Source organism: Brachybacterium sp. AOP43-C2-M15 (assembly GCF_052446295.1).
Lineage (GTDB): Bacteria > Actinomycetota > Actinomycetes > Actinomycetales > Dermabacteraceae > Brachybacterium.
The window spans coordinates 56,651-112,884 of sequence record NZ_JBQSWB010000012.1 but is presented as its reverse complement, the minus strand read 5'-3'; the positions used below and the strand labels follow the sequence as shown (position 1 = coordinate 112,884).

At 70.0% G+C, this 56,234-nt stretch carries 53 protein-coding genes (2 of these 53 running past the window's edge); 18 read left to right on the top strand and 35 right to left on the bottom strand.

Translation table 11 applies throughout. From position 1 onward, the window contains the following. Both ACT3SP_RS14205 and ACT3SP_RS14200 read left to right on the top strand, forming a co-directional pair. On the top strand, positions 1 to 249 hold the 3' end of the coding sequence (locus ACT3SP_RS14205; protein WP_444587957.1) for an MFS transporter. Its footprint begins 996 nt before the window's first position; 249 of the gene's 1,245 nt are visible here — the last part of the coding sequence; the start codon falls outside the window, past its left edge; the stop codon is at positions 247 to 249. Positions 250 to 312: 63 nt separating this feature from the next. Further along, on the top strand, positions 313 to 1,065 hold the full coding sequence (locus tag ACT3SP_RS14200) for a class I SAM-dependent methyltransferase (RefSeq protein ID WP_444587956.1): 753 nt from the start codon (positions 313 to 315) through the stop codon (positions 1,063 to 1,065). Between the two features lie 312 nt (positions 1,066 to 1,377). On the opposite strand, the gene ACT3SP_RS14195 is transcribed toward ACT3SP_RS14200, so the two are convergent. From ACT3SP_RS14195 to ACT3SP_RS14135, 13 genes are all read right to left on the bottom strand, one after another. Further along, a complete protein-coding gene (locus ACT3SP_RS14195) occupies positions 1,378 to 1,560 on the bottom strand; it encodes a hypothetical protein (protein WP_444587955.1) in 183 nt (60 codons plus the stop codon). Between the two features lie 311 nt (positions 1,561 to 1,871). Next, the gene (locus tag ACT3SP_RS14190) at positions 1,872 to 3,299 is read right to left on the bottom strand and encodes a sulfatase-like hydrolase/transferase (RefSeq protein WP_444587954.1); all 1,428 of its coding nucleotides are present in this window, start codon (positions 3,297 to 3,299) and stop codon (positions 1,872 to 1,874) included. Between the two features lie 68 nt (positions 3,300 to 3,367). After that, positions 3,368 to 4,162, bottom strand: coding sequence for a carbohydrate ABC transporter permease (locus tag ACT3SP_RS14185; RefSeq protein WP_444587953.1), 795 nt, complete (start codon positions 4,160 to 4,162; stop codon positions 3,368 to 3,370). A gap of 140 nt (positions 4,163 to 4,302) precedes the next feature. Continuing rightward, complete coding sequence (locus ACT3SP_RS14180; protein WP_444587952.1) at positions 4,303 to 5,274, bottom strand: carbohydrate ABC transporter permease; 972 nt, start codon at positions 5,272 to 5,274, stop codon at positions 4,303 to 4,305. A 3-nt stretch (positions 5,275 to 5,277) separates the two neighbouring features. Beyond that, on the bottom strand, positions 5,278 to 6,780 hold the full coding sequence (locus tag ACT3SP_RS14175; RefSeq protein WP_444587951.1) for an ABC transporter substrate-binding protein: 1,503 nt from the start codon (positions 6,778 to 6,780) through the stop codon (positions 5,278 to 5,280). Between the two features lie 86 nt (positions 6,781 to 6,866). Next, the gene (locus ACT3SP_RS14170; protein WP_444587950.1) at positions 6,867 to 9,215 is read right to left on the bottom strand and encodes a family 43 glycosylhydrolase; all 2,349 of its coding nucleotides are present in this window, start codon (positions 9,213 to 9,215) and stop codon (positions 6,867 to 6,869) included. A gap of 38 nt (positions 9,216 to 9,253) precedes the next feature. Then, a complete protein-coding gene (locus ACT3SP_RS14165; protein ID WP_444587949.1) occupies positions 9,254 to 10,882 on the bottom strand; it encodes an alpha-L-arabinofuranosidase C-terminal domain-containing protein in 1,629 nt (542 codons plus the stop codon). Between the two features lie 133 nt (positions 10,883 to 11,015). Beyond that, a complete protein-coding gene (locus tag ACT3SP_RS14160; protein ID WP_444587948.1) occupies positions 11,016 to 12,518 on the bottom strand; it encodes a sulfatase-like hydrolase/transferase in 1,503 nt (500 codons plus the stop codon). Then, positions 12,515 to 13,636, bottom strand: coding sequence for an ROK family protein (locus ACT3SP_RS14155; protein WP_444587947.1), 1,122 nt, complete (start codon positions 13,634 to 13,636; stop codon positions 12,515 to 12,517). The genes ACT3SP_RS14160 and ACT3SP_RS14155 overlap by 4 nt, the downstream gene beginning before the upstream one ends. A 279-nt stretch (positions 13,637 to 13,915) precedes the next feature. Then, a complete protein-coding gene (locus ACT3SP_RS14150) occupies positions 13,916 to 15,151 on the bottom strand; it encodes a glutaminase (protein ID WP_444587946.1) in 1,236 nt (411 codons plus the stop codon). Then, a complete protein-coding gene (locus tag ACT3SP_RS14145; protein WP_444587945.1) occupies positions 15,148 to 15,543 on the bottom strand; it encodes a GNAT family N-acetyltransferase in 396 nt (131 codons plus the stop codon). The genes ACT3SP_RS14150 and ACT3SP_RS14145 overlap by 4 nt, the downstream gene beginning before the upstream one ends. A gap of 49 nt (positions 15,544 to 15,592) precedes the next feature. Next, positions 15,593 to 16,054, bottom strand: coding sequence for a carboxymuconolactone decarboxylase family protein (locus ACT3SP_RS14140; protein ID WP_444587944.1), 462 nt, complete (start codon positions 16,052 to 16,054; stop codon positions 15,593 to 15,595). A 123-nt stretch (positions 16,055 to 16,177) separates the two neighbouring features. Next, a complete protein-coding gene (locus tag ACT3SP_RS14135) occupies positions 16,178 to 16,798 on the bottom strand; it encodes a hypothetical protein (protein ID WP_444587943.1) in 621 nt (206 codons plus the stop codon). 41 nt (positions 16,799 to 16,839) lie between these two features. Between ACT3SP_RS14135 and ACT3SP_RS14130 the strand changes: the two genes are divergently transcribed. Then, positions 16,840 to 17,022 (top strand): hypothetical protein, encoded by a 183-nt coding sequence (locus ACT3SP_RS14130; protein ID WP_444587942.1) that lies wholly within the window; start codon positions 16,840 to 16,842, stop codon positions 17,020 to 17,022. A 191-nt stretch (positions 17,023 to 17,213) separates the two neighbouring features. Further along, positions 17,214 to 17,969 carry a hypothetical protein gene (locus ACT3SP_RS14125; protein WP_444587941.1) on the top strand — a complete coding sequence of 252 codons (756 nt, stop codon included), beginning with the start codon at positions 17,214 to 17,216 and terminating at the stop codon, positions 17,967 to 17,969. A gap of 90 nt (positions 17,970 to 18,059) precedes the next feature. On the opposite strand, the gene ACT3SP_RS14120 is transcribed toward ACT3SP_RS14125, so the two are convergent. Beyond that, entirely contained in the window at positions 18,060 to 19,439 is a 1,380-nt protein-coding gene (locus ACT3SP_RS14120) for an alpha-glucosidase/alpha-galactosidase (RefSeq protein WP_444587940.1), read from the bottom strand. Between the two features lie 105 nt (positions 19,440 to 19,544). Here ACT3SP_RS14120 and ACT3SP_RS14115 point away from each other — a divergent pair, with 105 nt between their 5' ends. From ACT3SP_RS14115 to ACT3SP_RS14100, 4 genes are all read left to right on the top strand, one after another. Further along, the gene (locus ACT3SP_RS14115) at positions 19,545 to 20,495 is read left to right on the top strand and encodes a helix-turn-helix domain-containing protein (RefSeq protein ID WP_444587939.1); all 951 of its coding nucleotides are present in this window, start codon (positions 19,545 to 19,547) and stop codon (positions 20,493 to 20,495) included. Between the two features lie 57 nt (positions 20,496 to 20,552). After that, the gene (locus tag ACT3SP_RS14110; protein WP_444587938.1) at positions 20,553 to 22,280 is read left to right on the top strand and encodes a helicase; all 1,728 of its coding nucleotides are present in this window, start codon (positions 20,553 to 20,555) and stop codon (positions 22,278 to 22,280) included. Positions 22,281 to 22,425: 145 nt separating this feature from the next. Further along, positions 22,426 to 22,605 carry an alpha/beta hydrolase fold domain-containing protein gene (locus ACT3SP_RS14105; RefSeq protein ID WP_444587937.1) on the top strand — a complete coding sequence of 60 codons (180 nt, stop codon included), beginning with the start codon at positions 22,426 to 22,428 and terminating at the stop codon, positions 22,603 to 22,605. 14 nt (positions 22,606 to 22,619) lie between these two features. Next, entirely contained in the window at positions 22,620 to 22,751 is a 132-nt protein-coding gene (locus ACT3SP_RS14100; protein ID WP_444587936.1) for a hypothetical protein, read from the top strand. On the opposite strand, the gene ACT3SP_RS14095 is transcribed toward ACT3SP_RS14100, so the two are convergent. Together ACT3SP_RS14095 and ACT3SP_RS14090 are read right to left on the bottom strand one after the other, a co-directional pair. Beyond that, on the bottom strand, positions 22,745 to 23,341 hold the full coding sequence (locus ACT3SP_RS14095) for a hypothetical protein (RefSeq protein ID WP_444587935.1): 597 nt from the start codon (positions 23,339 to 23,341) through the stop codon (positions 22,745 to 22,747). The genes ACT3SP_RS14100 and ACT3SP_RS14095 overlap by 7 nt on opposite strands. Positions 23,342 to 23,729: 388 nt before the next feature. Further along, positions 23,730 to 24,719: a sugar-binding domain-containing protein gene (locus tag ACT3SP_RS14090; protein WP_444587934.1), complete on the bottom strand. Its 990-nt coding sequence runs from the start codon at positions 24,717 to 24,719 to the stop codon at positions 23,730 to 23,732. Positions 24,720 to 24,931: 212 nt separating this feature from the next. Here ACT3SP_RS14090 and ACT3SP_RS14085 point away from each other — a divergent pair, with 212 nt between their 5' ends. The 5 genes from ACT3SP_RS14085 (at position 24,932) to ACT3SP_RS14065 (ending at position 31,422) form a co-directional block, all read left to right on the top strand. Further along, positions 24,932 to 26,689, top strand: coding sequence for a dihydroxyacetone kinase family protein (locus tag ACT3SP_RS14085; protein ID WP_444587933.1), 1,758 nt, complete (start codon positions 24,932 to 24,934; stop codon positions 26,687 to 26,689). 75 nt (positions 26,690 to 26,764) lie between these two features. Then, positions 26,765 to 27,835 (top strand): autoinducer 2 ABC transporter substrate-binding protein, encoded by a 1,071-nt coding sequence (locus ACT3SP_RS14080; RefSeq protein ID WP_444587932.1) that lies wholly within the window; start codon positions 26,765 to 26,767, stop codon positions 27,833 to 27,835. Further along, positions 27,825 to 29,348, top strand: coding sequence for a sugar ABC transporter ATP-binding protein (locus tag ACT3SP_RS14075; protein ID WP_444587931.1), 1,524 nt, complete (start codon positions 27,825 to 27,827; stop codon positions 29,346 to 29,348). Before ACT3SP_RS14080 ends, ACT3SP_RS14075 begins: the two co-directional genes overlap by 11 nt. Continuing rightward, on the top strand, positions 29,345 to 30,385 hold the full coding sequence (locus ACT3SP_RS14070) for an ABC transporter permease (protein WP_444587930.1): 1,041 nt from the start codon (positions 29,345 to 29,347) through the stop codon (positions 30,383 to 30,385). Before ACT3SP_RS14075 ends, ACT3SP_RS14070 begins: the two co-directional genes overlap by 4 nt. Next, positions 30,382 to 31,422 (top strand): ABC transporter permease, encoded by a 1,041-nt coding sequence (locus ACT3SP_RS14065; RefSeq protein ID WP_444587929.1) that lies wholly within the window; start codon positions 30,382 to 30,384, stop codon positions 31,420 to 31,422. The genes ACT3SP_RS14070 and ACT3SP_RS14065 overlap by 4 nt, the downstream gene beginning before the upstream one ends. A gap of 77 nt (positions 31,423 to 31,499) precedes the next feature. Here the strand turns inward: ACT3SP_RS14065 and ACT3SP_RS14060 are convergent, their stop codons facing one another. The 4 genes from ACT3SP_RS14060 to ACT3SP_RS14045 are packed head-to-tail and all read right to left on the bottom strand — an operon-like array spanning position 31,500 to position 36,599. Further along, positions 31,500 to 32,348, bottom strand: a complete 849-nt coding sequence (locus ACT3SP_RS14060; protein WP_444587928.1) for a carbohydrate ABC transporter permease — start codon at positions 32,346 to 32,348, stop codon at positions 31,500 to 31,502. Next, positions 32,348 to 33,310, bottom strand: a complete 963-nt coding sequence (locus ACT3SP_RS14055) for a carbohydrate ABC transporter permease (RefSeq protein ID WP_444587927.1) — start codon at positions 33,308 to 33,310, stop codon at positions 32,348 to 32,350. The genes ACT3SP_RS14060 and ACT3SP_RS14055 overlap by 1 nt, the downstream gene beginning before the upstream one ends. A gap of 9 nt (positions 33,311 to 33,319) precedes the next feature. Beyond that, positions 33,320 to 34,639 carry an extracellular solute-binding protein gene (locus tag ACT3SP_RS14050; RefSeq protein WP_444587926.1) on the bottom strand — a complete coding sequence of 440 codons (1,320 nt, stop codon included), beginning with the start codon at positions 34,637 to 34,639 and terminating at the stop codon, positions 33,320 to 33,322. Between the two features lie 7 nt (positions 34,640 to 34,646). Continuing rightward, complete coding sequence (locus ACT3SP_RS14045) at positions 34,647 to 36,599, bottom strand: glycoside hydrolase family 127 protein (protein WP_444587925.1); 1,953 nt, start codon at positions 36,597 to 36,599, stop codon at positions 34,647 to 34,649. Between the two features lie 231 nt (positions 36,600 to 36,830). Between ACT3SP_RS14045 and ACT3SP_RS14040 the strand changes: the two genes are divergently transcribed. Next, positions 36,831 to 37,829 (top strand): LacI family DNA-binding transcriptional regulator, encoded by a 999-nt coding sequence (locus ACT3SP_RS14040; protein WP_444587924.1) that lies wholly within the window; start codon positions 36,831 to 36,833, stop codon positions 37,827 to 37,829. A gap of 85 nt (positions 37,830 to 37,914) precedes the next feature. Here ACT3SP_RS14040 and ACT3SP_RS14035 read toward each other — a convergent pair whose 3' ends face one another. The 6 genes from ACT3SP_RS14035 to ACT3SP_RS14010 all read right to left on the bottom strand — a co-directional run bounded on the left by ACT3SP_RS14035 (position 37,915) and on the right by ACT3SP_RS14010 (position 44,206). Further along, positions 37,915 to 38,883: an aldo/keto reductase gene (locus ACT3SP_RS14035; RefSeq protein ID WP_444587923.1), complete on the bottom strand. Its 969-nt coding sequence runs from the start codon at positions 38,881 to 38,883 to the stop codon at positions 37,915 to 37,917. Next, positions 38,880 to 39,641, bottom strand: coding sequence for a VOC family protein (locus tag ACT3SP_RS14030; RefSeq protein ID WP_444587922.1), 762 nt, complete (start codon positions 39,639 to 39,641; stop codon positions 38,880 to 38,882). The genes ACT3SP_RS14035 and ACT3SP_RS14030 overlap by 4 nt, the downstream gene beginning before the upstream one ends. Before the next feature lie 12 nt (positions 39,642 to 39,653). Continuing rightward, a complete protein-coding gene (locus tag ACT3SP_RS14025) occupies positions 39,654 to 40,502 on the bottom strand; it encodes a carbohydrate ABC transporter permease (RefSeq protein ID WP_444587921.1) in 849 nt (282 codons plus the stop codon). Continuing rightward, positions 40,499 to 41,464 (bottom strand): carbohydrate ABC transporter permease, encoded by a 966-nt coding sequence (locus ACT3SP_RS14020; protein ID WP_444587920.1) that lies wholly within the window; start codon positions 41,462 to 41,464, stop codon positions 40,499 to 40,501. Before ACT3SP_RS14020 ends, ACT3SP_RS14025 begins: the two co-directional genes overlap by 4 nt. Further along, complete coding sequence (locus ACT3SP_RS14015) at positions 41,461 to 42,765, bottom strand: ABC transporter substrate-binding protein (RefSeq protein WP_444587919.1); 1,305 nt, start codon at positions 42,763 to 42,765, stop codon at positions 41,461 to 41,463. Before ACT3SP_RS14015 ends, ACT3SP_RS14020 begins: the two co-directional genes overlap by 4 nt. Positions 42,766 to 43,009: 244 nt before the next feature. Next, complete coding sequence (locus tag ACT3SP_RS14010; RefSeq protein WP_444587918.1) at positions 43,010 to 44,206, bottom strand: ROK family transcriptional regulator; 1,197 nt, start codon at positions 44,204 to 44,206, stop codon at positions 43,010 to 43,012. Positions 44,207 to 44,324: 118 nt separating this feature from the next. Between ACT3SP_RS14010 and ACT3SP_RS14005 the strand changes: the two genes are divergently transcribed. Then, positions 44,325 to 45,122, top strand: a complete 798-nt coding sequence (locus tag ACT3SP_RS14005; RefSeq protein WP_444587917.1) for a sugar phosphate isomerase/epimerase family protein — start codon at positions 44,325 to 44,327, stop codon at positions 45,120 to 45,122. Positions 45,123 to 45,201: 79 nt separating this feature from the next. Here the strand turns inward: ACT3SP_RS14005 and ACT3SP_RS14000 are convergent, their stop codons facing one another. From ACT3SP_RS14000 to ACT3SP_RS13960, 9 genes are all read right to left on the bottom strand, one after another. Further along, positions 45,202 to 45,762: a phosphotransferase-like protein gene (locus ACT3SP_RS14000; protein WP_444587916.1), complete on the bottom strand. Its 561-nt coding sequence runs from the start codon at positions 45,760 to 45,762 to the stop codon at positions 45,202 to 45,204. 237 nt (positions 45,763 to 45,999) lie between these two features. Next, a complete protein-coding gene (locus ACT3SP_RS13995) occupies positions 46,000 to 46,881 on the bottom strand; it encodes an NAD(P)-dependent oxidoreductase (protein ID WP_444587915.1) in 882 nt (293 codons plus the stop codon). 119 nt (positions 46,882 to 47,000) lie between these two features. Further along, complete coding sequence (locus ACT3SP_RS13990) at positions 47,001 to 48,359, bottom strand: NAD(P)H-dependent oxidoreductase (RefSeq protein WP_444587914.1); 1,359 nt, start codon at positions 48,357 to 48,359, stop codon at positions 47,001 to 47,003. Between the two features lie 82 nt (positions 48,360 to 48,441). Further along, entirely contained in the window at positions 48,442 to 49,302 is an 861-nt protein-coding gene (locus ACT3SP_RS13985; protein WP_444587913.1) for an NAD(P)-dependent oxidoreductase, read from the bottom strand. Beyond that, positions 49,299 to 50,318: a TRAP transporter substrate-binding protein gene (locus ACT3SP_RS13980; protein WP_444587912.1), complete on the bottom strand. Its 1,020-nt coding sequence runs from the start codon at positions 50,316 to 50,318 to the stop codon at positions 49,299 to 49,301. Before ACT3SP_RS13980 ends, ACT3SP_RS13985 begins: the two co-directional genes overlap by 4 nt. Positions 50,319 to 50,379: 61 nt before the next feature. After that, positions 50,380 to 51,693 carry a TRAP transporter large permease gene (locus ACT3SP_RS13975; protein ID WP_444587911.1) on the bottom strand — a complete coding sequence of 438 codons (1,314 nt, stop codon included), beginning with the start codon at positions 51,691 to 51,693 and terminating at the stop codon, positions 50,380 to 50,382. 21 nt (positions 51,694 to 51,714) lie between these two features. Then, a complete protein-coding gene (locus ACT3SP_RS13970) occupies positions 51,715 to 52,233 on the bottom strand; it encodes a TRAP transporter small permease (protein ID WP_444587910.1) in 519 nt (172 codons plus the stop codon). Positions 52,234 to 52,258: 25 nt separating this feature from the next. After that, positions 52,259 to 53,032, bottom strand: a complete 774-nt coding sequence (locus tag ACT3SP_RS13965; protein WP_444587909.1) for an SDR family NAD(P)-dependent oxidoreductase — start codon at positions 53,030 to 53,032, stop codon at positions 52,259 to 52,261. 39 nt (positions 53,033 to 53,071) lie between these two features. Further along, a complete protein-coding gene (locus ACT3SP_RS13960; protein ID WP_444587908.1) occupies positions 53,072 to 53,899 on the bottom strand; it encodes a sugar phosphate isomerase/epimerase family protein in 828 nt (275 codons plus the stop codon). A gap of 120 nt (positions 53,900 to 54,019) precedes the next feature. Between ACT3SP_RS13960 and ACT3SP_RS13955 the strand changes: the two genes are divergently transcribed. From ACT3SP_RS13955 to ACT3SP_RS13945, 3 genes are all read left to right on the top strand, one after another. Continuing rightward, positions 54,020 to 54,691, top strand: a complete 672-nt coding sequence (locus ACT3SP_RS13955; RefSeq protein WP_444587907.1) for a GntR family transcriptional regulator — start codon at positions 54,020 to 54,022, stop codon at positions 54,689 to 54,691. 402 nt (positions 54,692 to 55,093) lie between these two features. Further along, complete coding sequence (locus ACT3SP_RS13950; protein WP_444587906.1) at positions 55,094 to 55,852, top strand: sugar isomerase domain-containing protein; 759 nt, start codon at positions 55,094 to 55,096, stop codon at positions 55,850 to 55,852. Positions 55,853 to 55,856: 4 nt separating this feature from the next. After that, positions 55,857 to 56,234: the beginning of a hypothetical protein gene (locus ACT3SP_RS13945; protein WP_444587905.1), read on the top strand. 924 nt of this gene lie beyond the right edge of the window; 378 of the gene's 1,302 nt are visible here — the first part of the coding sequence; the start codon lies at positions 55,857 to 55,859; the stop codon falls past the right edge of the window.

Below are 56,234 nucleotides of genomic sequence, written 5' to 3'. Positions count from 1 at the left end.
CAGATCACGACGCTGATCGCCCACCGCGCCGGGGACCAGGCGGGAACGGTCTTCAGCCTCAACGGCTCCGCGATGAGCCTCGGCGTGTTCGTCGGAGCAGCCCTGGGAGGTCTCGGACTGCAGCTCGCCGGGATGGCGGGCACGGGCCTCGCCCTCGCTCTCCCCATGGTCATCGCCCTCGTGCTGCTGCCGATCGCCGTGCCCCGCACGGACCGCAGGACCGCACCCCGGCAAGGGCACTCCACATGAGCCCCCGCCACGGACCACCCGGCGTACGCCCCGCGCACCACCCGCACGTCGAAGGAGCACCCCATGGATCCTGCTGAACTCTGGTCGACCGGCGACTACGCCGTGGTCGGAGACCTCTGGAGCGCACCCGGCCGGGACCTCGCCGCCTCGACCGGGGTGGCCGGCCTCGACGCCATCGACCTGGCCACCGGAACGGGCGTCACGGCGATCGCCCTCGCCCAGCACGGAGCGCGCTCCGTGACAGGCGTGGACATCACCTCGTCGCTGCTGGACGTCGCCCGGCGTCGCGCCGAGGAGGCCGGCGTACGACCGCGCTGGGTGCTCGGCGACATCGAGGCGGTGCCGCTGGAGTCGGGCTCGGCGGACCTCGTCACCTCGACCTTCGGTCTCGTCTTCGCCGCGAACCCCGGGGTCGCCATCGGCGAGGCCCGCCGCGTGACCCGGCCCGGAGGCCGGATCCTCGTCACCAGCTGGTCCGGCGAGGGCTTCTTCGGTGCGCTGCGCCGCACGCTCGCCCCCTACTTCCCCGAGACGCCCGCCCCCTGGCACGAGGACCCCGCCCGGATCCGTGAGATCACAGGGGCCGACGCCACGGTCGAGGAGAGGACATTCGATCTTCGGGTGCCGTCTCCGGAGGTGTTCATCGACCTGCTGCAGCGGCACAGCGCCCCGATCATCCTCGGCTCCCGCGCGATCGGGCAGCGCTGGCCGGAGGCCCGCGGCCGCCTGGTCGAGCTCGCGCGGTCGAGCGGAGCCGCGGACGGCGACTCCTTCCGCATCCCCGTCCAGTACCTGGTGACGACGATCCGCCGCTGAAGATCGAGGTCGCGATCTCCGCCGGCCCGACGCTACTGGCGCCCGGCGGGCGCGCCCTTCGACGACCGGAGCGGCCCGGCACCGAGCGCCAGGAGTGTCAGAACCATGAGGGAGAGCAGTCCTGCCTCGGTGCCGGTGCCTGCGAGAGCGCCGCCGCTCTCCGGCGTCGAGCCCCCTGCGTCGTTCCCCGGGGCTGCGTCGTCCCCGGCCCCGGTACCAGGATCGAAACCCTCCCCGGCGGGGTCAGCCTCGCCATGAAGGTGATCTCCCCAGGCTGCAGCCGGTCGAGGGCGAATGCTGGGCGCCGGACTCTCACGCGCGGGCGTCGGTGACCTCCTCGCAGTGCTCATCGAGGATCACTGCCTCGCCGACGGCGAGCCCGGAGACGTCGACCTCCGTGCCTTCCACGTCCTCGACGAGGGTCCCGTCGTCCGCGCCCGCGGCGCGGGTGGAGAAGGTGTCGCTCTCCGCCTCCGGCGCCGCGGTCCTCGTCACCGCTGCTGGACTGGGACCAGGCGCCCCCGGAGCCCTTGAGCTCGAGGCGCTGCGCGATCTCGCGGCCGTCCTCGGTGCTGCGGCCGCCAGAGCGGCGATCGTCAGGCGGAGTCGGGCGATGATGCGCGAGGGGTGCAACATAGATCTCCCCATCGAGATGCAGGCAGGACGCGGAGCAGGGTCCTCCTCGAACAGACAGCGGTCTCGCCATCGGGCCGCCTCGTCGGGCGAGCGATGTGGTGGGACTCCGCAGCGACGTGCGCTGTCGGACGGCCGACGTCGAGGGCGCAGACATGCATCGTCCCTGTCCCTCACCACGGTGCCAGCTGCACGCCCCTCCTGTCCTCCACCCCGGTCAGCACGTCCAGCAGCCGCTCGGCGAGCTCGAGCCGCACCCCGCGGTGCGCCTCGTCGTCCCACAGGTTCTCCAACTCCCCGGGATCGGTCTCGAGGTCGTACAGCTCCCCCGTCCGCTCTCGTGAGGTGCTCGGGGACCCGTGGTGGGCGATGAGCTTCCAGCGGTCGTGGCGCAGCATCGTCAGGTGGGCGGGCGCAGTGGCGGGGTCACCGCTGGAGCGGTACTGGCTGAGCGCCCAGTCCCGCCAGTCCGCGGCCTCGCCGCGCAGCAGCGGCAGCAGACTCCGCCCCTGGTAGGGGCGGGGGCGGTCCAGTCCCGCGGCCTCGAGGATGGTCGGGGCGAGATCCACCCACTGCACCAGCTCGTCGCGACGGGTACCGGCCTCGATCACGCCGGGCCAGCGGATGATCAGCGGCACCTTCACCGAGCAGTCGTAGAGGAACGGGCCCTTGCGCAGCAGCTGATGGTCGCCCAGCAGCTCGCCGTGGTCGCTCGTGAACACCACGATGGTGCTCTCGGCGAGGCCCTCCTCCTCGAGGACTGCGAGGATGCGGCCCACCTCGTCGTCCACCAGGCTCACCATCGCGTAGTAGGCGCGCCGCACCTCGTCGAGCTCCTGCTCGGTGAGGTCGGCGCAGCTGGGCATCCCGGCGCTGCTGTGCGCGGAGGTGTGCCGCTGGATCTCGGGCTTGTCCTCCAGCTCCCCGTCCCGGGTGTTCACGGGCGGGAGATCCACGTCGTCGTAGCGACGCAGGTACTCCTCGGGCGCCCCGAAGCCGTGGTGCGGGTCGAAGAAGTTCGCGACGACGAGGAACGGCTGCTCGGCGCGACGATCGGTGCGCAGGAAGGAGATCGTCTCCTCCGCGATCCAGCGGCTGTAGTGGAACTCGGTGGGCATCGTGTCGAACAGGCTCCGATCCTCCAGCGCCTTCTCGTACAGATCCGGCCTCGTGGCCCGCAGCCAGCGGTGATAGGCGTTCTCGCTGGAACCGGGATAGGGGTCGTGCGCCCAGCGGAACACGCGGAAGCCATCGTCCAGGCGCGGCTCGGTGCGGCCGTGGAAGCAGGAGTGGAGGTGGAACTTCCCCACCAGGCCGCAGTCGTACCCGCCGTCGGCGAGATCCTTCGAGAACACCCGCGTTCCCGGGGGGATGTCCACCCCGTTCTCGTACAGGCCGTGGGTGGAGACGTAGGTGCTCGTCATCAGGCTCGCCCGGGAGGGCGAGCACACGGGGTTCTGCACGTAGCAGTTCTCGAACAGCGCGCCCTGGGCGGCGAGGCGGTCCAGGTGCGGAGTGCTCACCGCCGGGTTCCCTGCGGCCGCGACCATGTCGTGGCGCTGCTGATCGGTGGAGATGAGCAGTATGTTCGGCCGAGTCATGGCCGTCCTTTCCGTGGAGGTCTCGTGCTTCGGGTCATCGCGTCGCGGGCTCTCCGCGTGTCATCACGTCACTGCTTCACCGCGCCCGCGATGGAGTCGACGAACTTCCGCTGCAGGATCACGAACACGATCACCACCGGGACCAGGGAGATCACGGCCCCGGCCGCCATGCCGGACCAGTCCTGTCCGTAGTCGCTGACGAAGGACGTCATCCCGACCGCGAGGGTCTGCAGCTCCGGGGAGCTGAGCGTGAACACCAGCGGAAGCAGGTACGCGTTCCAGGCGGCGAGGAAGGTCAGGATCGTGACCGTGGCGGTGATCGGCCACGACAGCGGCAGCATCACCTGGAAGAAGGTGCGGAACGCGCCGGCTCCGTCGAGCTTCGCGCTCTCCTCGAGCTCCTTGGGCAGGCCGCGGAAGAACCCGGCGTACAGCAGGGTGGCGGCGATGTGCCCGCCGGCGCCGAGCCCGAGGATCACGCCCGCATGCGTGTTCAGCAGACCCAGCTGGTCGGTCAGCTGCGTGACGGGGATGATCGTGTACCCCTCGGGGAGGAAGAAGGTCACCAGGAAGATGCCGATGAGGATCTTCTTGCCGGGGAACGCGTACCGACCCAGCACGTACCCGGCCAGCGCGCTGCGCACCACGACGATGACGATCGCGCCGACGGTGATGATCACGCTGTTGAGGAAGTACTGGGCGAAGCCCGCCTCGGTCCAGGCGCGGGCGTAGTTCTCCCAGCGGAACGTCTCGGGGATCAGGCTCAGACCGCTGGAGAAGATCTCCGAGGACTGCTTGAGCGAAGCGGAGACGAGCCAGATGAACGGGTAGACCCACACCAGCGTCATCAGCACCAGGAGCACGAACGTGAGGACGCGCCGCGCGCTCCACGGCCGACGCCTCCGCGATACGCGCGTCCTCGGGCCTCGCGTCCCGGATCGGGCGGTGTCGGTGAGCGCGGGGTCGGTGGACGCGGGGTCGGTGGACGCGGGGTCGGCGAGCGTCATGACTGTCCTCCCGGCATCATGCCGCGGGCCGCACGGATGCCCAGCGCCTGCACGACCGCCAGGACGACGGTGAGCAGTCCGAACAGGACCGCTGCGGCGGAGGCGTACCCGAGCTGCGGCGTGGTGGCGGCGAAGGCGGTGCGGTAGATGAAGATCTCGATGACCTCGGAGGAGAACGCGGGCCCGCCGCCGGTCATGGTCTGCATGAGGTCGAAGACGTTCAGCGCGCTCACGGTGTCGATGAGCGTGATGATGATGAGGAACGGGATCAGCAGCGGCAGGGTGACCCGCCAGAACTCCTGCCATCCGCTCGCGCCGTCGATCTGCGCGGCCTCGTGCACGTCGGCGGGGACGGTCTGCAGCGCAGCCAGCCAGTAGATCATCGTGATGCCCAGCCATTTCCACACCCACACCGCGACCCCCGCCCACAGCGAGGTGCCGGGATGGGCCACGAAGTTCGTGGGGCTCTCCGTGATGCCCGCCCACACCAGTGCGAGGCTGATGGGGCCCTGGGCGTCGAGCAGCAGGGTGAAGACGATGCCGATGATCGCGCCGGTGGTCACCACCGGGAGGAAGAACAGCGTGCGGAAGACCCCCTTGAAGGGCGTCGCCCGGCTGTTCAGCCAGAGGGCGAGCAGCAGTGCCAGCACCACCCGGGTCGGCATGGCGACGACGAGGAACAGCAGGGACTTCCCGAACGCGTTCCAGAACAGCGGGTCGTTCCAGAGCCGGACGAAGTTCTCCAACCCGTTGAACGTCCCGCCGACGGCGAATCCCGGCCAGTCCATGAACGCATAGACCCAGCTCGCGATGAGCGGATACACCGTGTAGAGGCCGTAGCCGACCAGGGTGGGCAGGAGGAACAGGTAGACCCACCACCGCTCACGGATCCGACGGAGCAGGGACTTCCTGCTCCGGGGCGCGTCGGTGCGGGCGCTCCGGGCGAGGTCGGCGGACACGAAGGTCATGGCTCACCTGCTCGCGTAGTCGTCGGCGGTGTAGTCGGCGCTCCGGTCCCAGTTGGAGAACACCCAGTCCTCGAGGCCGACGTCCTCGCCCTGCGCGGCGACGGACTCGACGGCCCGCTCCCGTTCAGCGTTCATCGCGTCGTAGTACGCGGTGAGCTCGCCCTGCAGGTCGTCGGTGGCCCCGGAGAGGTAGGACTGGGCGATCTCGCCGACGTTCGGGTGGATGTCGGTCATCTCGGCGACGACCCTCCACGTCGCGGGGTTCCCCGACTCCGGGACCGGCGCGATCCGGACGTCCTCGGTGAAGTGCTCCACCATCCGCGTGTACGCGGGGTGGACGTCCGCGCCCTCCACCGCCGACAGCAGCGCGGGCGGCTGGTCCATCGCCCCGGCGAGCGCCGCCTGGAACTCCTCACCGCACATGGCGGCGAGAAGCTCGGCGGCCTCCTGGGCGTAGGGAGAATCCGCAGCGACCCAGAACTGCCCCGCCCCGGGGCCGCGGGTGAGCATGTGACGGGTCGAGTCCTGGCGCGGGATGCTCCAGGCCTGGATCCCGCGCTCGATGGATTCGGGCTCGTCCACGCTCAGGCCGCCGATGATCCACGAGCCCCACATGTAGATCCCGATCTCGCCCGCGGCCCAGCGGGCCCTCGCGTCGCGAGGACCCATCGACGGCGAGGACGGATGCATGATGCCGTCGTCCTGGAAGGACTTCAGGAACTCGATCGCGTCGACGAACGGCCGAGTCGCGAACTGGTACTCCCCCGTGGTCCAGTCGATCCCTCCCGGGGCGCCGGCGGACTGCGCGATCCACGAGACGAACCCGTCGAGGAACTGCGTGTCCTTCTGGGGCAGCACGAAACCGCTGGCAACGGTCTCATCGGTGATCTGCTTCGCCGCAGCCCTGAACTCGTCCCAGGTCCCGGGAGAGGAGTCGGGGTCCACACCCGCCTGCTCGGCGAGCTCGGTGTTCACCCACGGCGTCGCGTCGTGGATCCGCCCGGAGAACATCGGGACGGAGTAGAGGTCGCCGCCGAAGCGGTGCACCCCGTCGTAGATCTCCTCCGCGACCGGCAGGGACTCGACGTCGATGTGGTCCCCGATCGGTTGGAACCAGTCCTGGCTGATGAGCGCCGCAGGGGTCGCGCCGAGCCCTGCGTTCGAGTGCACGTCGGGCATCTGCCCGCTGCGACGGGCGACCTGCAGCGCCTCCCCCAGGTCCGCGGCGTCCAGCTGCCGGCGCTCGATCGTGAGGTCGGAGCTCTCCTCCGTGTACGGCGCGAACAGCTCGTTCTCGAACGTCTCCGTGAGCGGGCGGAACTGGTCCCACCACCGCAGGATGCCGTCCTTGGCGCGGGGACTCTCCTCGGCGCTGCCGCCCCCGCCGGTGCAGGCGCCGAGGAGCGCGGCCATCGAGAGCGGGACCGAGGCCCCGAGAAGGGCGCGGCGGGAGGGACCGGAAGGGGTCCGTGAGAGTCGGGGCCGGGGTGTCCTGGTGGTGGTCATGGTTCCTGTCCTCGTCGTCGAGTGGAATGCGGCGGGTGCTGACGGGTGCTGCGGTGGAGAAGCTGCGCGGGAGACGCCACGGCGGTTCAGCGGTACACGCGGAAGCCGTCGAAGGCGGCGCTGAGCGGGTGGTCGTCGGACTCCGCGTGGTCCATGGCGAACAGCCCGACCCTGGGCTGCGGCCCGGCGGGGAGGGTGCGGGTGCCGTGCCACTGCCACACCTCGCCGTCGAGGCTGAGCGCCGCACGGTAGCGGTGCTCGCCGTTGCCCGCGACGGTGTGGTGCAGGCGGAGGTGCATGGTGTCGCGGCTCGGCCCGAGGGCGGCGTGCCCGTACACGGCCTCCCCTGCGTCCGGCGGCGGGACCTGGCGGGCGAAGGCCGTGAACCGACGGGACTCCCGAGTGGTGTAGGCCAGGGCGGCCCAGTCCTCGTCGGTGCCGTGCGCGATGAGCCCGGCCTGCGGCCAGCCGTACGGGATCGTGTCCCCGAAGGGGATCGTCACGGTGGTCTCGGCGGTCCATGCGCCCGCCGGCATGTCCCGCAGGAGCAGCGACGGGATGTCGCCGCCGTCGGGACGGCGCCGTTCGATGAGCGTCGCCGACGGGATGACGAACCTGAGTCCTCCCTCACCCGTGGTCGCCGCGGGATCGCCGGTCCAGCTCCATCCCGGCCCGATGCCGTCCGCGAAGTCCGTCGACAGGTCCGGGTCGAGGTCACCCACCTCGGGCAGCGGGACCGGCCGGGCGTCGAGGACGCGGTACGGGGCGGCGGTGACGTCGTCGAAGTCCGCGCCCGTCCCCTCCGCGCTCAGCGCGACGGGCCCGGCGGCGGCGCCCGGGGGAAGCGCGGTGTCGAGCTCGGCGACGGGATCGTACTGCCCGGACTCGCTCACCTCCGCATGGAACCTGCCGCCGTTCACCTCCACCTGGATCTCGTGCCAGGTGTCGTAGTCGAAGGAGTCCGGCAGCGGTGCTGATCCGTGCACCCGGTGACGGCCCATGTCGCTCTCGACGACGAGCTGTCCGCGGTTCCTGTCGATCCAGGTGCTGACGCCCTTGCGACCGGACGCTCCGACGACGATCCCGGCGCGACCGCCGTCCCCGGCCTCGAGACGGACCGCCCCGCGCACGCGGCTGTCCCGGGTGAGGACGGCGTGCGAGACGAGGCTCCCGTCCCCGGTGCTGTGGACGTATCCGCCCGCCGCCTCGGAGCGGATCCTCCATCCCTCCGGGACGTCCCAGGCGGCGAGGTCCCCTTCGAAGGCGTCGGCGAGGGCGGCGGCGGTGCGCGGTCCGGGTTCGGGACCGTCGGGGACCCCCGCCCCCGCGTTGCCGACCGGCCAGCCGTCGATCCAGTCCAGCCGGGTGAGCACCAGGTGGCGGGCGTTCTCCCGCCCCTCCACGTACGGTGCGGCACGGTCGATGGCGTGGCTGACGATCCAGTCCTGGCCCGACAGGTCGGTCGCGACGGCGTTGTGGCCCGTGCTCACCCACCTGTTGCCGTTCGGGGCGAGGACGGGGGTGCCGCCGCCGGTCGGCCCGGCGAGCGGAACACCGTCGCGGTCGACGAAGGGCCCCATCGGGTCCTCGGCGCGTCCCACCATGATGGGATAGGCGGAGGCGGCCCCGGCGCAGCAGCCGCCGATGACGGACAGCATGAGGTGGTAGCGGCCGTCGCGATGGAGCACGTAGGCCGCTTCATAGCGGTGCGCGTCGGTGAGCTGGACGGGATCGCCCTCTGCTCGCAGCCCGTCGTGGGAGAGGCGGACGACGCGCACCCCGCCCTGCACCGATCCGTAGTAGAGGTAGCGGGTGCCGTCGGGCGCGGTGAGGAGATCCGGGTCGATGTTGTTCCTGATCTCGGTGACGCCGGGCCGCACCTCCCAGGTCTCGTTGCCGACCACCACCTCGCCGGTGTCGGTCCACGGGCCCGCGGGGTGGTCGGCCGTCGCCGCCGCGACCACACGCCACGGCTCCCCCGGGCTCTCGACGACGTAGGAGTAGTACAGGACGTACCGACCGGCGACGTAGGCGATCTCCGGTGCCCAGAACTGCCGGTTCGCGTCGGCGGGCTTGCCGTCATAGGTGGGCATCGTCTCGGAGGTGAACACCGGTCCCACCCACTCCCAGTCGAGGAGGTCGCTCGAGCGGGTGATCATCATGAGCTGACGCTCGTCGCCGGGGAAGCGAGGGCCGTTGGTGGCGTAGGCGTACCAGCAGCCGTCGCGCCCGCGGATGATCGTGGGGTCGGCGAAGTTCTCGGTCACCCCGGCAAGGAGCGGGTTGGTGTACACGGGGACGTCGTCGGACACAGCGCGCTCCTCGTCGGCATGGGCGGAGTCCTCGCTCGCGGCGGCGGCCATCGCCGTCACCGCAGCGACCGAGAACAGCTGCCGCCTCGTGGTCGTGCTCCTGGGTCCCTGTTGCGCGGTCATGGGGCGACCTCCTCGTCGCGTGGGGTGTTCTCGCCCGGTCAGAGGGCGAACGTCAGCAGCGTGACGCTGTGGGCGGGGAAGCTGTACTCACCGCCGATGAGCGTGACCGTTCCGCGGTCGCGCAGAGCGCAGGCCCCGGGCTCGCTCAGCGTGTTCGCCTGGAACAGGTCGGTGACCTCGGTGCCGAGGTCGTGGCATGTCGCGACGTCGGGAAGCGTGCCCTCGGCGCGCGCCAGACGCGTGGTGACGGCATCGGTCGCGGAGCGGTTGATCGCCGCGACCGTGAGCGTGCGCCCGTCGTGGGACAGGGACGCGCTCACGTCGAGCAGGCTGACGGCGGCCGGGCGCGTGCGCCGTGGGTACCCGCGCGCGTCCTGGCGATCGGCGCCGAGGCGGAGCCGCCGCCAGCTCGCGGGGGCGGTGACCTCGGTGGGCACCGCGAGCGGCTGGAACAGGTTCTGGTAGAGATGCCAGATGTGGAACACGGGGGTGCGGATCACGCCCTCGGGACGCACCTGCAGGATGCCGTTGGCGTTGATCAGGTTGACCGCGTTGGCCATCGTCACCGGCACGTCGTGGCCGGCGGCGCGGTGGATCGCATGGAACACCCCCGCGTACATGAGCGCGTCGGCGAGGGTGCGCGGGCTGTGGCGGTTGACCCGCTTGCGGTCCTCGACGCCGCCCGTGCCGTGGGGCTCGAAGCCGCCGTCCCGGGCGGGGACCGGATCCTCGAGCTCGACCGACTCCATGTGCCGGTTGTTCCACTCGTCCATGGCGATCGACGGCACGGACTCCAGATGCGCTCGCTCCGCGGCGAACAGGATCTCGTCGGCGTACTCGGCGATCGTCTGCTCGAAGTGGACGGACTGCGCGACGACGTCGTCGAACTCCGTCTCGGAAGGATCGGTGAGGTGGTGGTCCAGGCCGTACAGGTGCAGGGACACGGCGTCGGCCTGGTCCCCGATCCCGGAGATCAGCTTCTCCGTGTACGCCTCGCGCTCCCAGCCGCAGGCGATGAACTTCAGCCTCCTGTCCACGAGGCGCATGAAGCGCATGTGCTCGCGCGCATCCTCCACATACCGTTCGACGCTGCGGTGCCCCATCTGCCAGGGCCCGTACACCTCGTTACCGATCCCCCACCACCGCACGTCGTACGGCTCCGGGTGGCCATCCGCCGCGCGCAGGCCGGTCATCTCGGTGGTGCCCGCGTAGTTGGTGTACTCGACCCAGCGCACCGCGTCCTCCACGCTGCGCGCGCTGTGGTGGAGATAGGCCGACGTGGGAGCGTGCTCGGTCCCCACCGCCTCGATCCAGGCGAGGAACTCCGGGCTGCCGAAGCGGTTGGACTCCTCGGACCCCCAGGCCAGCTCGAGCCGGCGCGGGCGATGGTCGCGGGGCCCGGTGCCGTCGCGCCACCAGTAGGCGGAGGTGAAGTTCCCGCCCGGCCAGCGCACCACGGGCAGGCCCAGCTCCCGGCACGCCTCGATGACGTCGGCGCGGCAGCCGTCCAGGGCGCCGTGCCCGGTGACCGCGAGCGGGGAGCCTTCGTCGAACACGCCGCCCTCGATGTTGCCGAAGAAGGCGGATTCGAGGAAGTGACCGTAGACGTCGCGGTCCACCTCCGCGCGCTCGTGGGTCGAGATGGTGATCGTCGCCTGCGTCGCCATGCGTGTCCTCCTCGGGGTGGGTCCTGCGGGGTGCCGGGCTGAGTGCGCGACGGAGCCGCGCGGGGTCGGTGCTGATGGGAGGTCGGTGCTGCTGGGAGATCCGTGCTGCTGGGAGATCGGTGCTGCTGCTCGGTCAGTACTGCTGATAAGTGATCTCGTCGAGACCGCTCATCATGGGGTCGTAGGAGACCTCGCCGATGTCGTACATCGAGGTCATCCAATGGAAGAAGTTGTCGCCGCGCTCGACCAGGAGCTCGTAGAGACGGCGGGACATCCGCCGACGCACCTCCGCCAGCTCCGGGTCCTCGAAGCGGTTGTGCATCTCGTCCGGATCGGCGTCGAGGTCGTACAGCTCGCCCACCGATTCCGGGTTCACGACCAGCTTGTATCGCTCGGTCCGGAGCATGCGCTGGGGGTAGGGGAAGTGGTGGCCGTGGTACTCGCACACGATGTCCTCCTGCCACGCCACCTCGTCGCGGGTGATCAGCGGCAGCAGACTGCGGGAGTCGACGGCGAGGGAGGGGTCCAGTCCCGCGAGATCCAGGATGGTGGCGGTGCAGTCCAGCAGGCTCACGAACTCGCTCCGCACGATGCCGGGCTCCTGCCCCGGCACCCGGAGGATCCCGGCCGTGCGGTAGATGTCCTCGTACATCGCCGGGCCCTTGTCGTGCAGCCGGTGCGCGCCGGTGAACTCACCGTGGTCCGAGGTGACGACCACGGCGGTGTCCTCGATAAGGCCCAGGCGCTCCATCGCGTCCATGACGCGTCCCATCTGCGCATCGATCATCGCGACGTAGCCGTAGTAGATCGCGATCAGCTTCCGCGAGGTCTCCCGCGGCATGGTGTCGAACGCCCAGTGCGCCGAGTAGTTGGCCTGCACCGGCGGCTTGCCCCGGAAGGTCTCCTCGACCGAACCGGGCAGCTCCACGTCCTCGACGTCCACCAGGTCGAAGTACTCGTCCGGGAGGATGTAGGGAAGATGCGGTCCGAAGAAGTTCAGCTGCAGGTAGAACGGTGCGCCCTCACGCTCGCGACCCTCGGCGTAGCGCTCCAGCAGCTCGATGGTGCGGGTGGCGAGGTAGTGCTCGAAGGTCGCCTCCACCGGCTGGTGCAGGCGGGCGGCGAGCAGATTGCCGGGGCCGCCGTTGGGGAGGGTGCCGCGGATCCGGTCGCTGATCTCGTAGGGCGGCAGATCGTGCTCGGCCAGATAGGCGAGGTAGTCGGGGGCGTCCACGGGGTTGTGCCAGGCGTCCCCGGGGAGGTCCGGGCCGTCGAAGCCGAAGCTGCGGGCGGTCCGCTCGTGGCCCGCGTGCCACTTGCCCACCAGCCCGGTCGCGTACCCGGCCTCCTGGAGCGCCGCAGAGAAGGTGAAGGCGTCCTCGGCGAGATCCTCGAGATAACCGACGTTGCGCTCGTGATTGGCGAGCACCCTGTGACGGAACGGCGCCATGCCCGTCAGGAGGCTCGCACGGGCCGGGGTGCAGATCGCGGTGGGCGTGTACCAGCGGTCGAAGCGCGTGCCGGTGCGGGCGATCTCGTCGGCCACCGGGGTCAGTCCGCAGCGGTTGCCGTAGGCGCCGAAGGTGTCGACCCGGTGCTGGTCGGTCATGAGCACGAGGATGTTGGGACGGGTCATCCGGTGGCCTTCCGTGAGGTCTCGCGCGGGGTGGTCGCGAAGACCGTGTCGTCGTATCCCGTCAGCAGCGGGCTCTCGTGGATCGCGGCGATGAGCGAGCCGCGGGCCCCGGCGAACGGCCCGCACACCGCGGCCCGGACCTCCGGCCGGGATCCGGCCGATCCTCCGGCACCCTCGTGGACGGCGTCCTCGATCCGGGCGAGAAGCGTGGGGTGCTCGGTGGGAACGCGCCCGCCGACCACGATCAGGTCAGGGTTCAGGATCATCGCCGCCGCCGCGAGCACCGTGCCCACCACGCGGGCGACCTCGTCCAGCTGAGCGGCATCGGCGCCCTCGAGCGCCCCGATGCTCGCGATCGTCTCGAGGCACCCGCGCTTCCCACAGCGGCAGGAGGCACCGCCCGGGTGCGCGACCACGTGCCCGAACTCCCCGGCGAAACGGTCGGCGCCCTGGTAGAGCCGTCCGTCGACCACGACCGCACCGCCCACGCCGTCGCTGAGATGCAGATAGATCGCATGGGTGAACCGACGCCCCCGCTGGCTGGCCTCGGCGAGCCCGGCGAAGCGGACGTTGTTGTCGACGACGACGTCGACGCCGAACTCCTCGGCGAGCACCTGGGCCACCACCGGCTCGGCGGCGGCGCGACTGCGCCCCGTGACCCCGGCGGCCACGCCCTGGATCGCTCCGAAGTGCAATCGGTGCTCCTTCGCGAGGGATCTCGCGAGGTCCACCGCACTCTCTGCGCGTTCGCTCCAGCTGCTGCGCTCGTCGTACTCGACCTCCCGCTGCGCGACCACGTCGTGGCTCGCACCGGCGATCGCGAGGGCGACGCGGCGGTGCCCGAAGTCCAGTCCGAGGAACTGCGCCGACCCGGGGTCGAGCGCGAGCAGCGCCGCGGGCCGTCCGCTCCCCTGGCGCTGTGCCGCGTCGGTGTCCGCGACGACCACTGCCCCGCGGGCGATGAGATCCGCCGCGATCTCGGACAGGGTGGTGCGGGAGAGCCGCGTGGTCTCCGCGAGCTGGGCGCGGCTGGAGGGCCCGCGGCTCCTGAGAGCGGCCAGGACCCGCATCTCGTGGGTTCGTCGCGTCAGTGCGAGAACGCCGATCTGATCGGTCATGCGGGCAACGCTAGGGCCGCAGGATTTTTCCGACAATCCTCCGGCAGAAAGATTCGGCGGTGCGTTCGGTGCGTCCAGCACCGTTGTGCGTCACTCGTCCTGGATTCCTGTGCACTGCCGAGACGGCGTCACCGAGCCCTGCGACCGGTCTCGCCCGAACGGCTCCGACGCTCGCGACGGGACGATCCGGGCCGACGCCCCCGGCCCCCTGCTCACGCCACGCGGCCGCGGCACCTTGCTGCGGCACTCGGCTGCGGCGTCACGGCGTGGACACCGCGCTCACTCCACGAGGTCCGGGAAGCTCCCGTCCCCGAGATCCGGCGCGGGCAGCACCCCACGCGGGTCGCGGAGCACCGCGCCGCGACCGTCGAGCCGGACCCTGCGCAGCCCTTCGAGCAGCATCCGTCGGCCGAGGTCGGTGACGGTGTGGACCTTCTCGAGGTCGAGCAGCACATCGGTCGTGGGGTCGGAGGTCTCGAGCAGGTCGAGCATCTCGGTCGCGGCGGTCAGCTGCACGACCCCCTCGAGGGTGACGGTGGTCGTCCCGTCGACCGTCGTCGCGCGGGCGGCGTCGAGGCGCGAGCCGTCCGCGGCGAAGAGGTGCATGCCCATGTCCTCGGAGAGCCGTTCGAACAGGCGCCCACCACGATGGCTGTTGCCCTGGGGGTCCAGGCGCGGGGAGAACGTGCCGATGCCCACCAGGTCGGGGAGCACGCCCACCATGCCGCCGGCCACGCCGCTCTTGGCCGGGATGCCCACCCGCACCAGCCAGTCCCCCGCCCCGTCGTACATCCCCGCCGCGGCCATCACGGCCATGACCCGCCGTGCGACCCCGGCATCCAGCACCCGCTCACCCGTCACCGGCTGGATCCCGCCGGTGGCGAGGGTCGCGGCCATCACGGACAGGTCGCGCACGGTCACCAGGATCGAGCACTGCCGGGTGTAGCCCTCCACCACGGCGGGCACGTCGCCGTCGAGGATCCCGTAGCTGTGCAGCATGTGGGCCAGGGCGAGATTGCGATGGGCGGCGCCGAGCTCGGAGGCGCACACCTCCTCGTCGATGCGCAGCTCGCGGCCCGCGAGGCGGGAGAAGAACGATCGCGACCGTTCCACCCGCTCCGCCGAGCTCGCGTCCTCACCCACCAGGAGCGCATGGACGGTGATCGCGCCGGCGTTGATCATCGGGTTCTTCGGCCGACGGGTGTCCTGCTCCAGGGACAGCTCGTTGAACGCCTCGCCGGAGGGCTCCACGCCGACGGCGTCGAGCACGGTCCGGGTGCCGCGATCCATGAGCGCGGCGGCGTAGGCGAAGGGTTTGGAGATGGACTGGATCGTGAACTCGACGTCGGCGTCCCCGGCGACGTAGGTGCGGCCCTGCGTGGTGGTGAGCGCGATGCCGAGACGTTCGGGATCGGCGGCGGCGAGCTCGGGGACGTAGTCGGCGACCTCGCCGCGGCGGTCCTCGCGCAGTGCATCGACCACCTCCTCGAGATAGTCCGGGACCGGGGACCTCACTGCGCCGAGCCGTCCGCCTCGGCGTTCGCGCGCCGCACCGCTTCGAGGTGCGTGGGCCGCACCCGGTCCACGGAGTCCGCGAAGTCGTCGTGGCCGCGCAGCCAGCGCGCGACGTACGCGCAGACGGGCACGATCCGGTGCCCCTGCTCAACGGAGACCGCGAGCGCCTCACGGGTGAGCACGCCCGCCAGGCCTCTCCCCTCGAAGGCGTCATCGATCACCGTGTGATGGAAGATCCGCTGGTCGTCAGGGCTCTCCTCCGCGGCGGTGTACAACGAGAAGCCTGCCTGTCGGCCGTCGACGAGAATGTCGAAGCGATGCCGCTCCGGGTTGTCGCGCACCTCCACGGCGTCCTCGGCGGCGGGCTCTGCGGGGGTGTGGTCCTCGGTCATGACGGGTCCTCTCGACGGGGTGGACGATGCCTGCTCAGCGGGCACTGAATCAGCGGGAACCGGGCACGGGATGATGGGAGAGCACGGAGAGCCGGTTGTAGGTGTTCATGAGCACGGCGGACCACTCCAGCGCCGCGAAGGCGTCCTCCCCGAGCACGTGGCGAACGGCCATCAGATCGCGGTCGCGGACCATGGGGTCCGGCAGGATCGTGATCGTCTCCCCCAGCAGCAGCGCGGCCCGCTCGGTCTCGTCGAACCAGGGCGAGTCCCTCCACACCGGCAGCTGGGCGACCTGCTCCTCGGGAGCTCCTTCGCGCACGGCCCGGCGATGATGGAGGTGCACGCAGAAGGCGCAGCCGTTCAGCTGGGAGATGCGCAGGTTCATCAGCTCGAGCGCCGCCTCGGCCACGCCGGCGGCCCGGGCGGCCTCCGCGATCGTGCGCTGGACCTCTCCGAGCATCGACCATGCCTCGGGCGAGGACCGGTCCAGGAACGGCAGCGGGTCTCTCATCGCGCACCTCCTCGCGCCTGTGCTCGCACCCTAGTTCACCGGGGACGCAACACGGGGCGGTTCAGGGGGCCATCGGGCGCGCGCCCGACTCTCGCGGAGGCGCTGAGTCCGAGCCCGGTGAACTTACGGCCCGGCAGGAGGCCACCCCTCGAATCGGCCCGTGCTCGCGATCTGCAGGCGCTGCTCTCTCGTCAGATGGCCGTTGAACCACGCGATGAACTTCGCGAGCGAGCGTTCGTCGTCGGTGCGGACGCCGAGGGAGGCGGCGTAGGCATGGATGTTCTCCGGCCCCGAAGGGCGCGACGGATCGTCGACAGCTTCGAGGACGGGGAGGACCAGCTCACCGAGCAGCGCCTGAGCTGCACCGAGCTCCATGTTCTCGCGGTGCCAGCGGCCGTGCGCGTCGAGGATGGTGAAGAACTCCCCGAGCGCCGGGATCTGCGCGAACAGCATCTCTCGGGGCTGCCACTGATGACGGGGCACGAGCTCGAGGAGCAAGTGGCGGAGCCGTTCTTCCGTCCATCTGATCTCTGTTGGATCTCCGTCGACACCGGTGGCCAGCACGAGCAGCGCCTTCACGTGATCGGCTTCAGCGGCCGCCTGCTCGAAGGTCACCGAGGAGCAGCGGCAGATCACGAACTCGTCCAACAGGGCGTCGATGGCCGAGCTGTCGTGCCGAACCAGGGCTCTCCGTCGCGCAGGCGTGGTGGCACTGGGACGACGACGTCGCTTCTTCTTCGGCATGCCGCCATCCTTGCCCTGGCAAAGGCGACGCGGGCGGAGCTGTGGACAACCCAACTCTGTGGAGGAATGGTCGGCGCGAGAGCGGCGACCTGGTGGCTCTCGGCGGCGACCCCCTCACCTCCGCATTGTTCTGGCGGCAGGTGGCGAAGACGCCGTTGGCGCTGCTCGAGAGCCTGATAGAGGTGGTGTTGGCGACGGCGCATAGGGAGCTCGCACAGGAGTGACTGCATACATTGCGCTCTGGCCTCGCCAAACACAACACTTTCGCTCGACCGCCGTCAGCCTGGCCGCGATGGCCGAGCTGACCACTTGCCGTGACCCGACCGAAACCAGCTGGATTGGCGATCAGCGACACGTTCCACCTTGAAAATCGAAAGCTCCGGACAAGCGCCCCTCAGCATGGTGCAATACAGACATGAGCCTCCCAATCGAGCCGAAAAAGCTATCCAAGAAACTATCCGATGGCCTCCACGGCAAGCTGGAGTTCGACTTTGCAAACGAGCGAGGACACTCGTTCGGAGAGCATTATATGCACGGAGCCCTGAATGAAATCTTAGCTTCAAATATAGATCATCACAAATGGGCACTCGAGCCCAACTATGCCGCACCGGAACTCCAAGGGGATGGCGCCAACGCTGGGCGGAAGCGCGAGCTCGACTTCGCCGTCACCACAAAGGTAGCGGGCGAACACAGATCCAGCATCAACTACACGGATCGCGAAATCGCGATTGCAATCGAGGCGAAATGGGCCGCGTCAACCCATTGCAATGACGAGAACATCCTGAGCGACCTATGCCGACTCAGCCTCATTGCCGCTGGCGAAAGACCTGTTGCTTGCCTCTTTGTCCTTGCCGGACCGAAAAGCTCGGTTAAAAACATCCTACGGCAAGGACTGCTCGGGCCTCGGGGGGCAAAAAACCAGAGACTACTCCATGCTCCGCCAAGAGATAGCGCTTCGCACTTCTCTCTAACTACCACGGGCGGACAGCATGGCCTCTTGAATGCAAAGCAAGTCGAACGACTCGCAAACAAACTGCCCAGCATGCCACCAAAGGTCTCCACTCGACCTTCAATGCCCGGCCAACTGGACACGCCAAACTGGTCAGTGTTCGCCTGGAACGTATTCGCACCGGGCAAGGATAGCCATTCCCGCGATATGGCCGCCAAATAATCCACAACCCCATCTCGAGATTACGGCATCAGAATTCTTCTGGAGTTGATGCCGAGACTGAGACTCGCCACTTAGGGCGACTCACCCCACCTACAACCGCTCCGGCAGCCGCTCCGCGTGCGCGGCGAGCAGCTCGTCGGTCATCGCCCGGGCGTCCTCGAGGGTGAGCAGCGCTGCGGTCAGCGGGTCCAGCGCCACGGCGTGGTGGACGTTCTCCACCTCGCCCTCGAGCGCGGCGCGCACCGCGAGGGTCTGCACGTTGACGTTGGTGCGGTTCAGCGCGGCGAGCTGCGGCGGGAGGTCGCCGATGGCGGTGGGCTGCACCCCGCGGGCGTCGACCAGGCAGGGCACCTCCACGCAGGCGTCGTCCGGCAGGTTCGTGATCAGAGCGCCGGCGTTGGGCACGTTGCCGTGGACCACGCTCGGGGTGCCGGAGACGATCGAGTTGGCGATCTGCGCGCCGTACTCGACGCTGGGGGCGAGCTCGGCCTTCAGCTTCGTCAGCTGGGCGTCGATGTCGCCCTGGTCGTCGTGGCCCACGCAGATCTCGTAGTAGTCCCAGCGCTCAGGGATGAACTCCCGGGCGAGCTCCGGGGTCTTGCGGAAGTAGGGCAGGTACTCCGAGGCGTGGTGGCTGGACTCGGTCTGGAAGTAGCCGAAGGCGTTCATGATCGAGGTGCGCACCTGCTCGTTGCCGCCCTCGTAGGTGCTCGCCCCGTCGGCCGCCTCCGAGTGGTCGCCGTCGTCCCCGGCGAGGTCCTCCGCCCCGCGACCACGCTGGTGCCGGGCCGCCATGACCTCGCGGACCTGCGGGTAGAGGTCCTCCTGGCCGCGCTGGAACTCGAGGATCCAGGCCTGGTGGTTGATGCCGGCGCAGCGGTAGGAGATCTCCTCGTAGGGCACGCCCAGGGTGCGGGCGAGCATCCGGGTGGTGCCCTGGACGCTGTGGCACAGCCCCACCGTGCGCAGGCCCTTGGCGTTGAGGTACGCGGTGGCCATCGCCATGGGGTTGGCGTAGTTGATGAAGGTGGCGTCCGGGCACACCTCGAGGGCGTCGGCCGCGATCTGGTCGTAGGCGGGCACGGAGCGCAGGAAGCGGAACACGCCGCCGGGGCCCACGGTGTCGCCGACGGTCTGGTCGATCCCGTACCTGCGCGGGATCTCGACGTCGTGCCGGTAGGACTCCACCCCGCCCACCTGGAAGGTGATGATCACGATGTCCGCGCCCTCGAGCGCCGCGCGACGGTCGGTGGTCTCCTCGACCGTGGTGGGGAAGCCGTGGTGGGCGACGAGCTCGCGGGTCGCGCTCGCGACCGGGCCGAGCTTGTCCGGGTCGATGTCCATCAGGGTGAGGGTCGACTCGCGCAGCGCGGGGAAGGAGAGGATGTCCCCGATGAGGCGGAAGGGGAACACGAATCCGCCGGCGCCGATGAGGGTGATCTTGGGGTTCTTCACGAACGTCGTTGTCATGCCCGCAACGCTAGGGGCGCAGATGGCCGGAGGTCTCCCGAGATCATTGGCGAAAGTTCCAGGATCCTACGACGCTCCTGGTCGCTGGTGGTCTACGGTGCAGGGATGACGCAGTGGCCGATCAGCGACGCGGTGGAGGACATGCCGCCGGGTCTGTGGATCCGCCGCGGGCCCCCTCCGCCGATGCTCTCGATGCACCGTCACGACGACGTCGAGATCAACGTGGTGCTCGACGGGCAGCTGCACTACCTCTTCGGCGGGCAGCCGCTGACGATCCGCGAGGGCGAGATCGCCGTGTTCTGGGCCGCCCAGCCCCACGGCCTGGTCGGCTCCCGCACCGGAGACATGTGCTGGGTGCACGTGCCCTTCAGCATGTTCCTGGCCTGGGGTCTGCCGGAGCCGCAGACCGCTCCCCTGCTCAGCGCCCAGCCGCTGATCACCCATGCCCCGGGCCTCGCCGCCCGCATCGCCCACATGGCCGAGCGCTGGGGCGAAGAGGTCGGCGAGGTCGAGCCCGGTGGCGCGACGAGCGGGGGCACGGCCGGGCCCGCGGGCGACGGGGCCGACAAGCCGGAGAGGGTCGACAGCGCCGACGGCGAAGACAGCAGGGCCGACGACGACAGCGCGGAGATCGCGCTGCTCGAGATCCAGGCGGCGGTGCGGAGGATCCTGCGGGCCTCGTCCCGCGCGCACCCGGAGGCGCCGGGCGACGGCGGCGGCTCCGTGCCCGCCGCGCGGCTGCGCCAGGTCAGCACCATGGCGCAGTACGTGCGGGACCATCACCGCTCCCCTCTCGCGGTCGCGGACATCGCCGCCTCCGTGCACCTCACGCCCTCGCACGCGATGACGGTGTTCCGCCGCACCGCCGGGGTCACCCTCGGCGAGTACGTGACGATGTGCCGGGTCGCCGAGGCGCAGCGACTGCTGCTGACCACCCCGCTGCGCATCACCGAGATCGCCGAGGCGGCGGGCTTTGGGTCGCTCTCGAGCTTCTACGAGCACGTGGGCGCGGCCTGTGGGATGACGCCGCGGGAGTACCGGCGGCAGGGGCGATGAGGCGGGTCGACGCCGATCGCTACGCGACAGGGCGCCACGTCCCGATACCCTCGCGGGGTGGCCAGCACTCGTCGTCCCAGCACCCGCAGACGCCGCCGGTCCCCCCGCCGGATGGGCGCCTCGCAGCGCCCGCTGCCCTTCGTCGGCCCGGGCGAGCGGACGTGGGTGCTGGACGTGCCCTACGGCACGCAGGTCGAGGGTGCCTCCTGGCACCCGGCGGTGACGATGCACCTGCACGTGGGCCGCACGCTGCCCGAGCATCTCGTCCCCTACGCACCGGGCCCGCACACCCTCGGCCGCTTCCTCGAGAACACCCTCAACCCCGGCGACCCCGCCCCGGTCCCCGAGCCGTCCGAGGAGCTCGAACCGCGCCAGAACCAGTACGAGGCGGCCGATGCGATCGCCGAGCACGCCGCCGCCGGCGGGCGCCAGTTCCTGCTGGCCGACGAACCGGGCGTCGGCAAGACGATCTCCGCCGTGCTCGGCGCGAGCGCCGTCGGCGACCTGCGCGGCGCGGAGCGGGTGCTGGTGGTCGCGGACCGTCCCGCCGCGATCACCATCGGGCACTGGTGCCGCACCATCACGGCCCTGGGCGATGCCGGCCTGGAGTGGGTGGTGATCACCTGGGACCGGCTCGAGAAGGTCGCCGGCCACGACTGGGACGTGATCATCGCCGACGAGGCCCACGCCCTGCGCCGCACCACCACGAAGCGGTGGAAGCTCTGGGCGCGCATCTCCGGTCACTCGCGGCCGCACGAGAAGGCACCGTTCGTCATCGCGACCACCGCGACGCCCGGGCACACCCCGCTCGAGCTGCCCTACCTCGCGCCCGCCTACGCGCAGGCGCACGGCGAGCCGATGGCGCAGTGGACCTCGGTCAAGCAGCCCGGCGCCGACTTCGCCGCCGCCCTCGAGCGCCATGGGATCGCCCTGGAGAAGGGACGCTACGGCGCGACCTGGACCTCCGACGCCACTCGTCGGGCGGAGGATCTCGCGCGGGTGCGCGGCTGGCTCGAGGACCAGCGGCCCACCGCCATGCTGCATCGCGCGGCACCGTGGGGACCGGTGCCGATCTCGGGGATGCCGGTGACGCTGACGCCGACCGAGCGCGCGGCCTACGAGGCGGAATGGGGAGAGTTCTGCCGCGAGATGGACATCGCCCGGCGCGGTCGCAACACCGCCAAGGGCCGGGCGGCGCTGCTGCGCTTCCGACAGAAGGCCGGGATGATCCGCGTCGACTCCACCGTCGCCTGGATCGCGCAGCAGGTCGAGGCCGAGCGCCAGGTGGCCTGCTCGGTCGAGTTCGTCGGCACCGCCGCCGACCCGATCGCCGAACGGCTGCGCGACGCCGGGCTCGAGGTCGCCACGATCTACGGCCAGGGCCGCTTCGACGTCGAGGCCGAGCGGCTGAAGTTCCAGACCGGGCAGGCGACGGTGTGCGTGTTCACCACGGTCGCCTCGATCAGCCTGCACGCCGGGGAGACCCTCGAGGGCGATCGCCGGGCGAGCACCGCGCCGCGTGTGGGCGTGTTCCACCAGGCCCGCTTCTCGGGCATCGCGGGCCGGCAGGTCACCGGCCGCACCCACCGCGACCACCAGGTCTCGCCCTGGCACATCGCCTACGCCCAGGGCACCGTCGAGGAGCAGGTCTCCAAGGTGATGGTGGAGCGGATCGCCGCCGCCTCCGACACCGTGGGCGGCGACACCGCCGGCCTCACCGACATCGCCCAGCTCCTCGGTGCCGACTGGCTGCCGCCCGCCTCGCTCACCGGGGCTGACGCATGAGGGCCGACGCTCGGCCCGTGCCTCGGCGCCGCCTCCGGCAGCTCACCGCCGCTGGGTCGCAGGGGCATCGCTGCTCGGCTGCGGCCGGGACGAGTCAGAAGCCGCGCTCGCGACGCCCGAGGACGTCCTCGGCGCGCACGAGGACGTGCATGCCGCGTGGCAGAGGATGCACGCCCACATCGCGGAGCTCCGCATCGCTGCGGGCTGGATCGCGATCGGCGGTGTGAGCGCCGGCGGAGGCCTCGCCGCGGGGTTGGCCCAGCGCCTGCACGATGAGGGCGGGGCGCATACCTGGTTGGCCGGGGCGCACACCTCCCCGGCCTGACAGGCACCGAGCAGGTGCCGGCCTGCGAGGCCCCGGCCCGGCGCACCGATCTCACCAGCCTGCCGCCCACCCTCCCCGCTGTCGGCGACATCGAGCTGCTCACGCAGGAGAACGGCCGGTACGCGCGGCGACTCGCGGCCTACTGACGCGCGGCCAGCAGCGCATCGATGGCGTCGAGCTCCCCTCGTTCGTGCCAGGCCAGACGCCGCAGCAGCTTGGTCGCGGTCCACACCTCGCCGCGCTCTCGATGCACCTGCGCGCGGGGCATCCGGTGGAGGACGGAGCGGACGTGACGCTGGGAGGCAGCGAGCTCCGTGCGCAGATCAGCGTCCCGCTCGCGGGCGGGCAGGCCGGTCATCGGCAGGTAGTAGCGCGACTCGGTGTCGCAGATGTGCCAGAGCATGTCCCTGATCGTGCGCCAGCGCGCCCACCCCGGCAGCACGCGGCCCGGGTCGTCGGCGTCGAGCGCCTCTGCGGACAGCTCGTCCACCAGCCTTGTCGCCCGGGGCCTCTGCTCCGCCAGGATCGCGAGTGTCCGCTCGACCTCCGCGTCCGTGGCGGGCAGGAAGTCGCGGCCGAAGGCCTGCTCATCACCCTGCAGAGCCTCGACGACCGTGCTCGGGCCGTGCATGGATCTCCACGACGCCGTCGCCCGCTCCACGGTCGGTGCCTGCACGCACACGCCCCAGAGGTCCGCGTCGAACGCCCACACCGCCGCCCCGCGGGTGTATGCCATCTGCACTGGGTGCTCGACGTAGATCGACCGCATACCCCCACGATGCCACCTGTGGAGGGATGTGGCGCACGTCGAGTCACGGATAGCGGTGCAGCACGGTGGCCCGTGATCGTCCCCGACGTGGGCGAGGTCGCGGTCCTGGAGCAGTTCACTGCCGAACGCGGACAGCGCAGACTGGCGACGGGTCATCGCGTTCCAGCAGCTCCAACGCCACCCCAGGATTGCCACCACGCTCACGGGCGCGCCCGTGGCAGCCCTGCGCGGTCGCGCACCGAGGTTCTCGCGATGTTCACATGCGAGGATCACCTCAGCGGATCGCGGCGGCGCATGAAGATCGCCCTCACCCAGCCTCGGCGGTGCCTTGAGCGCGCGCCGGTGACTGGCGGGCTCACACCGCGGCGCCGGCGATCTCGAGCATGCGCTCCGCCGCCTGCCGATCCGTGATCAGCCCCGTGATCAGTCCGGAGCGCGCGACACCCAGGATCGCCTTCGCCTTGTCCGCGCCCGCGGCGACAGCCACGACGTGCGGAGCTGCGCTGAGCTGGTGGATCTCGGTCGTGACGCTCATCCGGGTGACGTCCTGCGCGACGACGGCGCCGTCGGCCGTGAACCAGTGTCCGAGCATCTCGGCGACCGGCCCCTCGTCATCGATCCGGGTGCACACCGCCGGCGGGTAGGCAGTGCGCAGCACCGACCGCGCCGACCCCCAGGCTCCGATGCCGACCACGGCGAGGTCGAGTCCGTCGTACAGCTCCCGCACTGCGCTCATCTGCGAGGTCCAGCTGTCCCGGCGCTGGACGCTGCCGGCGAACAGCGGGGCGCCGAAGGTGTGGACGCTTCCTCCCGCGCCTTCCACTCGAGGGCGGAGCTCGTCCAACGGCGCCGTCGGCGAGGTGGAGGGCAGGGCGCCGACGAGCTGCACGAGGGTGACGGCCGGCGGCTCCTGGATCTGCGCGCCGAGGGCATGCATGGTCCTCCCGCCCCCCATGCCCACCACGTCCCCGCCCTCGAGCGACTCCCGCAGGAGCTGGGCGCCCATCAGACCGACGGCGTCGCGCACCTGCACCGGCGACCCCTTGGACTCGACCACCCTCACGAGCGGCAGGCCGAGGGTCGTCTTCAGAGGATCGGCGACCACCGGGAGGTTCTGGGTCGGCTCATGGATCTCGATCCGGACGATCCCGCGCTCGCGGCCCTTGGCGAGCATGCGGGCGATCTTGAAGCGCGACAGGCCGAAGCGTCGGCCCAGATCGACCTTCGAGACGTCCTCGAGGTAGTAGAGCCGCCCGAGCTCGGCCAGCAGCTGGTCCCCGCTCAGGGCATCGCCGTGCGCTGCATCGTCCTTGCCGGCATGGCCGAGGAAAGGGGCGGTTCGCACGGGCCGAGCACCTCCCGAGGTCTCAGATCGGATGCTTTCAGATGTGACGGTTGACACCACCGCACACTCACCATAGCTTTGCACAGAGGAGCACGGCGTCGTGCTCATCTGAGCATTTCACGGAGATGCATGCAGCACCACCGATCTCCGCGGATGACGGGATGGCCACGACGTTCGTCGAGAGCTGTGGCCTGTCGTCCGGCAAGGAGAGCGTGTTGCGCAAGATCATCAACGACCCCGAGGACTTCGTCGACGAGACGATCGACGGCATCCTTCTGGCCCACCCGGACAGGTTGCGCGCCGCCGACGCCGACCGTCGCGCGATCGTGCGAGCCGACGCCGGCGCCGCCGGACGCGTCGGCATCGTCACCGGCGGCGGCTCCGGACACCTCCCCCTCTTCCTCGGGTACGTGGGCCGCGGGCTCGCCTCCGGCGTCGCGGTCGGGAACGTCTTCTCCTCCCCCTCGCCGGAGCAGATCCATGCGGCCACCGTCGCGAGCGACGACGGAGCCGGGGTGCTGTACCTGTACGGGAACTACGGCGGGGACGTCTACACCTTCGACCTCGCCGCGGACCTGTCCTCCGCCGACGGAGTGCGGACCACGACCGTGGTCGGCACCGACGACATCCTCTCGGCGCCGACGGAGAGAGCGAGCACGCGTCGAGGCGTCGCCGGACTCTTCTTCGCCTACAAGACCGCCGGTGCCGCCGCAGAGCAGGGCGAGGACCTGGAGACCGTCACCGAGATCGCGCAGCGCACCGTGGATCGCACCCGCACGATGGGCGTGGGCCTCTCCCCCACGATCCTCCCGGCGGCCGGTGAGCCGACCTTCACCCTCGACGACGGGGAGATGGAGGTGGGCATCGGCATCCACGGCGAGCCCGGCCATCACCGCGGGCCGCTCGAGACCGCCGACGAGATCAGCGATCGCTTCATGGCCGAACTCGTCACGGAGCTCCCGCTCGATGCCGGCGAGAAGGTCGCGGTGCTCGTCAACGGCCTCGGCTCCACCCCGCTCGAGGAGCTGTACCTCCTCTACCGTCGCGTGCACGGAACCCTCTCCGAGCGCGGCGTCGAGATCGCGCACTCCTTCGTGGGCGAGTACGCGACCAGCCTCGAGATGGCCGGCGCCTCGGTCTCGCTGTGCCATCTCGACGAGGAGCTCTCCGAGCTCATCGCGCAGCCGGCCGATTCCCCCTTCTTCACCCACGGCCGCCCCACCGTCGACACGTCCACCGCGTCGTCCGCTGAGGGCTCCGACGAGTCGTCCTCCGCCTCGCATCCGACCACCCGGCCCGTCGACTCCGCGCTCGACTCCGCGCGGGGGGACCGCGAGATCGAGACGGTCCAGGACCCTGGTCCGCTCCGTGGGACGCTCATCGCGGTCGCGACCCGCCTGCCCGCCCACAACGACGAGCTGCGGGACCTCGACGCCGCCCTCGGCGACGGCGACCTCGGCATCACCGTGTCCGCCGGCGCAGCAGCCGTCCACGATGCGCTGGACGCCCTGCCCGCCGACGCCTCTGCCCGGGAGGTGCTCCGCGCCGCCGGCACCGCCTTCGCCTCGGCCAATCCCTCGACGTTCGCCGCGCTCATCGGTGGGGCGACCCTCGCCGCGGCCGGGGCCGCCGCGCACGAGGAGATCGACCCGCTGCCCCTCGTCGAGAAGATCCAGGAGCGGGTCGCCCAGAGAGGCGGGGCCGACGTCGGGGACAAGACGGTCCTCGACGCGATCGACGCCATCCGCACCTCGCTCGGCGAGACGGCGTCGGCCGCACCCTCCGACCGAGCACGAGCGGCCCGCGACGCCGTCTCCTCCGCCGTCGACGTCCACGCCCAGAAGCACTCGCTCCGCGGGCGCGCGGCCTGGGTCGGCGAGCGCTCCGTCGGCCGGAAGGACCCTGGCCAGGTCGCGGCGCTCCGCTTCCTCGACGATCTCGTCGACCATCTCGAGAACCGGCCCGGCTGAACACCGCCCACCGCACCGTCACCCCGTCCATCGCATCGACGCTCCATCCATCGCATCGACACCCAGGAGGACGCCATGTCCCGCACGACTCGCCCCACACCCAGCCGACGCTCCCTGTTCTACGCCGGCTTCGGCGTCTTCGCCCTGCCGGCCGCACTCGCTGCCTGCGGGACCACGGAAGAAGGCGCAGATCCCGCCGCTCCCGTCGACGGCGAGGGCGGCGGCGGAGGTGACATGGCCGGCGCCGTGGTCACCGTCCCGAAGCTCACCGGCATCCCGTGGTTCAACCGCATGGAGGAGGGTGTCGAGCTCTATGCGGAGGACACCGGCGAGAACGCCTACTACCAGGGGTCCGCGGAGGCCGACGCCGCCGCGCAGGTGCGCGTGCTCGAGGACCTCATCGCCTCCGGTGTCACGGCCATCTGCGTGACCCCCTTCCAGCCCGACGCCGTCGAGCAGGTCCTCGCCAAGGCGATGGACTCCGACATCATCGTGATCACCCACGAGGCACCCACGATCGAGAACGCCGACTACGACGTCGAGGCCTTCAAGAACGACGAGTACGGGATCAACCTCATGGACGAGCTCGCCCAGGCCATGGGCGAGGAGGGCGAGTACGCCCAGATGGTCGGGTCGCTCTCCTCCACCACCCACATGGAATGGGTCGACGCCGCGAAGAAGCACCAGGAGGAGAACTACCCGAACATGACGCTCGTCGGGGATCGCGTCGAGACCTCGGACGACGCTCAGCGAGCCTACGAGGGCATGCAGGAGCTGCTGAGCGCCCACCCGGACCTCAAGGGCGTGCAGGGATCGGCGTCCACGGACGTCGTCGGAGTCGGTCAGGCGGTCGAGGAGGCCGGACTGCAGGACACGATCTCCGTGGTCGGCACGGCGACCCCGCAGGACACCGTGGATCTGCTCGACTCCGGGGCGATCGACGTCATCCAGTTCTGGGACCCCGGCTTCGCCGCCTACGCCCAGAACGTGATCGCGAAGCTGCTCCTGGACGGAGAGAGCGTCGAGGACGGGGCCGACCTCGGCGTCGAGGGCTACTCCGAGATCACCATCGAGGACAAGGTGGTCTACGGCGACCAGGCGTGGATCAACGTGACTGCCGAGAACTCCGGCGACTATGACTACTGACGACCCGGACGCCGTCGACCCGGACCGCGAGGATCTCGCCGTCCAGGTCGACGGCGTCACCAAGACCTTCGGCACCGTCCGTGCGCTCGACGACGTCGATCTCGCCGTGCGCCGTGGGACGATCCACGCGCTCGTCGGGGAGAACGGGTCCGGCAAGTCGACGCTCACGAAGGTCATCGCGGGTGCGCATCCGCCGGATGCGGGCACCGTCTCCCTGGGCGGCGAGCTCATCGAGGACCTCACGCCCCGCGACGCGCTGCGCCAGGGAGTGCGCGTGATCTACCAGGACTTCGCGCTCTTCCCGAACATGACGGTCGCCGACAACATCGGCTTCGACGGCGGGGTGAGACCGGCAGGCCTGGTCCCCCGCGCGCGGAATGCGCAGCGGACGCGGGAGGCGCTCGACACTCTCGGGCTGTCGATCTCGCCCTCGACCCGCCTCGGCTCGCTGTCCACGGCGGAGCGCCAGCTGGTCGCGATCGCACGCGCCGTCTCCGCAGACGGTCGCATCATCCTCATGGACGAGCCGACCGCCGCGCTCACGCAGAAGGAGATCGACGTCTTCCTCTCCACGGTGCGACATCTCGCGTGCCAGGGCCTGAGCTTCGTGTTCATCTCCCACAAGCTGCGGGAGGTCGTCGAGATCGCGGACGACGTCTCGATCATCCGCGACGGACGGATCGTGGCCGGCGGCCGCGCCGCCGACTTCGACCAGGAGCGCATCTCGACGCTGATGACCGGCGGCGCGGTCTCCAACGTCCGCCGCGACGCGGCATGGGACCCCTCGGAGCGCCCGCTGCTCGCCGCGCGCGGTCTGCGCCTGGGGTCCGTGTTCGCCGACATCGACCTGGAGGTGCATCCAGGACGCGTCACGGGACTGTCCGGCCTGGTCGGCTGCGGGAAGATCGAGATCGGCCTGGCTCTCGCGGGTCTGATCCCGATCGACCGCGGCCGGATCGAGCTCGACGGAACGGTGCTGCGCGACCCCCGTTCTGAGCCGTCGATCCAGTACGTGCCCGACGACCGCCTGACGGAAGGGCTGATGCTCGACTGGTCCATCGCCGACAACATCGCCGTGAACTCGCTCGACCAGACCGCCGGTCGCGGAGGGCTCCAGTCGGTGGCCAAGCTCGGTGACCTCGGCCGTCTCTGGCGCAAGCGGCTTCGGATCAAGACGCCCACGGTCGCCGCACCGGTCTCGGCGCTCTCGGGCGGGAACCAGCAGCGGGTCCTGCTGTCGCGGACGCTCGCCCCCGGCCCCCGCGTGCTGATCCTCAACAACCCGACAGTCGGCGTGGACGTCGGCTCCCGCGCCGAGATCCACGACCTCGTCCGCTCCGTCGCGGACGACGGCACTGCGGTGCTGCTGATCTCCGACGAGCCCGCCGAGCTCATGAGCGTCTGTGACGACATCGCCTTCGTCGTCGACGGCCGCATCACGCAGCGGCGTGCGGCGGACCAGATCGACGAGGACGGGATCATCGACATCAACGGGCAGGAGAAGGCGGCATGAGCGCACAGACCGCCGCAGCACCCTCCCGTCAGGGCTTTCTGGGCCTCCTCCTCGAACGACGCGAGATCCTGCTGGTCACCGTCGTGATCGCGACCGTCGTCCTCTTCGCGATCGCCAATCCTTCCTTCCTCTCGCTCGCCCACCTCTTCGGTCTCGGGCGCTCCACCGTCTACCTCGGGCTCATGGCCCTCGGCGTGATGCTCGTCCTGCTGACGGGCGGGATCGACATCTCCGTCTCCGCGATCGCGGTCAGCTCCATGTACCTGACCACCGTCACGCTCATCGCCTTCGACTACCAGGGGACCTTCCTCCTGGCCGTGGCGCTGGCCGTGGCCATCGGCGCCGTGCTCGGGCTCGTCAACGGCATCCTCGTGACCTGGCTCAAGCTTCCTTCGCTGATCGTCACCATCGGCACGCTGACCCTGTACCGAGGAGCGCTGCTCGCCTTCGTGGGCACCGAGCGGTTCCGGACCCTGCCGGCGCAGATGGCGGAGTTCTCCGGCTTCGCCGTCTTCCGCACCTCCGACGGCGGCCGCCTGGTGGCCCTGCACGGTGCGGTCCTCATCCTCGTCGTCCTCGCCGTCGTCCTGGCGCTCGCCCTCAGCCGCACCTGGTGGGGCCGGTACATCTACGCGATCGGCGACAACCAGGGGGCCGCCGAGCGCATGGGCGTTCCCGTGGCCAGGATCCGGATCACCGCCTTCGTGCTCTCCGGTGCACTGGCCGGACTCGCCGGGCTGTTCTACGCCGCCATGAGCAGGACAGCCGACCCCGCCTCCTTGAACGGGGTGGAGATGATGGTGCTCGCCGCCGTGGTCCTGGGAGGCACCGCCGTCACCGGTGGCCGCGGCAGCGTGCTCGGCACCCTGCTGGGTGTCCTGCTCATCACGATCGTGGGATCCAGCCTGGTCCTGGTCGGGATCCCCACCGCCTGGCAGCAGCTGTTCATCGGCCTGTTCGTGCTCTTCGGCGTGGGAATACCTGCATTGCGGGAGAGACGGAACGAACGTCGACGAGGGATGGTGGTCTCCGAATGATCGAGGCACGTCTCGGCCCCCGCGCTCACATCGCGCTGCTCGGCGCCCTCGTCGTCGTGCTCGCCGCCTCCCTGAGCGCTCTGGCTCCGAGCACCTTCCCGACCTTGCGCAACATGCAGTCGATGATGGGCCAGATCGCGCCGCTCGCGATCCTCGCCCTGTGCATCGGCATCACCTTCCTGATAGGCGGGATCGACCTGTCGATCGTCGCCGTCGCGAACGCCGCCGCGATCACCGCGGCGTACGTGGGAGAGGCGATGGGACCCGATGCCGGCGCGGCCGGATTCCTGGCCGCCGCGGCGGCAGCCCTGGGGATCGGGCTGCTGGCCGGTCTGGTCAACGGGTTCCTGATCTCCACCCTGCGGGTCCATCCGATCCCGATCACGCTGGGCACGATGAGCGTGTTCATCGGCATCAGCACCGGCATCACCAACGGTGCGACCGTCTTCGGCAACGGCTACCTGAGTGGACTCAGCACCTCCACGATCGCCATGATGCCGATGACGTTCGTGATCTTCCTCGGACTGCTCGCCGTCCTCACGGTGGTCACCCTGAAGACCCGCACCGGCTTCCACATGTACGCGCTCGGCGAGTCCGACAAGGTCGCCCGCTTCGCGAGGCTGCCCGTCGGACGCACCATCCTGCTGACCTACGGCACCTCGGGAGTGCTGGCAGCCATCGCGGGCCTGATCATGTTCTCCTCGACCAACGCCGCGAACGTGTCCTTCGCGAGCTCCTATCTCATGCAGGCGATCCTCATCGCAGTCATCGCCGGGATCAATCCGTACGGCGGCGCCGGCCGCCTGTGGGCGGTCCTGCTGGGCGCCGCAGCGATGCAGATGCTGCAGACGGGGATCAACATGGCCCTGGGCAGCTGGTCCGGCTCCTCCTTCGCGTCGAACGCCATCTGGGGCGTGCTGCTCATCGCCGTGCTGGGACTCTCGAAACGGCTGTCGACGAGGAACCGACGCAGCCGGGAGGCCGAGGTGGAGGAGAAGCTCGAGGAGGCGGTGCCGGAAGGGAGCGGGACGGCCTGAGCGCGGTCAGGGTCAGGCGAGGACCTCACCTCGGCGAGGCTCCACGGAGAGCTCTCGCCGCTCGGCACGGCCCCGCCTCACCCCTTCACCGCACCCGCCGCGAGTCCCTTCACGTAGAACTTCTGCAGGCTGACGTACAGGATCACGCAGGGGATCATGGCGATCACCGCCCCGGCCACGAGCTGCCCGAAGTCCACCTCGCCGTAGGTGCCCACCTGGATGTTGAGCAGCGCGATGGGCAGCGTGAAGTACTTCTCGGTGGTGAGGAAGGTGAGCGCCCCGAGGAACTCCGTCCAGGAGGTGAGGAAGGCGTACAGCGCCGCGCTCGCGAACCCGGGCAGGATCAACGGCCGCAGCACGCTGACGAGCATCCGTCCCGTCCCGACCCCGTCGACGATCGCGGAGTCCTCGAGAGCCTGCGGGATCGTGTCGAACGTGTTCTTCATCAGGAAGATCCCGAACGGCAGAGCGAAGTTCGAGTAGAACAGGATCAGCCCCAGCAGCGAATCGGTGAGGCCGACGGCGTTCATCTGCAGGTACAGCGGCGTGAGGATCGCCTGGAACGGCACCATCATCGACAGCAGGATCAGGCTGAACGCGAGCCGCGAACCGCGGAAGCGGAACTTGGAGAATCCGTACCCGGCCAGGGTCGCCACGAGCGCGGTGAGCGCAGCGGTGGACAGCGAGACGATGATGCTGTTCAGCACCGGTCGCCACATCGTCGACTCGGAGAAGAACACGGCGAAGTTCTCGGCGGTGAGGTCGAAGGTCTCCGCGAGTCCGGGAGTCCCGAGGATCACCTCGTGCGGCTGGAACGCCCGCAGGATCGACCACAGCAGGGGCACGCTGAAGATCAGCGCGAACAGCACGCCGAGCACCGCATAGGGAATCGTCCGGGCATCGGTGCCCGTGGTCTTCCGACTCATCAGTCGTCACTCCCCTTGAGCAGAACGAACTGGGCGATCGTCACGAGGGCCGTGAAGACGACCAGGATCAGCGACATGGCGGTCGCAGAGCCGAGCTGGAGCTCGACGAACGCACGGTTGTAGATGTGGCCGACGATCGTGGTGGTGTCCGTGCCGGGACCGCCCTTGGTGAGGATGAAGAACTGGTTGAAGGCCAGGAACGAGCCGATCACCGAGATGATGAGGGACATGCCGATGGCCGGGCGGATGATGGGCACCGTGATCGAGAGCTCGCGGCGCAGCCAGGTCGCGCCGTCGATGTCCGCCGCTTCGTAGACGTCCTGCGGGACGCCCTGCATGGCCGACAGGAGGAGGATCATCGTCAGCCCGGGCACCGCCCAGATCACCAGTGCCGACAGGAGCACGGTGGCCAGGACCCCGTCGAGCAGCCAGGCGGTGGTCCCGTCGGAGAGGCCGAGCCCGGCGAGGATCCGGTTGAGCGCTCCGGAGTCGGGCTGCGCTTCGAGCACCAGCATGTAGCTCAGCGTCGTCAGCCCCACCACGTAGGGCGTGAAGAAGACGGTGCGCAGCACCGTCGCGCCGGGACGGTTCGCCCTGACCAGCACTGCCAGTCCGTAGCCGAGCACCAGGATGGGCACGGTCACGATCGCGGTGTAGAGGACGGTGTAGCGCAGCGCCTTCCACATGCCGGGGTCGGCCAGCGCGAGCCGATAGTTCTCCAGCCCCACGAACCGGTAGTCACCGATCAGCGGCCAGTTCGTGAACGAGATGTAGGCGGCGAAGACGATGGGGATCAGCGCGAAGAACGCCACCAGCGCCATGGCCGGGGAGATCAGCAGGATCCCCGTGACGGGTCGGTGGGTCAGGGAGACGGGTCGGCGTCCCGGCGGCGTGCGGGCGCCGTCCCGGACCGGGCCGGCCGCCAGCGGGTCCGAGCGGGCGCCTGCGTCGAGTGCGGACATGGCGTACTCCTAGAGCTGTGTCTGGCTGAGGATGCGGTCGAACTCGTCCTGGGCCTGGGTCATCGCGCCCGCGGTGTCACCGTCGAACACCGCCTGACGGATCATCTGCAGCCAGGGTCCGGCCTGCTGGTTGTACAGCAGGTTGTAGGCCAGGGTGGTGGGGACGTACCCCTCGTCGAGGTTCTCGACCGGCACGGCGGCCTGCTCGTAGGCGGCGGTGAACTCGGCATCGGCGCTGTCGGACCGGATCGGCATGTATCCGCTCTCCGGCATGGACTTCTGCACCTCGAGCTCGAGGGTGTAGCGCATGAACGCCCACGCCCCCTCGGCATTGGGGGCACCATTGACGATGCACAGGTTGTCCCCGCCCGAGAACGTCGCGGCACCTCCGTCGGGCCCTGTCAGCAGCACGTTCTGGGAGAGCGGCCGGAAGGCGTCGTCGGCCTCCTGGACGGCGCTGCCGTAGTTCCCGGGGAAGAACGCGACCTCGCCGGAGCGGTAGTCGTGCCCCCACTGCGCCCCGTCCTCGACGAAGGTGCGCTGCGGAACCAGCTGGTCCACCCACAGCTGGCGGTGGAACTCGAGCACCGCTTCGACCACGTCGTTGCCGACGATGTTGCCTTCCTGCGCGCCCAGCTCGCCGCGGATCAGGTCGGTGCCGGCGGCCCAGATCATCGGTTGGATCGTGAAGCCCATGGCGCCCGACGCGTTGCCGGGGAACGTCCACGCATGCACGTCCGGCAGCGCCTTCTTGACGCTCTGGCAGGCGTCCATCAGCGCAGGCAGGCTCCGGGCCGCTTCCGCGAGGTCGATGTCCGCCCGGGCCAGCAGGTCGGTGTTCGCGAAGAGCGTCGAGTAGTCGCCCAGGAACGGCGCGCCGTAGATGCGGTCCTCGTGCGTGAGCAGGCCGACGTGCCCGGCGGAGAGCGTGTCGAGGAACGGCAGCTGCGAGATCAGGTCCGTGACGTCGGCGAACGCGTCGCGCACGTAGAACAGGGGGCAGTTGATCAGGTCGAAGTCGACCATGTCCGGTACCGAGCCGCCGCGTATCGAGGTGGCGAGCTTCGTGACGTACTGGGCGTCCGGAACCGGCACCACCACCACCTCGAGCTCCGAGCTCTGCGCGTTGAACGAGGCCGCGACGTCCTGCATGGCCACCTGCGTCGCGGCGCGGCACCAGACGGTGACCGTGCCGCTCGCCTCCTCCCCGAACCCCGGCGAGGACGTGTCCGTGGGGGCGAGGCCGCCGCTGCATCCGGACAGCGGGACCGCGGCCGCTCCGGCGGCGACCGCGGCCGCCCCGGTGAGGAGCTCTCGTCGTGACAGCATCACCGGATCACTGGTCTCCCACAGGAAGCCATACCCGCATCGGGGCGACGGTGCGGTTGCCCCACGCGTAGTACGGGATGGCCGTCCACGTCGTCGGCGTGTGCGTGACGGCCGCGTCGTCCGTGCCGTGCACGGGGTAGGGCCACGCCGACGCGACGTCGGAGACGGTCACGATGCTCCCCTGCACGGCCAGGGGCACGGCGCCGTCGAGCTCCGCGATCGGGTCCCCGGCAGCGGGTGTGCTGGTCGCGTCGACGCAGGCGTCGTCGACGGTCGCGCCGGTGGCCTGGTCCTCGTTCTCGAGGGCGTAGACCAGCGGGCCCCGCTCCAGCGCCACGCTCCCCCGGGATGCGTCGATGCGGTGATGCGCGGTGACGAACCTCGGTGTCATCTCGAGCGCCAGCTCGAGCACATCGCCCGGCTGGAAGGTCTCGGTGATCTCGGCGTAGCCGGCGTCGGCGGCGAGGTCGACGTCCTGGCCGCGGACGGCGAGCCGGGCCGCGCCGCGGGACCACGCGGGGATCCGCACCGCGAGGGTGCGGGGCGTCGAGGGTGCGGCGTCGATCGTGATCGTCACTCGCCCCTGCCACGGGAACTCGGTGGCGACGGTGACCTGCAGACGATCCGCGCCCTCCCCTGCCTGCCAGGTGCCCGGAGCGAACTGGTGGATCTGCAGACCGGTCGCGTTCGACGTCGCCGCGAGATGGTCGAGGCTCGCGACGGTGCGCATGATGTTGGGCGGGCAGCAGGCGCAGTCGAACCAGCCGCGGCGCCCGTGCGCGATCGAGCGGCCCTCGTCGGCGAGCGCGCCCTCCCGCAGCTGCAGGGAGTTGACGTAGAAGTACTCCGTGCCGGCGAGGGACACGCCGGGCAGGAAGGCGTTGAACAGCAGACGCTCGATGGCATCGGCGTACTCGGCCTTCCCCGTCGCCAGCAGCAGTCGCCAGGCCCACTGCACCGCGCCGATGGCGGCGCAGGTCTCCGCGTAGCCGCGGTCCGTCGTCATCTCGAAGGGGTCCCCGAAGGCCTCCCAGTCCCAGCGGGTGCCCATGCCTCCGGTGACGTACGTCTTGGAGGCGAGCAGATCGGCGAAGACGCTCTCGCACCGGGACAGCAGCTCGGTGTCGCCGTCCTCCATCGCCACGTCCGTCGCTCCTGCGAAGAGGTACAGCGCACGCACCGCATGCCCCTCCACCGAGGTGGTCTCGCGCACCGGGACCCGCGCGGAGAAGTATCCGGGACCCGGCCTGGCGGCGGGGAAGGACTCCCCGTCCCCGCCGCGGACGTCCAGGAAGAACCGCGCGAGGTCGAGGACGTCCTCTCGCCCGGTGAGCCGGTACAGCTCCACGAGCGCCATCTCGATCACCGGATGCCCGTCGGTGGACTCGAGGGCTCCAGGGCCGAACACGCCACGCAGGTGGTCGACGATGCGCAGCGAGACGTCGAGCAGCTGGTCGTCCCCGGCGCTGCGCGAAGCGGCGACGGCCGCCTGCAGGAGGTGGCCGTAGCAGTAGAGCTCGTGGTTCCAGGCGAGGTGCGAGTACCTCTCCTCGGGGGTGTGGCGCAGGCTGTGCACCGTGTTGAGGTAGCCGTCCGACTGCTGCGCCGAGGCGATCAGGTCCGCGACCTCCCGCAGCATCGCCCGCAGGTCCGCGGACTCGGACCGGCCGAGCTCGTACGCGACGGCCTCGACCCACTTGTAGACGTCAGAGTCCTGGAAGATCATCCCCGAGGCCTCCCCCTGCTCCACCCCACTCGCGACGCGGAAATTGCGGAAAGTGCCCGACGCCTCGAGCTGCTCGTAGCCGGAGCGGAGACCCGCGATCCGGTTACGGTGCTGGCGCTCTCCCCAGAAGCCTCCGTCGATCTGGGCATGTCCTGGCTGGAGCGGACGCAGCGCGGCATGCGCGCGATCGCTGGGGATGGCGGGGGCAGCGAGACGGGACAGGGTCTTGGTCATGGAACACCTCACGTGATGCATCGTTGCGGAAACCACGGAAACCGGTTGATGGCATAATGCTGGCACGGATCACACAGCACGACAAGACCCGGGATCACGACGAGCGACACCGAGGGGCGCTCCCCCTCGGCGCCGCACGTCGGCGTCGCACGCCGGTGTCGCACGCAAGTGCCTCGGCGTCGTGCACGAGAGAAGGAGCTGTCACGTGCGATCATCCGAGGGAGGTCTCCGATGAAGAACAACCGAGGGACGGCGCCCCGCATCGCCGACGTCGCCGCGCTGGCGGGCGTCTCCGTCAGCACCGCCTCGAAGGCGATGAACGACACCGGGCAGCTGCGCGAGGCGACGCGCGCCCGGGTCAAGGAGGCGGCCGAGCGCCTCGGCTTCGTCCCCGACCTCGCGGCACGCAGCCTCACCAGCAAGCGCACCTACACGGTCGGGCTGCTCACCACCGACACCTTCGGCCGCTTCTCGATGCCGCTGCTCATGGGCATGGAGGATGCGCTCGCCGCGGGGCGGATGGCGATCATCCTGTGCGACACCCGCGACGACGTCGTGAGGGAACAGCACTATCTCCAGTCACTGCGCGAACGGCGCGTGGACGGGATCGTGGTGACCGGTCGGCTGACGGATCCGCGGCCGTCGATCGGGCTGCCGGTGCCCACCGTCTACGCCTTCACGCCGTCGGTGGATCCGGAGGACTTCTCGGTCGCCACGGACGAGGGCAAGGGAGCAGTGCTCGCGGCCGAGCACCTCCTCTCGATGGGCGCAGAGCGGATCGTCCACATCACCGGACCGGAGCGGCACCATTCGGCGGCCACGCGAGCGGCCGCCGTCTCGCAGTTCCTGGACGGACGACTCGTCGTCCCGCCGCTGTTCGGCCACTGGTCCGAGGAGTGGGGACGACAGGCCGTGGACATGGTGCTCGCCTCGAACGGCGACATCGACGGCTTCTCCTGCGGCTCCGATCAGATCGCCCGCGGCGTGACCGACCGCCTGCGCGAGAAGGGCATCGAGGTGCCGGGAGCCGTCCGCGTCACCGGCTTCGACAACTGGGAGGTCATGGCGCTGGCGTCGCGGCCTTCACTGACCACGGTCGACATCGGTCTGGCGGAGATCGGCCGTCTCGCCGGCGAGACCCTCCTCGCGCTCGTCGAAGGGAAGGAGCGTCCGCCCCGCCGTCAGATGGTGACCCCTCGCCTGGTGGTGCGCAGCTCCACGCTCGGCTGAGGCGCGGGGAGCGCGCACCCGACCTGCCGACCGAGCGCAGCGAGACCGAGCACAGCGGGGCCGAGCACAGCGGGGCCGAGCACAGCTAGTGCAGCCAGAGTTCCTCCGCGGGGACGAGCTCCTCGATCCGTTCCCACAGGCGCTGCGGCACCTCGGTGCTCAGCGCCTCGAGGGTCTGGGGGATGCGCTCCGCCCGGCTGAAGCCGACGGCCGTCGAGGCGATGCGCGGGTCCCGCAGGGAGAACTGGATCGCGAGCGTGGACAGGGGGATCCCCTCCGCGACCGCGGCCTCCTCCATCCGTCGAGCGGCCTCGAGCACACCGGGCTCGATGGGAAGGTAGCCGTAGAGCGTGTGGTCCTGCTGCGGGCGGGAGAGCACCCCGGCACCGAGCACCGCCGCGTTGACGATCCCGACGCCCTCGGCCGCGGCACGGTCGTACAGCGCATCGGCGCTGCGATCGACGAGCGTGTACCGCGAGTGCATCAGCAGCACCTCGAACTCCCCGGTGTCCAGGAATCGGTGCGCCTGCTCGATGCTCCCGGTGGCGATCCCCAGATGGTCGGCGCGCCCCTCCTCCCGGGCCTGGATCATCGCGTCCACCGCGCCGCCGGGGGCGAAGAAGTCCACGTCCGGGTAGTACTCGGGGTCGTGCAGGTGGAGGACCGGGAAGCCGTCCATGCCGAGTCGTCCGGCCGACTCCTCGATCGACTCGCGCACCCGACGTCCCGAGAAGTCCCCGCCTCGTCCGTCGGTCTTGGTGGCGATGACGAAGCCCTCGGGGGCGTTGCCCCGCGCGCGGAGGGCAGCGCCGATGCGCCGCTCGCTCTCACCGCCGGAGTATCCGTTCGAGGTGTCGAGGAAGGAGATGGGCGACTCGAACAGCCTCGCGAGCAGGGAGCTCGCAGCGTCCTCGGAGACCTCGTATCCGAAGATCTGCGGCACGGAGCCGAGCACGCCGCCCCCGGCGCAGACCGCGGAGACCTGCAGCCCGGTGCGGCCGAGCGGCCTGGTCCAGCCCGGTCCCGTCGGCCGGGGGATCTCGAGGTCGTTCATCCGAGACCGTTCCTCAGGACGAGACCGTCCGGATCCAGCACCAGATCGTCGTGCTGCCCCGCTCCGCGCGGAGGCCAGGCCTCTCCCCCGCTGACCACGATGCTGTCGAAGCCCGGAGCTCCCGGAGCAGGCGCGGTCGGCGTCGTCTCCGCCTCGTAGGTGAAGATCTCGAGCACGGTGCTCCCCTGGGTGAGGAAGCGGATCCCGAAGCCGCGCGGGTCGGCGGGCTGGTCGATGCTCCCGTGATGACGGAACCCGAGGGGGGCGTAGAAGGCCTGGGTCGCCTCGAAGCTGTCGACCGTCTCGGCGACGTGGTCGAACCGCGGTCGGTCGGGGACGCCGAGTCCGTGCTCGGCATCGACGAGCTCCTGATCGACCACGTGGTGGTACTGGAGGTCGCCCTGGACGAACTCCAGCAGGGTGCCGTCCGGGTCGTAGAAGAAGGCGATGCGCACGCCCCCCTCGGCATCGATCGGGGCGAGGTGGACGGGCACGCCATCGGCCTCGACGCCGGCGAACAGGGCGTCGGTGTCGGCCACCTTGAAGCCGATGTGGCGGAATCCCCGGTGCAGGTCGTCCTTGTGCCAGGACGAGGCGACGGAGCCGTCGACGCGCTGCAGGCGGATCGTCGCGGTGACCAGGTCCAGGAGCGCGTGCTCGTGGTCCTCCTCCATCACCTGCGCCGCGAGGTGCTCGGTGTAGAAGGCGCGCGAGGCCGCGACGTCCCGGACGTTGATGGTGATCGATTCGATGCTCATGGATCCTCTTTCTCAACTCTTCACGGCGCCGAGCGTCATGCCGGCGACGAACTGTTTCTGCAGGAACACGTAGACCAGGATCACGGGGATCGCGGAGAGCGTGAGCCCTGCGCTGAGCGTGGTCCAGTCGGTGGAGTACTGGCCCTGCAGGGAGAACAGGACCGGCTGCAGCGGCAGCTTGTCCGGAGTCTGCAGGACCGTGTTGGCCATGAGGAACTCGTTCCAGGTCGCGAGGAACTGGAAGATCACCACGGTCGCGATCCCGGGCCGAGCCAGCGGCAGCACGACCCGGAGGAAGATCGTCAGCTCGCCGGCCCCGTCGACCCGCGCGGAGTGGACGAGCTCGTCCGGCAGGGACTCGAAGAAGGCGCGCATCAGGAACATGGAGAACGGCGCGGCACCCGAGGCGTAGACGATGATCAGCCCCAGCTGGCTGTCCAGCAGGCCGAAGGAGCGCAGCTGCAGGTAGACCGGGATGATCAGCGCCGTCCCGGGCATCATCAGCGTCGACAGCAGCACGATGTACAGCGCGTTCTTGAAGGGGAACCGGAGCTTCGCGAAGGCGTATCCGCACAGGGTCGACAGCACGAGGACGACCGCGCAGGTCACCGTGGTCATCCAGATCGAGTTCCAGTAGTGGCCGACGAATCCGGTGAACTCGAGGACCCTGGCGTACGCATCGAACGTGACGCTCTCGGGCAGGAAGCTCCCGCCGAACACGGAGTTCGACTCCCGGATCGAGGTGAGGATCATCCAGACGAACGGATAGACCGTGGCGATGGAGATCAGCAGCAGGACGGCGCTGGTGGCGATGCTCTTCGCCCGCGCCTGCCCCGTCATCGAGGTGGTGGTCGTGCTCATCGCGAGGCCCTTCTGCTCAGCCGCATCTGGAAGAGCACCGCCGCCGTGCACAGCGCCATCACGACGACCGAGAGGGCGGAGGCGTACCCGAGCTGGGGCACCGATCCCGAGGCCGACCCGAAGGCGAGGCCGTACAGGTAGGTGCCGAGCACCTGGGTGCTGTTGTTGGGCCCACCGCCGGTCATGACATAGATCAGGTCGAACACCTTGAAGCCGTTCATCAGGTTCAGCGCGAGGACGATCGCCGTGACGAAGCGCAGGCTCGGCAGCGTGACGTGTCGGAACCGCTGGATGGTTCCGGCGCCGTCCATCATCGCGGCCTCGTTCAGCCCGGGGTCGATCCCCTGGATGCCCGCGAAGAAGATCAGCATGCTCATGCCGACTCCCTGCCAGACCGCCACCACGAGAAGAGCGGGGATCGCGGAGTTCGCCGAGCCCAGCCACGGGTGGTTGAAGCCCTCGAACCCCATCCTCTGGATCGCCGCGTTCAGCGTGCCGAAGTTCGGGTCGTAGATCAGACGCCACAGGACCCCGGAGACGACGAAGGAGACGATGCCGGGCATGAACAGCGCCGTGCGCACGACCACCGAGACGGGCCCCGGCACGGTGGCGACCATCGCCGCGATCACCAGGGGGATCGCGGTCTGCAGGACGGTGGTCGCCAGCGCCCAGACGATGGTCAGCGTCAGGGCGCGCTGGGCGACCGGGTCCCCTGCCGCTCGGAGGTAGTTGTCGAGGCCGACGAAGTCCGCCTCCCCGAAGCCGCTCCATTCGGTGGCGCTCAGGGAGAAGGTCCGGAGGATCGGGAAGCCGACGAACAGTGCGAACAGCACCAGCGTCGGGAGCACGAATCCGTAGCCGGCCAGCATCTCCTTGCGACGGATCGGCGGGACCCCGCGTCGGCGCCGCGCGGGTGCCGGGGGCGACGTCGAGGTGTGCGGGCGCAGCACGGTCGGTGTCATGAGCTGGAGCCTCGGGCGTTCTCGACGGCGTCCTGCATCTCCTGGGCGACCTGCTCGGGCGTGCCGGAGCCGTCGAGGATGTTCGAGAGCGGCCCACCGGCCTCCGAGGACCCGGGGCCGAACGGGATGTGCGGGCACCCGTCGCCATCGAGCAGCCACGAGGTCATCTGCTTCATGATCGGGTTCTCGATCGTCTCCGCGGCGGCCTTGGTCGCCGGCATCGAGTCCGATTCGTTCATGAGCGTCGAGTACTGCTCGTCGGAGTACAGGAACTGGAGGAACTCGAGCGTGGCGTCCTGGTTCCTCTCCTCCGAGGTGACCGCCCATCCGGCGCCGGCCTGGTTCGCGGTCCAATGCCGCTGGCCGCTGCTGATCGCGGGGGTCCTCATGACCCTGTAGGACTCCACGAACTCCGGATCGGCGTCCTGCCCGAGGCCCTGGGGCGTCCATGACCCGCTGAAGAGCATGGCGGACCGTCCCGTGTAGAACATCTGGGTCGCCTCGGGCCCCTGGGTCGCTCCCGCCCCGTCCTGGAAGACCTGGCCCTGGACGATCTTCTCGAAGAGCTCGAGGGCCTCCACGACCTCCGGGGAGGTGTACTCGTACCCCTCCTCGCCTTGATCGAGACCGAGATACCAGGTGGGGTCGTCCGTGACCTGGGTGATCAGCGGCAGGAAGAAGTCCAGACCGCTCGTGCCGGGGTTGAAGGAGGCGGCGAGCGGTGCGGTCCCGGCGTCCCGGAGCAGCTCCGCGGCGGCGATCAGGTCGTCCCAGGTCTCCGGCTCCCCGTCGACCCCGGCGGCCTCGAGCATCTCCGGGGCATAGAAGACGCCGAAGGTCTGGGCCATCCATCCGATGCCGTACTGCGCGCCGTCCAGCGTGTACTGGTCGTTGGCGGAGTCGAAGAACTGGTCGGTGAAGTCGGCACCGAGCGCGGACTTGATGTCGAGACTGATCCCGTTCCTGCCGTACTCGAGCGCCCGCGTGTGCGGGGCGAAGATCTCCGGGAGGTCGCCGCCCGAGACAGCCGCCTGGAGCGCCGGCAGGTACTGGTCGGGGCTGCCGAAGAGACGGTTGGTGACGGTGATGGAGGGGTTCTTCTCCTCGAACTCGGCGATGACCCGGGGAAGCACCTCCTCCTGCTCGTTGTACCAGGACCACATGCGGACCTCTGTCTGCCCGCTGCCGCCGCTGCCCCCGCAGGCCGCGAGGCCCGCGGCTGCGGCGGCGGCCGCCGTCGTGGTGGCGCCGTACTTCAGCGCAGTGCGCCGGGGGATGCTCGAACGAGTTGACGTGCCCATGGTGAAGCTCCTCATTGAACTGGCTGCCGAGGCAGTGGCGAACCGGGTGGACACCTTTCTAAACCTGAGTAAGTAAAAAAGTCAAGGCATGCACAGCACCGGAGGGCGGGCAGGACATGACCGGAGGGCGCCGTCCGTCTCCTCAGGGCGCGGCGGCAGTCGGCGCCGCGTCACGACCGACGAGGCGCGACGGCGCCCGGGGAGCCGCCGGAGGGAGCCGTCAGGGCAGGCGTCAGAGGGAACGTCAGAGGGAATGGGCCTCGGCGCGCAGCACGGAGGTCGCGGCGCCGAGGGCGGCGCCGTCGAGGCCCAGTCCGGACAGGCGCACGGACACCTCGTGCACGGGGCGCATGAAGAAGCTGGTCGCCAGCCTCTCCCGGATCGTCGTGGCGTAGATCTCGCCCACCAGCTCGAGGGCGGGGCCCGCGAGGACGATCTCGGCGGGGTCCAGCGTGTTGGAGAGGCCGACGACGGCCTGGGCGAGCCGCTCGGCCGCGGCGCTGACGAGCTTCACGGCGCCGTCGTCCCCGCGTGTCGCAGCGAAGGCGATCCTCTCGAAGTCCGTGCGGATGGTGTCCCGCGCCCCGGAGAGCTCGAGCCGCGCGGCGAGCGGCGCATCCGCGACCGCCGCCGCGACGAGATACTGGGGGGAGGCGACGCGCTCGAGGCACCCCCGGTTCCCGCACGAGCACTCCGGCCCGTCGGGATCGAGCGAGATGTGCCCGATCTCCCCGGCGTTCGAGGAGGCTCCGCCGTAGAGCTCGCCGTCGATCATGATCCCGGCGCCGATGCCGTTGGCCAGGTACACCGTGATGAAGTCCGAGGGCGTGTCCCGCGCGACCCAGTGCTCCGCGAGCGCCGCGCAGCCGTAGTCCTTCTCGAGCCGGGCCGGGATCGAGGTGAGCGCGGTGAACTGCTCCTGGACGTCGTAGTCCTCCCACTCGGAGGCATGGGCCGACAGGCGCAGCTGCTTCTTCTCCTCGTCGAAACGACCCGGGCTCGCCAGGCACGCGCCCGCGAGATCGGAGGGAGTGAGCCCGGCGCCGGCGATCATCTGCAGGACGGCGTTCGAGACACGCTCGGTGACGAGGTGAGGGAGGGTGCCGCGGGTCCCCGGGAGCTCTCGCGAGGCGAGGAGCGTGCCCGCGAAGTCGGTGAGCACGCACTGGACCCTGGTGTCGTCCAGCACGACGCCCACCGCATGCATCGCCGACGGAGCGAGGCGGAGCATCGTGCGGGACTTCCCGCGGCCCGAGGAGTCCTGACCGGCCTCCTCGACATACCCGGACTCGAGCAGCCGGCGCACCGTCTTGGAGATCGACGTCTCCGTGAGCCCGGTGGCGTGCGAGAGCTCCACGCGGGAGATGGGTGATCGCCGACGGACGAGGTCCAGAACGGCCATGGCCGTCTCGTTCGCCGTGCGGTGCCGCAGTGGGGTCACGTCGTTCTCCTCTGGTGGGCTGCATGCTCGCTCAGAATTGTTCCTTGCGTCGGAGCGACCTGGATACCATACTTACTAACCTAAGGTAAGTTGGATGGTGGATGGAGAGAGGAGCACCATGCCGTCGAAGGGTCTCGCGCTGTATGCGGTGCGACAGGAGCTCGCGCTCGACCCGGATCGCACGCTCGAGAAGGTCGCCGAGATCGGCTTCGCCGGCGTGGAGCCCTTCGGGCTCGGCGACCCGTCGCTGTACCGCGGGGACCGGCTCACGAGAGCCACGATGCTCCGGCGCAGCATCGACCGCGCGGGCATGACGGTGAGCTCCGCGCACACCAGGTTCCCGCTGCCCTCGGAGATGGACTGGCTCCTCGAGGAGCTGGCCCTCGTCGGGGTGCCCGTCGCCATCGCCAGCATCCCCGAGCACGTCCTCGGGTTCGGCCGTGACGTCCTCACCTCCCCGAGCGGGGTGCAGCGGTTCGCGGACCACTTCGGGCACCTCGCCGAGAGGGCCGCGGAGCACGGAGTCAGGGTCGGCTATCACAACCATTGGTGGGACTGGCCGGAGCTGCCCGACGGCACGCACGGCTACGACCGGTTCGTCGAGGCCCTCGATCCGTCGATCGTCGTGGAGCTCGACCTCTACTGGGCGCACACCGCCGGCCGGGCGGTCCCCCAGCTGCTGGAGCGGCTCGGTGATCAGGTGCGGCTCGTGCACTTCAAGGACGGGCCCGGCCTGTCGGAGGATCCGCTCGCGGACCAGGTGCCCCTGGGATACGGCAGCGCGGATCTCGACGGCGCCGTCTCCGCTCTGCCCGAACAGCTCGAGTGGGCCCTGGTCGAGCTCGACCGGACCTCACTGGACCCGTTCCAGGTGGTCTCCGAGGGGTACGACTGGCTGGCGGCGCGCGGCCTCTGACCCCTCGGGAGCCCGGCGGTGCGCCAGTGATCGGTCCATGGGACGGCGGCTCGGCGGGCGGTGGCCGCGGCGCCCCTGCTCACGAAATCTCGCCGTATCGTCCCTCCGCCGCGACGACAGGAAGCGCGAAGTGCTGCGCGATCGCCAGAGCGGACTCCTGCGCGCTGCTGTGCTCGGTGTCGATCTCGAGATCGACCGGCGGCTGCTCGACCTCCCCCGGCTCCTGCCGCAGGCGGCGAAGCGTCGAGACGTCATGGAGCTTCTCGAACTCGGCCCGGTCGGGGTTCTCGATGCGCCGTTCCTGCTCCGCCTCCCCCACCGCCAGCCTCACGAAGTGCACGGTCCCGCTGTGGCGCTGGACCGCCTCCACCGCCAGCGCCGGGAAGCCGCTGCGGACCGTCGATTCAGGAGCGAAGGTGAAGATCACGGAGCGGCCGGTTCGGGCCGCCTCCTCGAAGGCGGCGAGCCAGAACTGCTCGCGCAGGCGCACGAAGGGGTCGCTGCCGAAGGGGAAGACGGTGGTGAGGGTGTCCACGACGAGGTGGTTGTGGAACACCGGATAGCCGACGATCTCGGCGAGCGCCCGCGCCGTGGTGAGCTTGCCGGCCGCCGCAGGTCCGTGGAGGAAGATCAGTCGCATGGCCACATGGTGGGTCAGCAGGGCATGGGGTGCAAGAGGGTCTCCGACGGGGGCGGACCGTCCTTCAACCCTCCAGCAGCCCTTCCGGCCCTTCCACCTCCACCAGCGGATCGTCCAGTTCCACAGCGCCGGCCCCGCCCGTCGATCACGAACGTGCGGATCACCGGGAGCAGGGTGTCGGCTCTGTGATCGCGGAACCGTCAGGATCCGCGCCCTCGTCTCCGGCGCGGCCTCGCCTCAGCGCTCGAGGAAGATCTCCTGCACCGCGGCATGGTCCTCCTGGCCGTGGCCCTGCTCGACCGTGGCCTCGAACAGCTCGCGCAGCACCGGGATCATCCGAGCCGGCAGTCCCACGGCGTCGGCCGCCTCGGTGGCGTACAGCAGGTCCTTGACCTGGTTGTCCGCGGAGCCGCCCAGCGGATAGTCGCGCGAGCGGAGGTTCTCCTGCTTCTGGGTGAGCACCTCGCTGCCGGCCAGGCCGCCCTGGAGCAGGGCGACCAGCGCATCGATGTCCAGCCCGCTGCGGCGGGCGAGCGCGAGGGCCTCGCCGAGGGAGGCGAGGGTGCCGGCGACGACGATCTGGTTGCACAGCTTGGCGGTCGCGCCGCTGCCCAGTGGGCCCAGGTGCAGCACCGTGGAGCCGATGGTCTCGAGCACGCCACGCACCGCGTCGACGTCCTCCTCCGCTCCCCCGACCATGATCGCCAGGGTCCCTGCCCGGGCCCCTGCGACTCCTCCCGAGACGGGGGCGTCGACCACGCGGATCCCGTCGGCGGCGAGATCTTCCGCGAGGGCGCGCACCTTCTCCGGCCCGGTGGTGGACAGCACCACCAGCCGAGCCCCGGCCCGCGACCAGGCCTGCCGCACCTCGGGGGTGAGGAGCGCGCTGAGATGGTGGACGTCCGGCAGGACGGACAGGATCACGGGCGCTGCCGCCTCGGCGAGCGTCCCGGGCCGCCGCGCACCGGCGGCGACGAGATCGTCCCCGCGGCTCGGGGTGCGGTTCCAGACCGTCACCTCTCGACCGGAGGCGAGCAGGTTCGTCGCGATCGGGTGACCCATCGGGCCGAGGCCGACGACGGCGACTGCTGCTTCTTCTGCGACTGCCGGATGCTGCACGGGGGTCTCCTTCATGAGATCGATGCGGGCCACGGCTGTCCGCGCCGCAGCAGATGAGGAGGCGGGCGCTGCCGATGCGAGGCCCGGCAGCGCCCCACCCCGTCGTGGAGGCTCGGGCCTCAGACGGTCGCGGACTCGGCGGCCTTCTCCATCAGGGCAACGGTTGCGCGGCGCATCTCCAGCACGGTCCCCATTCCGTCGACCATCTCGACGTCGTCCCAGGTGACGACCTCGCCCGCGGCGACGTCACGGATCAGCGGGACGCTGTGGGCGAGTGCGACGGGAAGAGCGCCGCGCGCGACCGAGGTCTCGGCGGAGATCAGCTTGCCGTACACGCAGAAGCCGCCCTCGCCGTCGAGCACCTCCCCGGCGGTGAGGTCCTTCTTCGCGGTCGCGACGACGTCGGCATAGAAGCCGACCGGGCTGCCGGTCGCCACCCCGCGGAGCACGGCGTTGGCGATCGAGATGCCGAGCTCGAGGCCGACGTAGTGGTACGGACGGTACAGCGCGGCATAGCGCCCGGTGGCGTCCGGGTGCCAGGGGTACTCGGTGAAGCATCCCGAGACGTAGTCGTTCGTCGCCTCCACCACCACGAACACGCCTTCCTGGGTGTTGTGGTCGATCCACTCGCCCTCCCGGGTCACCGAGCTCATCACGTCCACCGACCCGTTGTGCGCGAGCACGCCGCCATCAGCTGCGGGACGGCAGATCGACGCGATCTGCTCCACGTCGCCCGGGGTGAAGGTCAGACCCTCGTCGGAGGGGAACAGCGAGGCCGCGTTCGCGACGGCCGCCATCTCGATCGCGGCCTTCGTGCCGTCCCGGAACGAGGTGTGCATGTACGGGTTCAGCTGACCGGAGTCGGTGAGCTCCTTGGAGAACTCCCAGTTCTCCCACACGTTGTCCGGATTCATCTGGTGGTAGTGCGGGAGGTACTTCGCTCCCTTCCCGGCGGCGGTGACCGTGAACCCGGAGGTGCGGGCCCAGTCCACGAGCTCCCAGATCAGTGCCGGCTGGTCACCGTAGGCGAGGGAGTACACGAGACCCGCCTTCTTCGCCTCCGCCGCGAGGGCGGGGCCGCACAGGGCATCGGCCTCGACGGTCACCATGATGATGTGCTTGCCGCCGCGGATCGCGCGCAGGGCATGGTCGGTGCCGACGATCGGATTGCCGGTCGCCTCGACGATGATGTCGAGGTCCGCGTCCAGCAGCTCACCCGCGTCGGGGACGACCACGGTCGAGCCGTGGGCGAGGGCGTCCTCCACGCTCGAGGCGATGGCATCGGCCGGCCAGTCCACGAGCTCCAGGGCGCCCTCGGCACGCTGGGTGTTGATGTCGGCGATGCCGACGACGTGCATGCCGGGGGTGTTGCGCACCTGGGAGAGGAACATGGTCCCGAAGCGCCCCGCGCCGATGAGGCCGATCCTGATCGGGTCTCCGGCGTCCTGGCGGCCCTGGAGGAGTTCGTGCAGATTCATGGTGGTGTCCTTTCAGACGAGAAGGTGTTCGGGGGTGTCGGGGACGGTCGGGCTGGCGCTCGCGCGCTGCGAGCGCTCACGGTCAGGGCGGGGAGTCGAGGACTGCGAAGATCTGGGAGTCGTCGGCGGATCCCGCCCCGCGCCGATGGGCGTCCACGAAGTGACCGCGCGCGGCGGCGAGCACCGGGGTCGGTGCGTCGACGCGCTCGGCGGCCGTCTGCACCAGATGAGAGTCCTTGACGAAGACGTCCACCGAGGAGTTGACGGTCTCCGGCGGGGTGAGCATGCGAGGGCCGCGGTCCGCGAGCATCCAGGAAGCGGCGCCACCGCGGCCGAGCAGATCGAGCACCCGCTGCTGGTCGAGGCCCAGCCGGCCGGCGAGGACCAGCGCTTCGGCGGCCGCGGCGAGGTGGATCGAGCACAGGTGCTGGTTGACCATCTTCATCATCTGGCCATCGCCGATCCGACCTCCGACCACCTCCGGGGTGCCGAGAGCGCGGAGCACAGGCTGTGCCGCGGCGATGTCCTCGTCGGCCCCGCCGACGAACAGGACCAGCGTGCCCGCCGTCGCTCCGGCGACCCCACCGGTCACCGGCGCGTCGACCGCCCGGGCCCCGATCGTCCGCAGCCGCTCGGTCTGCTCGAGGACGGCGTCGGTGCCGAGGGTGCCCGAGAGGATCCATGTCGCTTCGGTCGACCCGGCACGGAGAGCATCGTCGACCACCGAGCTCAGCTGCTCCGGAGTCGCGACCATGACCAGGACGGCCGCGCTCGGCGGGGCCTGCGCGAGGGAGCCCACGGTGGCGAGGTCAGCGGCGTCGGCCCGGCGCTGCGTCGAGGTCTCGACGCCGACGACCTCGAGGCCGGCGGCCGCCAGGCCCCGCGCCATGGGCAGGCCCATCGCGCCGAGCCCGACGACCACCGCGTCGACGGATCGGCTCACGCCTGGCCCCGGATCTGCTCGACCCAGGTGGCGACCTGGTCCGGCAGCTCATCGATGATCGGGGCGACCTTCTCGACCCACTGCTCGCGGTCCTCGAGCTCGACGAAGACCATGCCTTCGTCCTCGAGCGTGGTGCGGTACTCCTCGAGGCTGGTGACGGTGCGCTCGGTGTAGGTCCGGCCCACCTCGTCGGCCGCCTCCCGGATGATCTGCTGATCCTCGTCCGAGAAGTCCGCGAGGGTCTCGCCCCACATGAGGAAGTGGTAGTTGGCGTACATGTGCTGGGTGAGGGTGCAGTGGGTCTGCACCTCGTAGAGCGCATTGAAGGTCGCGACGTCCAGCGGATTCTCCTGGCCGTCGATGACTCCCTGCTCGAGGGCGGAGTACACCTCGTCCCAGGGCATCGCCTCGGCACGTGCGCCGAGCATCTGCCAGGTGTCCACCATGGTCTGCGTGGACGGCGTACGGATGGTGAGTCCCCTGAGCGCGTCCAACGTCGCCACTTCGGAATTCACCGTGAGGTTGCGTGCGCCGCGGAACATGTTGCCCAGCAGCTCGAAGCCGGTCTCCTCGGTCAGCGCGGTCTTGATCTCGGTCCCCAGCTCCCCCTCCCAGACTCCGAAGAACTGCTCGTCGGACTCGTAGAGGAACGGTGCGGTCTCCACCGCAGCGAGGTCGGTGTACGCCTCGAGCGCGAGGATCGATTCGATGACCAGGTGCGTCGTGCCGAGCTGGAGGCCCTCGATCATCTGCTCCCAGGAGCCGAGGGTGGAGTTGGCGTGGATCTCGACGGTGATCCTGCCGTCCGTGCGCTCCTCGACGATCTCCTTGATCTGCTCGGAGCCCAGCTGGCGGGGATCCGTCTCGGAGCCTGCGTGGCCGAGCACGAGCGTGTTCGTGCCGCCGCCGTCGCCGTCGCTGCCGCCGTCGGGCCGGAGGCTCGAACACCCCGCGAGACCGAGGGTGGCGGCTCCGAGCGCGGCCATACCGGTGAGTGACTGCCTGCGTGTGATCATCGTCGAACACTCCTCTGTGGTGGTGGTGCAGGGTGCGCCGGGCGGGTGCCCGTCGCGGGGGTCAGAAGGCGATGCCCGGCAGCCAGGTGGTCAGCACGGGCACGAAGGTGAGCAGCATCAGGACGGCGAGTCCTGCGATCAGGAACGGCCAGATGCCCCGGACGCCCTCGAACATGTCGATCTCGGCGATCTCCGAGGCGAGCATCAGGTTCAGGCCGACGGGAGGGGTCACGAGGCCCAGGCCCATGTTCACGACGATCACGACGCCCAGGTGGAGCGGGTCGATGCCGAGCTCCATGGCGACCGGGAACAGGATCGGGATGAGGATGATGATCGCGGCGTTGGCCTCGATGAACATCCCGACGATCAGGAGCAGGACGTTGATCAGCAGGAGGATCACGATCGGACTCTGGGAGACCTCGATGAGCGCCCCGGCGATCGCCTGCGGCACTCCCCCCGAGGTGAGTGCCCAGGAGTACAGCTGCGCCGACGCCATGACGAGCAGGATCAGACCGATCAGGACGATCGAGTCCTTCATGGCCTCGACGATCTTGCCGGGCGTGAGCTCGCGGTACACGAGAGCACCGATGAGCACGGAGTAGGCGACGGCCATCGCGGCGGCCTCGGTGGGGGTGAAGATTCCTCCCCGGATGCCGACCAGGATCAGGACCGGCAGCAGCAGCGCGGGGATGGCCTGCAGGAAGGCAGGCAGGAGCGAAGGGATCTCTTCCTTCGGCGTGCGACCGATCTCCTTGGGATCCACCGTCGCAGTGGATTCCGCGTCGAAGCCGCGACGCCGGACCGTGAGCAGCACGGTGATCATCAGTGCCGCCATGTAGATGATCGCGGGGATGATGCCGGCGAAGAACAGCTGCCCGATCGAGGTCCCGGTGACCACGCCGTACAGGATCAGCGTGATGGACGGCGGCAGGATCGGCGCGATGATCGCCGAGGCCGCGGTCACGCCTGCCGCATAGGCGGCAGTGTAGTTGCGCTCCTTCATGGCGGGGATGAGGATCCGGCCCAGCGAGGAGACGTCGGCGACGGACGAGCCCGACAGACCGCCGAAGAACACCGACGAGAGGATGTTGGTGTGGGCGAGGCCGCCGGCGAGCCGGCCGACGATCGCGTCCGCGAGCCCGAGCAGCCGCTTGGAGATGCCGCCGACGTTCATCAGGCCACCGGCCAGGATGAACAGGGGGACGGCCAGGAGCGGGTAGGGGGTGATCCCGGCGACGATGCGCTGGGCACCGATCGCCAGGTTGTTGTTGGTCATCAGGTACAGCGTGGCCAGCGAGGCGCCGGCCAGTGCGAACCCGATGGGGATCCGGGCGAGGATTCCGCCGCCGAACGACCCCAGGAGCATTCCACCCATGTCAGCAGTCCCTTTCCCGGCTCAGAGCGCTTGCTCGACGGGGTCGACCTCGACAGTGGCGGGCGCGATGAATCGCCGCACGAGCACCTCGAGCTGGAAGATGAAGCTGAGCCCGAACCCGACGGGAACGGCGGCCATCTGCCATCCCGAGGAGATCCCGAGGCTCGAGAGCTTGCGCTGGGACGAGGTGGCGAGCATCTCGATCCCGTAGACGAAGAGCGCCAGGCAGATGAGCATCACGGCGACCGAGGCCAGCGTGAACATCAGCTTCTGCAGCGTCTCGGACCGCCCCCGCCAGATGTCCACCAGCATGTGTCGCCCGCTGCGGGTGCCCAGCGGGATCGCGAGCAACGCCGTCCAGACGAAGGCGGTCTGGGCGAGCTCGGGCGCCCAGGAGGTGGACTGGCTGGTCACGTAGCGGGCGAAGACCTGCCACACCACGGTGAGCACGATGACGGCGAGTGACACCACCGCGGCGAGCATCACCGCTCTCTCGACCGTGTCGAGGACCTTCTTCACCACGTTCGTCGCTGACTTCATGATGGTTCCTCCTTCTCCGGATCCGTCAGGCGATGTAGGCGCCGCCGTTGATGTTCTGGGTGGTGCCGGTGATGTACGAGGCGTCCTCGCTCGAGAGGAAGACGAACAGTGCGGCGATGTCCTCCGGCGTCGCCTGCCGGCCCAGGGGGATCGAAGCGGACAGCGCCGCCTCGCGCTCGTCATCGGTCGCGCCGGCACGGATGTCGGTGTCTGCTGCGCCGGGCGAGACGGAATTGCACGTGATCCCGTACGGAGCGAGCTCCCGGGCGATGGATCGCGTGAAACCGAGGACGGCAGCCTTCGCCGCGGAGTACGGGGTCTTCGAGAACACCCCTCCGCCCTGCTGCGCGGAGACGGAGGACATCGTCACCACCCGCCCGTACCCGTTCTCGATCATGTCGGGCACGAAGGCCCGCACGGTGAGGAAGGTGCCGGTCGAGTTGACCGCGAAGACTCGCTCCCACAGCTCCGGGGTGACCTCGAGGAAGGGGGTGGGGTCCGCGATGCCCGCGATGGTCGCGACTGCGCCCACGGGGGGCAGGTCCGAGGTCGTCACGGCGGCACGCAGGGCGGCCACGGAGCCGGCGGAGGTGACATCGACCTGCTGGGCGAGCACCGGGACGGCGGATTCCTCGGAGAGGACAGCGGCGGTGGACTCCGCGGCCGCCGGGTCGAGGTCCGCCACGACGACGGCCCATCCCTCACGGGCGTACCGCCGGGCGGTGGCCCGGCCGATGCCGCGCGGGGACCCCGCACCGGTCACGACTGCTGTGCGCTGGGTGGAGTGGGACAGGTCCATGGGTGTCATCCGATCGTCGGGAGGTCAGGATCGTCGGGGTCAGAGGTGGGAGGAGATGAGGCGCCCGGCGCGGGCCGCAGCGGCGGGACGCTCGGCGTCGGCGACATCAGCCGTCTCCAGCTCGAGCGAGAAGTCGCCCTGGTAACCGGCGGCGGTGAGCGCTGCGATGGCGGCGGCGAAGTCCACATCGCCGTTGCCCGGGGTCAGATGGATGTCGCCGCGGCGGGCATCGCGGATGTGGACGTGCGCGACCTCCGGAGCGAGCCGGTCGATCCATGTCAGCGGGTCGTCACCGGAGGCCACGACGTGACTGAGGTCCAGGACGGACCGCACGCCGCTTCCACGCAGCTCGCCGACGAGCTGCGCGGCGCCCTGGAGGTCATGGCAGAGCCGACCCGAGTGCTGGGACTCGACCCAGATCCGGACCTCGCGGGCTGCGGCGATCCGGGACGCACGACGCAGCTCGAGCGCGACGAGTCGGATGTCGGCCGCGATTTCGCGGATCGGAGCGTGCCCGGGAGAGCCGCAGGGGAGCACGATGGCCGGTGCGTCGACCTGCACCGCGAGGTCGAGGAGCTGCTCGAGATGCGCGTCCCGTGCACGTCGCCCCTCGGCATCGAGCGGCCGGTTGAGATCGCCGATGTCGGCGTTGATCGAGCGCACGGCCAGTCCTGACTCGCGAACGGTCGAGGCGACCTCTCGCACGGCGTCCGCCGTCAGCGCATAGGGCACGTGATCGCAGACTCCGGGCAGTGCACCGAGGTCGATTCCGGAGAATCCGAGGTCGGCGATCTGGCGGAGTGCGGCATCGAGATCGAGGCGGCGGAAGCTGATGGTCGAGCAGATGACGCGCTGGTGAAGAGGCAACTCTGTCTCCTTGCGGACGGCGATGTCCGAGCAACTGAGGTCGGTGCGGAGGACACTACGGGTCCTACTGTTCGACTGTCAACAGTTGCCAGAAGTGCGCTGCCGCGATTCAATACGCAGATGACGTCAACAGCCTCGCTCCCCTCACTCCAGACCCAGAACCTTCGGGAGCAGGCGCTCGTGGCATTGCGCGAGGCCATCGTCATGGGCTCCCTGAGCCCTGGAGCGCACCTCGCAGAGGTACGTCTCGCGAGCGATCTCGGCATCAGCCGGGGCACCCTTCGCGAGGCTCTGCGTCAGCTCCAGCAGGAAGGCCTCGCCGTGACGGACGGTCGCGGCAGGCTCCACGTGCGCTCGCTGGACGCGCGGATGATCCGCGATACGTTCCGGGTCCGCGCAGCCCTCGAGTCCCTCGCCGCCCGCACCATCGCCGAGCTCCCCGCCCCGGCGAAGGACAGCGCCCTCCGTTCACTCGAGAAGGCGCTGGAAGCGATGAGCGCGGCCGAGGACGAGTCGCTCCACGTGCGGCTGGAGGCCGACGTCGAGTTCCACCGCACCCTGTGCAGGGCCTCCGGGAACGAGCAGCTGCTCAAGACCTGGGAGCAGATCTCCGGCGTCGTGCGGATGTCGATCATGTTCGCGGGGGTCGAGAGGGCACGGCAGAACGTCGCCGTCGCTCGCCACCGCGAGGTCACCACCCTCCTCCGGGAGAGCCCTCGCGATCTCGAAGTCCGAATGACGGCGCACATCCTCGATGTCCTGGACGACTTCGACCTCGAGCTGGACGACTGACCGGACGCAGCACCGACGAGGTGACGCCAGCGCGGTGACGTCGGCGGGATGACCTCGTGACGGACCAGCCGTGAGCTGCCTTCGCGTGCGGGACCGCGGGCCACGAGCGCCGGCCGCGGGGTGGCGGGCGAGTGGCGCGGGGCGTGGGGTGGCGGGCGCGGGGAGGTGGCCGCGGCAGATGCGCGCTGCTCGTCTCGACTCCCTCGAGGCGGTGGTGCCCGACAGCCGGTCCTGCGCGGGAGGTGAGAGCGCCGCCGACCGGCGAGAACCGGAGTCCCGACAGCTCCTCGACCAGCGTGCACAGCTCCTGCCCCGCGCCGACCCGGCGCAACGCGACTCCTTGCACTGCAATCGTTTGCATGTCAGTGTCGTCACTCTCACCACCGAGAGGTATGGACGGCGATGTCTGCTGAGAATGGACGCGAGTACCTCGACAGGATCACCGCGCTGCAGCGCAGGATCCTGGAGGAGGAGCAGTCCGCTGTCGACGCCGCCGCCGGGGACGTCGCCGCGCAGATCCGCGCCGATCGGCTCGTGCACGTCTACGGCCCCGGAGGGCACTCGAACCTCGCCAGCCAGGAGGTCTTCTTCCGCGCAGGCGGGCTGATGCACGTCAGCGCGATCCTGGACGAAGGCACGCTGCTGTCCGGCGGCGCTCTGCGGTCGATGGCGATGGAGCGCACGCCCGGTTACGGGCGTCTCGTGGTCGACGATCTGCGTCTGGGAGAACAGGACATGCTGCTGCTGGTGAACGCCTACGGGATCAACACGGCGGTGATCGACGCGGCACTGCGCGCCCGGGAGCGCGGCGTGCACACGATCGGCGTCTCCTCGCGCGAGCACGCGCGGGGCACCGCGGCGGATCATCCCGCCCGTCACCCTTCGCGGGCGGACCTCCACGATGTCGTGGACCAGCACATCGACACGAAGGTGCCGATCGGAGACGCGATCATGGACGTCCCCGGGGTGCCGGAACGCACCGCGGCCGTGTCGACCTTCGCGAACGCGTTCACCCTGAACTGGCTGATGCTCTCGGTGATCGAGCTCCTCGCAGTGGACGGCGGCGAGATCCCGATGTGGCGCAGCGGGAACGCTCCCGGGGGCGACGATGCGAACGAACGGTTCCAGGACCGATTCCGAGATCGGGTGAAATGGCTGTGAGCCGATGATCCCCGTCGGAGTCGCCGGAGAGACCGTGGACGTTCCGGTCGGCACGCCCATGGCGGGGTATGCCGCGCGCACCGGACCCTCGACGGGAGTGCTCGAACGCCCCTCGGTGCTCGCCATCGCGCTGGGCGGGGTGGTGCTCATCGCCGCCGACGTCTGCGCCCTGCACGAGCAGACCTGCCGGGAGGTGCGAGCGATCGTGCTCGCGGAGGCACAGGGCCGTGTGGTCGAATGCATCCTGGCCGCGACGCACACGCACTCCGGCCCCTGCTGCGCTCGTGGGCGGCTCGGCCCGGACCTGCCCGTGATCGAGGCGGCTCTCGTGACGGCGGCGACCGAGGCCGCCCACCGCGCCTGTGCCGCGGCGGTCCCCTCG

Bases quoted from the DNA above. Each gene is read 5' to 3' on its own strand.
- ACT3SP_RS14200 (WP_444587956.1), top strand. From the start codon at position 313: ATGGATCCTGCTGAACTCTGGTCGACCGGCGACTACGCCGTGGTCGGA.
- ACT3SP_RS14190 (WP_444587954.1), bottom strand. From the start codon at position 3,299: ATGACTCGGCCGAACATACTGCTCATCTCCACCGATCAGCAGCGCCAC.
- ACT3SP_RS14180 (WP_444587952.1), bottom strand. From the start codon at position 5,274: ATGACCTTCGTGTCCGCCGACCTCGCCCGGAGCGCCCGCACCGACGCG.
- ACT3SP_RS14175 (WP_444587951.1), bottom strand. From the start codon at position 6,780: ATGACCACCACCAGGACACCCCGGCCCCGACTCTCACGGACCCCTTCC.
- ACT3SP_RS14170 (WP_444587950.1), bottom strand. From the start codon at position 9,215: ATGACCGCGCAACAGGGACCCAGGAGCACGACCACGAGGCGGCAGCTG.
- ACT3SP_RS14165 (WP_444587949.1), bottom strand. From the start codon at position 10,882: ATGGCGACGCAGGCGACGATCACCATCTCGACCCACGAGCGCGCGGAG.
- ACT3SP_RS14160 (WP_444587948.1), bottom strand. From the start codon at position 12,518: ATGACCCGTCCCAACATCCTCGTGCTCATGACCGACCAGCACCGGGTC.
- ACT3SP_RS14155 (WP_444587947.1), bottom strand. From the start codon at position 13,636: ATGACCGATCAGATCGGCGTTCTCGCACTGACGCGACGAACCCACGAG.
- ACT3SP_RS14145 (WP_444587945.1), bottom strand. From the start codon at position 15,543: ATGACCGAGGACCACACCCCCGCAGAGCCCGCCGCCGAGGACGCCGTG.
- ACT3SP_RS14140 (WP_444587944.1), bottom strand. From the start codon at position 16,054: ATGAGAGACCCGCTGCCGTTCCTGGACCGGTCCTCGCCCGAGGCATGG.
- ACT3SP_RS14135 (WP_444587943.1), bottom strand. From the start codon at position 16,798: ATGCCGAAGAAGAAGCGACGTCGTCGTCCCAGTGCCACCACGCCTGCG.
- ACT3SP_RS14125 (WP_444587941.1), top strand. From the start codon at position 17,214: ATGAGCCTCCCAATCGAGCCGAAAAAGCTATCCAAGAAACTATCCGAT.
- ACT3SP_RS14120 (WP_444587940.1), bottom strand. From the start codon at position 19,439: ATGACAACGACGTTCGTGAAGAACCCCAAGATCACCCTCATCGGCGCC.
- ACT3SP_RS14115 (WP_444587939.1), top strand. From the start codon at position 19,545: ATGACGCAGTGGCCGATCAGCGACGCGGTGGAGGACATGCCGCCGGGT.
- ACT3SP_RS14095 (WP_444587935.1), bottom strand. From the start codon at position 23,341: ATGGCATACACCCGCGGGGCGGCGGTGTGGGCGTTCGACGCGGACCTC.
- ACT3SP_RS14080 (WP_444587932.1), top strand. From the start codon at position 26,765: ATGTCCCGCACGACTCGCCCCACACCCAGCCGACGCTCCCTGTTCTAC.
- ACT3SP_RS14075 (WP_444587931.1), top strand. From the start codon at position 27,825: ATGACTACTGACGACCCGGACGCCGTCGACCCGGACCGCGAGGATCTC.
- ACT3SP_RS14070 (WP_444587930.1), top strand. From the start codon at position 29,345: ATGAGCGCACAGACCGCCGCAGCACCCTCCCGTCAGGGCTTTCTGGGC.
- ACT3SP_RS14065 (WP_444587929.1), top strand. From the start codon at position 30,382: ATGATCGAGGCACGTCTCGGCCCCCGCGCTCACATCGCGCTGCTCGGC.
- ACT3SP_RS14060 (WP_444587928.1), bottom strand. From the start codon at position 32,348: ATGAGTCGGAAGACCACGGGCACCGATGCCCGGACGATTCCCTATGCG.
- ACT3SP_RS14055 (WP_444587927.1), bottom strand. From the start codon at position 33,310: ATGTCCGCACTCGACGCAGGCGCCCGCTCGGACCCGCTGGCGGCCGGC.
- ACT3SP_RS14050 (WP_444587926.1), bottom strand. From the start codon at position 34,639: ATGCTGTCACGACGAGAGCTCCTCACCGGGGCGGCCGCGGTCGCCGCC.
- ACT3SP_RS14045 (WP_444587925.1), bottom strand. From the start codon at position 36,599: ATGACCAAGACCCTGTCCCGTCTCGCTGCCCCCGCCATCCCCAGCGAT.
- ACT3SP_RS14040 (WP_444587924.1), top strand. From the start codon at position 36,831: ATGAAGAACAACCGAGGGACGGCGCCCCGCATCGCCGACGTCGCCGCG.
- ACT3SP_RS14035 (WP_444587923.1), bottom strand. From the start codon at position 38,883: ATGAACGACCTCGAGATCCCCCGGCCGACGGGACCGGGCTGGACCAGG.
- ACT3SP_RS14030 (WP_444587922.1), bottom strand. From the start codon at position 39,641: ATGAGCATCGAATCGATCACCATCAACGTCCGGGACGTCGCGGCCTCG.
- ACT3SP_RS14025 (WP_444587921.1), bottom strand. From the start codon at position 40,502: ATGAGCACGACCACCACCTCGATGACGGGGCAGGCGCGGGCGAAGAGC.
- ACT3SP_RS14020 (WP_444587920.1), bottom strand. From the start codon at position 41,464: ATGACACCGACCGTGCTGCGCCCGCACACCTCGACGTCGCCCCCGGCA.
- ACT3SP_RS14015 (WP_444587919.1), bottom strand. From the start codon at position 42,765: ATGGGCACGTCAACTCGTTCGAGCATCCCCCGGCGCACTGCGCTGAAG.
- ACT3SP_RS14005 (WP_444587917.1), top strand. From the start codon at position 44,325: ATGCCGTCGAAGGGTCTCGCGCTGTATGCGGTGCGACAGGAGCTCGCG.
- ACT3SP_RS14000 (WP_444587916.1), bottom strand. From the start codon at position 45,762: ATGCGACTGATCTTCCTCCACGGACCTGCGGCGGCCGGCAAGCTCACC.
- ACT3SP_RS13990 (WP_444587914.1), bottom strand. From the start codon at position 48,359: ATGAATCTGCACGAACTCCTCCAGGGCCGCCAGGACGCCGGAGACCCG.
- ACT3SP_RS13980 (WP_444587912.1), bottom strand. From the start codon at position 50,318: ATGATCACACGCAGGCAGTCACTCACCGGTATGGCCGCGCTCGGAGCC.
- ACT3SP_RS13975 (WP_444587911.1), bottom strand. From the start codon at position 51,693: ATGGGTGGAATGCTCCTGGGGTCGTTCGGCGGCGGAATCCTCGCCCGG.
- ACT3SP_RS13970 (WP_444587910.1), bottom strand. From the start codon at position 52,233: ATGAAGTCAGCGACGAACGTGGTGAAGAAGGTCCTCGACACGGTCGAG.
- ACT3SP_RS13965 (WP_444587909.1), bottom strand. From the start codon at position 53,032: ATGGACCTGTCCCACTCCACCCAGCGCACAGCAGTCGTGACCGGTGCG.
- ACT3SP_RS13955 (WP_444587907.1), top strand. From the start codon at position 54,020: ATGACGTCAACAGCCTCGCTCCCCTCACTCCAGACCCAGAACCTTCGG.
- ACT3SP_RS13950 (WP_444587906.1), top strand. From the start codon at position 55,094: ATGTCTGCTGAGAATGGACGCGAGTACCTCGACAGGATCACCGCGCTG.